Origin of the sequence: Halogeometricum pallidum JCM 14848 (genome assembly GCF_000337095.1) — an archaeon.
Classification (GTDB): domain Archaea; phylum Halobacteriota; class Halobacteria; order Halobacteriales; family Haloferacaceae; genus Halogeometricum; species Halogeometricum pallidum.
This window is the reverse complement of record NZ_AOIV01000027.1, coordinates 1-53,598: the sequence shown is the minus strand read 5'-3', so window position 1 is coordinate 53,598 and position 53,598 is coordinate 1. Positions and strand designations below refer to the sequence as shown.

General features: G+C 67.6%; 62 protein-coding genes and 1 tRNA gene (1 of these 63 only partly in view). 31 read left to right on the top strand and 32 right to left on the bottom strand.

The genetic code is table 11. From position 1 onward, the window contains the following. Positions 1-318 carry the beginning of a pyridoxal-phosphate dependent enzyme gene (locus C474_RS12115; protein ID WP_008387160.1) on the bottom strand. Its footprint begins 774 nt before the window's first position, so 318 of the gene's 1,092 nt are visible here — the first part of the coding sequence; the start codon lies at positions 316-318; its stop codon lies off the left edge, out of view. Then, complete coding sequence (locus C474_RS12110) at positions 318-1,274, bottom strand: succinylglutamate desuccinylase/aspartoacylase family protein (RefSeq protein WP_008387159.1); 957 nt, start codon at positions 1,272-1,274, stop codon at positions 318-320. The genes C474_RS12115 and C474_RS12110 overlap by 1 nt, the downstream gene beginning before the upstream one ends. Positions 1,275-1,507: 233 nt before the next feature. Here C474_RS12110 and C474_RS12105 point away from each other — a divergent pair, with 233 nt between their 5' ends. The 3 genes from C474_RS12105 (at position 1,508) to C474_RS12095 (ending at position 3,901) form a co-directional block, all read left to right on the top strand. Continuing rightward, positions 1,508-2,131 carry a DUF7504 family protein gene (locus C474_RS12105; RefSeq protein ID WP_049916940.1) on the top strand — a complete coding sequence of 208 codons (624 nt, stop codon included), beginning with the start codon at positions 1,508-1,510 and terminating at the stop codon, positions 2,129-2,131. Between the two features lie 96 nt (positions 2,132-2,227). After that, positions 2,228-3,559: an MFS transporter gene (locus tag C474_RS12100; protein ID WP_008387155.1), complete on the top strand. Its 1,332-nt coding sequence runs from the start codon at positions 2,228-2,230 to the stop codon at positions 3,557-3,559. A gap of 24 nt (positions 3,560-3,583) precedes the next feature. Beyond that, a complete protein-coding gene (locus tag C474_RS12095; protein WP_008387153.1) occupies positions 3,584-3,901 on the top strand; it encodes a DUF7536 family protein in 318 nt (105 codons plus the stop codon). A gap of 6 nt (positions 3,902-3,907) precedes the next feature. Here the strand turns inward: C474_RS12095 and C474_RS12090 are convergent, their stop codons facing one another. The 3 genes from C474_RS12090 to C474_RS12080 form a co-directional block, all read right to left on the bottom strand. Further along, positions 3,908-4,207 carry a HalOD1 output domain-containing protein gene (locus tag C474_RS12090; RefSeq protein WP_008387151.1) on the bottom strand — a complete coding sequence of 100 codons (300 nt, stop codon included), beginning with the start codon at positions 4,205-4,207 and terminating at the stop codon, positions 3,908-3,910. A 130-nt stretch (positions 4,208-4,337) separates the two neighbouring features. Continuing rightward, positions 4,338-4,976, bottom strand: coding sequence for a helix-turn-helix domain-containing protein (locus C474_RS12085; RefSeq protein WP_008387149.1), 639 nt, complete (start codon positions 4,974-4,976; stop codon positions 4,338-4,340). 99 nt (positions 4,977-5,075) lie between these two features. Beyond that, entirely contained in the window at positions 5,076-6,299 is a 1,224-nt protein-coding gene (locus C474_RS12080) for a potassium channel family protein (protein WP_008387147.1), read from the bottom strand. A gap of 259 nt (positions 6,300-6,558) precedes the next feature. Between C474_RS12080 and citZ the strand changes: the two genes are divergently transcribed. Then, complete coding sequence (citZ, locus tag C474_RS12075) at positions 6,559-7,698, top strand: citrate synthase (protein WP_008387145.1); 1,140 nt, start codon at positions 6,559-6,561, stop codon at positions 7,696-7,698. Positions 7,699-7,749: 51 nt separating this feature from the next. Here the strand turns inward: citZ and C474_RS12070 are convergent, their stop codons facing one another. After that, a complete protein-coding gene (locus C474_RS12070) occupies positions 7,750-9,174 on the bottom strand; it encodes an MATE family efflux transporter (protein ID WP_008387143.1) in 1,425 nt (474 codons plus the stop codon). A gap of 71 nt (positions 9,175-9,245) precedes the next feature. On the opposite strand from C474_RS12070, the gene C474_RS12065 reads away from it, so the two are divergent. From C474_RS12065 to C474_RS12045, 5 genes are all read left to right on the top strand, one after another. Then, positions 9,246-9,662 (top strand): gamma-glutamylcyclotransferase family protein, encoded by a 417-nt coding sequence (locus tag C474_RS12065; protein ID WP_008387141.1) that lies wholly within the window; start codon positions 9,246-9,248, stop codon positions 9,660-9,662. Positions 9,663-9,903: 241 nt separating this feature from the next. Beyond that, positions 9,904-11,115, top strand: a complete 1,212-nt coding sequence (gene ilvA, locus C474_RS12060) for a threonine ammonia-lyase (protein ID WP_008387138.1) — start codon at positions 9,904-9,906, stop codon at positions 11,113-11,115. A gap of 96 nt (positions 11,116-11,211) precedes the next feature. Beyond that, positions 11,212-11,595: a Rid family detoxifying hydrolase gene (locus tag C474_RS12055; RefSeq protein WP_008387136.1), complete on the top strand. Its 384-nt coding sequence runs from the start codon at positions 11,212-11,214 to the stop codon at positions 11,593-11,595. A gap of 1 nt (position 11,596) precedes the next feature. Next, positions 11,597-11,803, top strand: coding sequence for a hypothetical protein (locus C474_RS12050; protein ID WP_008387135.1), 207 nt, complete (start codon positions 11,597-11,599; stop codon positions 11,801-11,803). A 27-nt stretch (positions 11,804-11,830) separates the two neighbouring features. After that, positions 11,831-11,911, top strand: a tRNA-Ser gene (locus C474_RS12045). Positions 11,912-12,049: 138 nt separating this feature from the next. Here C474_RS12045 and C474_RS12040 read toward each other — a convergent pair. Beyond that, positions 12,050-12,373 carry a fibronectin type III-like domain-contianing protein gene (locus C474_RS12040; RefSeq protein WP_160166836.1) on the bottom strand — a complete coding sequence of 108 codons (324 nt, stop codon included), beginning with the start codon at positions 12,371-12,373 and terminating at the stop codon, positions 12,050-12,052. Positions 12,374-12,651: 278 nt separating this feature from the next. On the opposite strand from C474_RS12040, the gene C474_RS12035 reads away from it, so the two are divergent. Together C474_RS12035 and thsB are read left to right on the top strand one after the other, a co-directional pair. Continuing rightward, positions 12,652-12,831 (top strand): hypothetical protein, encoded by a 180-nt coding sequence (locus C474_RS12035; protein WP_049916939.1) that lies wholly within the window; start codon positions 12,652-12,654, stop codon positions 12,829-12,831. A gap of 348 nt (positions 12,832-13,179) precedes the next feature. Next, entirely contained in the window at positions 13,180-14,814 is a 1,635-nt protein-coding gene (thsB, locus tag C474_RS12030) for a thermosome subunit beta (RefSeq protein WP_008387133.1), read from the top strand. Positions 14,815-15,018: 204 nt separating this feature from the next. Here the strand turns inward: thsB and C474_RS12025 are convergent, their stop codons facing one another. Further along, positions 15,019-16,092: a cupredoxin domain-containing protein gene (locus tag C474_RS12025; protein ID WP_008387132.1), complete on the bottom strand. Its 1,074-nt coding sequence runs from the start codon at positions 16,090-16,092 to the stop codon at positions 15,019-15,021. Positions 16,093-16,368: 276 nt separating this feature from the next. Here C474_RS12025 and C474_RS12020 point away from each other — a divergent pair, with 276 nt between their 5' ends. Continuing rightward, positions 16,369-17,385, top strand: a complete 1,017-nt coding sequence (locus C474_RS12020) for an ornithine cyclodeaminase family protein (protein WP_008387131.1) — start codon at positions 16,369-16,371, stop codon at positions 17,383-17,385. A 15-nt stretch (positions 17,386-17,400) separates the two neighbouring features. Here the strand turns inward: C474_RS12020 and C474_RS12015 are convergent, their stop codons facing one another. The 5 genes from C474_RS12015 to pheA all read right to left on the bottom strand — a co-directional run bounded on the left by C474_RS12015 (position 17,401) and on the right by pheA (position 23,091). After that, entirely contained in the window at positions 17,401-17,634 is a 234-nt protein-coding gene (locus C474_RS12015; RefSeq protein WP_049916957.1) for a DUF7535 family protein, read from the bottom strand. Positions 17,635-17,893: 259 nt separating this feature from the next. Continuing rightward, a complete protein-coding gene (gene leuS, locus C474_RS12010; protein WP_008387129.1) occupies positions 17,894-20,761 on the bottom strand; it encodes a leucine--tRNA ligase in 2,868 nt (955 codons plus the stop codon). Between the two features lie 421 nt (positions 20,762-21,182). Then, a complete protein-coding gene (locus C474_RS12005) occupies positions 21,183-21,638 on the bottom strand; it encodes an Hsp20/alpha crystallin family protein (protein ID WP_049916938.1) in 456 nt (151 codons plus the stop codon). Positions 21,639-21,778: 140 nt separating this feature from the next. Beyond that, complete coding sequence (hsp14, locus tag C474_RS12000; protein ID WP_008387127.1) at positions 21,779-22,195, bottom strand: archaeal heat shock protein Hsp14; 417 nt, start codon at positions 22,193-22,195, stop codon at positions 21,779-21,781. 89 nt (positions 22,196-22,284) lie between these two features. Beyond that, complete coding sequence (pheA, locus tag C474_RS11995) at positions 22,285-23,091, bottom strand: prephenate dehydratase (RefSeq protein ID WP_008387125.1); 807 nt, start codon at positions 23,089-23,091, stop codon at positions 22,285-22,287. Between the two features lie 123 nt (positions 23,092-23,214). Between pheA and C474_RS11990 the strand changes: the two genes are divergently transcribed. Further along, positions 23,215-23,793, top strand: a complete 579-nt coding sequence (locus C474_RS11990) for a hypothetical protein (RefSeq protein WP_049916937.1) — start codon at positions 23,215-23,217, stop codon at positions 23,791-23,793. A 15-nt stretch (positions 23,794-23,808) separates the two neighbouring features. Here the strand turns inward: C474_RS11990 and hisH are convergent, their stop codons facing one another. After that, positions 23,809-24,471, bottom strand: coding sequence for an imidazole glycerol phosphate synthase subunit HisH (gene hisH / locus C474_RS11985; RefSeq protein ID WP_008387123.1), 663 nt, complete (start codon positions 24,469-24,471; stop codon positions 23,809-23,811). Positions 24,472-24,697: 226 nt separating this feature from the next. Here hisH and C474_RS11980 point away from each other — a divergent pair, with 226 nt between their 5' ends. Beyond that, the gene (locus C474_RS11980) at positions 24,698-25,348 is read left to right on the top strand and encodes a DUF6498-containing protein (RefSeq protein ID WP_049916936.1); all 651 of its coding nucleotides are present in this window, start codon (positions 24,698-24,700) and stop codon (positions 25,346-25,348) included. Positions 25,349-25,403: 55 nt separating this feature from the next. Here the strand turns inward: C474_RS11980 and C474_RS11975 are convergent, their stop codons facing one another. The 3 genes from C474_RS11975 to C474_RS11965 are packed head-to-tail and all read right to left on the bottom strand — an operon-like array spanning position 25,404 to position 26,884. Then, complete coding sequence (locus C474_RS11975; RefSeq protein ID WP_008387121.1) at positions 25,404-26,006, bottom strand: uracil-DNA glycosylase; 603 nt, start codon at positions 26,004-26,006, stop codon at positions 25,404-25,406. A 52-nt stretch (positions 26,007-26,058) separates the two neighbouring features. Beyond that, complete coding sequence (locus tag C474_RS11970) at positions 26,059-26,673, bottom strand: endonuclease dU (RefSeq protein WP_049916956.1); 615 nt, start codon at positions 26,671-26,673, stop codon at positions 26,059-26,061. Between the two features lie 34 nt (positions 26,674-26,707). Further along, positions 26,708-26,884 carry a DUF5786 family protein gene (locus C474_RS11965; protein ID WP_008387119.1) on the bottom strand — a complete coding sequence of 59 codons (177 nt, stop codon included), beginning with the start codon at positions 26,882-26,884 and terminating at the stop codon, positions 26,708-26,710. Positions 26,885-27,049: 165 nt separating this feature from the next. Between C474_RS11965 and C474_RS11960 the strand changes: the two genes are divergently transcribed. After that, a complete protein-coding gene (locus C474_RS11960; RefSeq protein ID WP_008387118.1) occupies positions 27,050-27,676 on the top strand; it encodes an MBL fold metallo-hydrolase in 627 nt (208 codons plus the stop codon). A gap of 22 nt (positions 27,677-27,698) precedes the next feature. Here C474_RS11960 and C474_RS11955 read toward each other — a convergent pair whose 3' ends face one another. Together C474_RS11955 and C474_RS11950 are read right to left on the bottom strand one after the other, a co-directional pair. After that, positions 27,699-27,848 (bottom strand): 50S ribosomal protein L40e, encoded by a 150-nt coding sequence (locus C474_RS11955; protein ID WP_008387117.1) that lies wholly within the window; start codon positions 27,846-27,848, stop codon positions 27,699-27,701. Positions 27,849-27,959: 111 nt separating this feature from the next. Continuing rightward, the gene (locus tag C474_RS11950; protein WP_008387116.1) at positions 27,960-28,226 is read right to left on the bottom strand and encodes a thioredoxin domain-containing protein; all 267 of its coding nucleotides are present in this window, start codon (positions 28,224-28,226) and stop codon (positions 27,960-27,962) included. 106 nt (positions 28,227-28,332) lie between these two features. Here C474_RS11950 and C474_RS11945 point away from each other — a divergent pair, with 106 nt between their 5' ends. The 4 genes from C474_RS11945 (at position 28,333) to C474_RS11930 (ending at position 30,961) form a co-directional block, all read left to right on the top strand. Continuing rightward, positions 28,333-28,497 carry a preprotein translocase subunit Sec61beta gene (locus C474_RS11945; RefSeq protein WP_008387115.1) on the top strand — a complete coding sequence of 55 codons (165 nt, stop codon included), beginning with the start codon at positions 28,333-28,335 and terminating at the stop codon, positions 28,495-28,497. A gap of 58 nt (positions 28,498-28,555) precedes the next feature. Next, positions 28,556-29,158, top strand: a complete 603-nt coding sequence (gene pdxT, locus C474_RS11940) for a pyridoxal 5'-phosphate synthase glutaminase subunit PdxT (protein ID WP_008387114.1) — start codon at positions 28,556-28,558, stop codon at positions 29,156-29,158. 90 nt (positions 29,159-29,248) lie between these two features. Beyond that, positions 29,249-29,551 carry a phosphoribosyl-ATP diphosphatase gene (gene hisE / locus C474_RS11935; RefSeq protein ID WP_008387112.1) on the top strand — a complete coding sequence of 101 codons (303 nt, stop codon included), beginning with the start codon at positions 29,249-29,251 and terminating at the stop codon, positions 29,549-29,551. A gap of 156 nt (positions 29,552-29,707) precedes the next feature. Continuing rightward, positions 29,708-30,961 (top strand): MFS transporter, encoded by a 1,254-nt coding sequence (locus C474_RS11930; RefSeq protein ID WP_008387110.1) that lies wholly within the window; start codon positions 29,708-29,710, stop codon positions 30,959-30,961. 21 nt (positions 30,962-30,982) lie between these two features. Here C474_RS11930 and npdG read toward each other — a convergent pair whose 3' ends face one another. The 6 genes from npdG to C474_RS11900 all read right to left on the bottom strand — a co-directional run bounded on the left by npdG (position 30,983) and on the right by C474_RS11900 (position 33,958). Continuing rightward, positions 30,983-31,651 (bottom strand): NADPH-dependent F420 reductase, encoded by a 669-nt coding sequence (gene npdG, locus C474_RS11925; RefSeq protein WP_008387109.1) that lies wholly within the window; start codon positions 31,649-31,651, stop codon positions 30,983-30,985. 81 nt (positions 31,652-31,732) lie between these two features. Beyond that, complete coding sequence (locus C474_RS11920; RefSeq protein ID WP_008387107.1) at positions 31,733-31,924, bottom strand: DUF7534 family protein; 192 nt, start codon at positions 31,922-31,924, stop codon at positions 31,733-31,735. Next, entirely contained in the window at positions 31,921-32,304 is a 384-nt protein-coding gene (locus C474_RS11915) for a hypothetical protein (RefSeq protein WP_008387105.1), read from the bottom strand. The genes C474_RS11920 and C474_RS11915 overlap by 4 nt, the downstream gene beginning before the upstream one ends. A 65-nt stretch (positions 32,305-32,369) precedes the next feature. Next, positions 32,370-32,555, bottom strand: coding sequence for a hypothetical protein (locus tag C474_RS11910; RefSeq protein WP_008387099.1), 186 nt, complete (start codon positions 32,553-32,555; stop codon positions 32,370-32,372). Positions 32,556-32,586: 31 nt separating this feature from the next. Next, positions 32,587-33,459 (bottom strand): TIGR01548 family HAD-type hydrolase, encoded by an 873-nt coding sequence (locus C474_RS11905; protein WP_008387097.1) that lies wholly within the window; start codon positions 33,457-33,459, stop codon positions 32,587-32,589. A gap of 25 nt (positions 33,460-33,484) precedes the next feature. Then, entirely contained in the window at positions 33,485-33,958 is a 474-nt protein-coding gene (locus C474_RS11900; protein WP_008387096.1) for a UPF0146 family protein, read from the bottom strand. A gap of 39 nt (positions 33,959-33,997) precedes the next feature. On the opposite strand from C474_RS11900, the gene C474_RS11895 reads away from it, so the two are divergent. The 3 genes from C474_RS11895 (at position 33,998) to rtcA (ending at position 36,062) form a co-directional block, all read left to right on the top strand. After that, positions 33,998-34,519, top strand: coding sequence for an archaemetzincin family Zn-dependent metalloprotease (locus C474_RS11895; protein WP_008387095.1), 522 nt, complete (start codon positions 33,998-34,000; stop codon positions 34,517-34,519). A gap of 109 nt (positions 34,520-34,628) precedes the next feature. Then, on the top strand, positions 34,629-35,054 hold the full coding sequence (locus tag C474_RS11890; protein WP_008387094.1) for a universal stress protein: 426 nt from the start codon (positions 34,629-34,631) through the stop codon (positions 35,052-35,054). Further along, a complete protein-coding gene (gene rtcA, locus C474_RS11885; protein WP_008387093.1) occupies positions 35,055-36,062 on the top strand; it encodes an RNA 3'-terminal phosphate cyclase in 1,008 nt (335 codons plus the stop codon). Between the two features lie 42 nt (positions 36,063-36,104). Here the strand turns inward: rtcA and C474_RS11880 are convergent, their stop codons facing one another. From C474_RS11880 to C474_RS11870, 3 genes are all read right to left on the bottom strand, one after another. Further along, positions 36,105-36,326, bottom strand: coding sequence for a hypothetical protein (locus C474_RS11880; RefSeq protein WP_008387092.1), 222 nt, complete (start codon positions 36,324-36,326; stop codon positions 36,105-36,107). Positions 36,327-36,401: 75 nt separating this feature from the next. Next, positions 36,402-38,234 (bottom strand): ribosome biogenesis/translation initiation ATPase RLI, encoded by a 1,833-nt coding sequence (locus C474_RS11875; protein ID WP_008387091.1) that lies wholly within the window; start codon positions 38,232-38,234, stop codon positions 36,402-36,404. Positions 38,235-38,236: 2 nt separating this feature from the next. Continuing rightward, positions 38,237-38,563: an EMC6-like membrane protein gene (locus C474_RS11870; RefSeq protein ID WP_008387090.1), complete on the bottom strand. Its 327-nt coding sequence runs from the start codon at positions 38,561-38,563 to the stop codon at positions 38,237-38,239. Positions 38,564-38,711: 148 nt separating this feature from the next. Between C474_RS11870 and C474_RS11865 the strand changes: the two genes are divergently transcribed. Continuing rightward, on the top strand, positions 38,712-39,008 hold the full coding sequence (locus C474_RS11865) for a MarR family transcriptional regulator (RefSeq protein ID WP_008387089.1): 297 nt from the start codon (positions 38,712-38,714) through the stop codon (positions 39,006-39,008). A 190-nt stretch (positions 39,009-39,198) separates the two neighbouring features. Here the strand turns inward: C474_RS11865 and C474_RS11860 are convergent, their stop codons facing one another. Further along, the gene (locus C474_RS11860; RefSeq protein WP_008387088.1) at positions 39,199-41,049 is read right to left on the bottom strand and encodes a PINc/VapC family ATPase; all 1,851 of its coding nucleotides are present in this window, start codon (positions 41,047-41,049) and stop codon (positions 39,199-39,201) included. 227 nt (positions 41,050-41,276) lie between these two features. Here C474_RS11860 and C474_RS11855 point away from each other — a divergent pair, with 227 nt between their 5' ends. Then, entirely contained in the window at positions 41,277-42,089 is an 813-nt protein-coding gene (locus C474_RS11855; RefSeq protein WP_008387087.1) for a manganese catalase family protein, read from the top strand. A 190-nt stretch (positions 42,090-42,279) separates the two neighbouring features. Here the strand turns inward: C474_RS11855 and C474_RS11850 are convergent, their stop codons facing one another. After that, on the bottom strand, positions 42,280-42,501 hold the full coding sequence (locus C474_RS11850; protein ID WP_008387085.1) for a hypothetical protein: 222 nt from the start codon (positions 42,499-42,501) through the stop codon (positions 42,280-42,282). 123 nt (positions 42,502-42,624) lie between these two features. Here C474_RS11850 and C474_RS11845 point away from each other — a divergent pair, with 123 nt between their 5' ends. From C474_RS11845 to C474_RS11820, 6 genes are all read left to right on the top strand, one after another. Beyond that, positions 42,625-43,704 carry a M20 family metallopeptidase gene (locus C474_RS11845; RefSeq protein ID WP_008387083.1) on the top strand — a complete coding sequence of 360 codons (1,080 nt, stop codon included), beginning with the start codon at positions 42,625-42,627 and terminating at the stop codon, positions 43,702-43,704. A 64-nt stretch (positions 43,705-43,768) separates the two neighbouring features. Continuing rightward, on the top strand, positions 43,769-45,307 hold the full coding sequence (locus C474_RS11840; RefSeq protein WP_008387081.1) for a carboxypeptidase M32: 1,539 nt from the start codon (positions 43,769-43,771) through the stop codon (positions 45,305-45,307). An 84-nt stretch (positions 45,308-45,391) separates the two neighbouring features. Beyond that, complete coding sequence (locus C474_RS11835; RefSeq protein WP_008387079.1) at positions 45,392-46,891, top strand: carboxypeptidase M32; 1,500 nt, start codon at positions 45,392-45,394, stop codon at positions 46,889-46,891. 158 nt (positions 46,892-47,049) lie between these two features. Further along, positions 47,050-47,235, top strand: coding sequence for an HVO_0416 family zinc finger protein (locus C474_RS11830; RefSeq protein WP_008387078.1), 186 nt, complete (start codon positions 47,050-47,052; stop codon positions 47,233-47,235). A 109-nt stretch (positions 47,236-47,344) separates the two neighbouring features. Next, a complete protein-coding gene (locus C474_RS11825; protein WP_008387076.1) occupies positions 47,345-49,198 on the top strand; it encodes a UvrD-helicase domain-containing protein in 1,854 nt (617 codons plus the stop codon). A 25-nt stretch (positions 49,199-49,223) separates the two neighbouring features. Next, positions 49,224-50,402, top strand: a complete 1,179-nt coding sequence (locus C474_RS11820) for a M24 family metallopeptidase (RefSeq protein ID WP_008387074.1) — start codon at positions 49,224-49,226, stop codon at positions 50,400-50,402. A gap of 34 nt (positions 50,403-50,436) precedes the next feature. Here the strand turns inward: C474_RS11820 and C474_RS11815 are convergent, their stop codons facing one another. Then, positions 50,437-50,679 carry a DUF7533 family protein gene (locus C474_RS11815; protein ID WP_008387073.1) on the bottom strand — a complete coding sequence of 81 codons (243 nt, stop codon included), beginning with the start codon at positions 50,677-50,679 and terminating at the stop codon, positions 50,437-50,439. A 153-nt stretch (positions 50,680-50,832) separates the two neighbouring features. On the opposite strand from C474_RS11815, the gene C474_RS11810 reads away from it, so the two are divergent. After that, positions 50,833-52,695: an SLC13 family permease gene (locus C474_RS11810; protein ID WP_008387071.1), complete on the top strand. Its 1,863-nt coding sequence runs from the start codon at positions 50,833-50,835 to the stop codon at positions 52,693-52,695. A 1-nt stretch (position 52,696) separates the two neighbouring features. Here C474_RS11810 and C474_RS11805 read toward each other — a convergent pair whose 3' ends face one another. Then, complete coding sequence (locus tag C474_RS11805; RefSeq protein ID WP_049916955.1) at positions 52,697-53,344, bottom strand: DUF502 domain-containing protein; 648 nt, start codon at positions 53,342-53,344, stop codon at positions 52,697-52,699. Between the last annotated feature and the right edge of the window lie 254 nt (positions 53,345-53,598).

Below are 53,598 nucleotides of genomic sequence, written 5' to 3'. Positions count from 1 at the left end.
CGTCGTCGTCGCGCCGCGGTCCTTGAACGACCCGGTGGGGAAGACGTACTCCAGTTTGAACGACGCGTCCCACTCGGGGGCGTCGACGAGGGGCGTCATCCCCTCCCCGAGGGTGACGTGTGGGCCGACGGGCAGGAAGTCCGCGAACGACCAGAGGCCGCGCCGGTCGTCGAACCCGCGAGGGTCGGGCGCGTCGCGCGAGGGGTGCGGGTCGGCGAGGAAGTCAAGGGGGGCGCCGCAGTCGCAGCACCACGCCCACTCGGTCTCGTACGTCTCGCCGCACGCCGAACACCGGAGGGAGAGGGAGGAAAGCGTCATCAGAAGCTATCGACGTCGGTGCCGACCGAGCAGACGTACTCGCCGGTGGCGACCTGCGGGAGGCGACGGGAGCGCCAGAAGACGCCGGGGCCGTCGGCGGTGACGCGGGCCTTGAGGCTGCCGAACACGTCCGTCACCTCGAACACCGCGTCGCCGGCCGACACCCGTTCGCCGAGGCTCTTCTGGAAGCGGACGAGGCCGCCGGCGGGCGAGCCGTACTGGTCGAACCCCTTCGCGCGGGTCTGTCGTTCCGTCTCGACGGACCCCTCGAGGAAGCCGTAGCCGCGGAGGACGTTCTCGACGCCGCGGACGCCCTTGCGGATGCTCTCCTCGTCCCACCCGACACAGCCGCCGAGTTCGGGGTCGATGGTCGGGACGCCCTCGTCGGGGCCGGCGCGGGCGAGTTGGCCGTCCGGGCCCTTCTGGTCCAGCACGTACCCGCATCCGAACGTCTTCGCGAGGCTGAGACAGTCGCCGTGGAGGCGGTGGTGGCGGCCGCACCGGACGCGCACCTCGTCTATCATCTGCGAGGTGGAACCCTGGTGGAGGTCGACGATGAGGTCCGCCTCCCGAGCGACGTCGAACGTCGCCGCGGCGATGCGTTCCGAGGAGGTGCCGTTACTGTCGCCCGGGTACGCCCGGTTCATCTTCGTGTCGTCTATCGGATTCCGGTGTTGAGCCACCTGGAAGGCGTGGAAGTTGACGATACCGACGACGAATATCTGACCGGAGAGTTCCGAGGGGGCGAGTCGCGGAAACAACCGCTGGATGACGCCGACGCCGTTCAGTTCGTCCCCGTCCGAGGCCGCCTGCAGGTAGAGCGTCTTCCCGTCGGAGGCGCCGTTGACGACGGCGCAGGGAAGGCCCACGGGCGTCCCGTCGCGCATCTCACCCACTTCGAGGCGGCCCGTGTCCGCCTCGCCGGGGGCCGCACTCGCACTGCCGAGCGAAATCATTACTAAGACGGTCGGATGCGCCGCCCTTTATCCGTTCGGTATCGCTTGACGTTCTCGCCGGTGGGCGGACGGAACGAGGGGGACGGAACGGAGTGTGACGCTTCTCGCGCGCGGCCGGGGGTTTCTCGCCCGACGGACTAAAAAGCGGTACCAATCCGGAAACAACAGTTATCAGGGTCCGTAGATAATAACAGAATGAGAAGCCCTGAAAAATATGGGTATATACCGATACTATGTCAGCGGAATTGCAACCGGAGACGTTCCGACGAGCGCTTCTCCGAATGAAGCAGGGCGGCTGCTCGGTCCTCGTTAGCTGCGACGACGACCTGAGCACGGAGCGAGCGAGTCGCCGGACCCTCGGATCGCTGCCCGAGTATTCCCGCATCGTCGTAACCGCCGAGGAGAACGACGAGACGCTGAGAGACCGACTGCCTCGCGGCGTCGACGCCGGCAGCGAGTCCGTCTCGGTCGTTAACTTCCGGAGCATTCTCGAGGAGGCGTCGACGCCGCAGGTCGGTGCCGACGACCTGAGCAACACCGTCTGCGACGCCGTGGACACGTTCGACGCGTCGGGGTCGCTGGGGCCCGGGGAACTCCGCCTCAGCGTCGACTCGATGGCGGAACTCACCGAGACGGTCGGCGACGACCGGACCGTCGACCTCCTCGGCGGCGTCACCGACTCCGTCGTCGGCGTCCGCGGCATGGCCTACTACCACGTCGACGCCGACGACGCGGCGTTTCGAGACTCGCTCGCGGCGTCCTGCGACGCGCAGGTGGACGTGCGCTCGGAGGACGACAAGATCTACCAGCGCTGGCATCTCCCGGAGCACGGGTCGACCCGCTGGCTTCACCTGTAGGCGCGCCGATTCTACCCGGTTTGGCAACGTTCGGTACACCGCGGCACCGTTCCGCACGACCGGGAGAGACTTGTTCTACCGCTCGAGTCTGTGCGTATGGCACGCGGTGAGACGGACGACCCGGACGCGCTCTCGACGTTCCGCCGCTTCTTCGCCCTCGACGGGGACGTGCTCGTCCTCTCGGCGGCGATGTTCGCGTTCAGCCTCGGCTTCCAGATGACTGGGCGGTACATGCCGCGGTATCTGAGCGTCCTCGGTGCGGGGAGCGTCGCCATCGGCCTATACGGGAGTTTCGGCAACCTCATCAGCGCCGTCTACCCCTACCCCGGCGGCGCCCTCTCGGACCGCATCGGGTCGCGGGCGTCGCTGACCGCGTTCGGTCTCGCCTCCACCGTCGGCTTCCTCGTCTGGGTGTTCGCCGGCGCCTTCGGGACGATGGCACTACCCGGATTCGCCTTCGGCGCGTTCGTTGTCGACCCCGTCCTCCTTCCCGTGGGTATCTTCGTCGGCCTCCTGCTGGCGCAGGCCTGGAAGTCGTTCGGCCTCGGCGCGACGTTCGCCATCGTGAAGCAGAGCGTCCCCCCGGACCGCCTCGCGACGGGGTTCGCCAGCACCGAGACGTTCCGCCGGACCGCCTTCCTCCTCGGCCCCCTGTTCGCCGCGGGCGTCCTCTCGCTGTTCGCCTTCGAGACGGGGTTCCGCGTCGTCCTCGCCGTCGCCGCCCTCTTCGCCGCGGTGGCGACGGCGGCTCAGCACGTCCTCTACGACGCCAGTGGTGACAGCGTCGGCACGTCGTTCGAGGGCGTCGCCACCGTCGTCTCGGACCTGCGCGGGATGCCCGCCCCCCTCCGTCCGTTGCTTGTCGGCGACACGCTCGTCCGCTTCGCCAACGGTATGGTGTACGTCTTCTTCGTCATCGTCGTCGTCGAGTTCCTCGGCGTCGGCCTCTCGATTCCCTCGCTCGGCGTGACGCTCTCGCCGGACGCCTTCTTCGGCGTCCTCCTCGCCGTCGAGATGGCCGTCGCCCTCCTCACGATGGTGCCGGTGGCAAAACTCGCCCGCCGCGTCGGACTGAAACCCGTCGTCGCCGTCGGCTTCGCCGTCTACGCTCTCTTTCCCGTCCTCCTCGTCAACGCCCCCGACGACGCCCTCGTCGTGACGCTGCTGTTCGCGTTCTCGGGGCTCCGGTTCGCCGGCCTGCCCGCGCACAAAGCGCTCATCGTCGGCCCCGCCGAGGAGAACGCGGGCGGGCGCGTCGTCGGCTCCTACTACCTCGTCCGCAACGCCGTCACCATCCCGTCGGCGGCCGTCGGCGGCTGGCTCTACGCGAGAAGCCCCGAGACGGCGTTCCTCGTCGCGACGGCGGTCGGACTCCTCGGGACGGGCTACTTCCTCGCGTTCGGTCGCGAGTTCGAGGCGTACACCTGAACGGCGGCGGATTCCGACGAGGCTATGCGAACGGGGCCGGAAGGGAGAACCGTGAGCGACGAGGTTCCGGAGCGGCCGCCCCAGCGCGGACTCGCCCAAGCGTTGCACGTCTCGCGGAACGCGAAAGCCGGCGCCGCCGTCGGCGTCCTCCTGGCGGCCGTCGCCTACCTGTTCCGCGTCCTCGAACTGTTCGGCCCGTTCGCCGGGACGCAGCGGTACCCGTTTCTCGGCGCCGAGGGCTGGTTCGCCGTGCTGGCGTTCGTCCTCGCGTCGTCGACGGCGCTCCTCGTGACCGCGGCGCTGACCGTCGTCTCGGCGTACAGACTCGCGAAGGAGATGTGAGCGGGGTTACGCGGCGTCGGCGTCCGACCGCGCGACGCCGTCGTCTGCCCCCCCGCCGCCCAAGGGCGCGACGGAGACGTCGCCGCTCGGTTCGATTTCGACCTCACAGCCTTCGTACTCGAAGGAGACGGCGGTGCGGCCGTCCCGCACCAGCGACGAGAGCGCCTCCAAGTCGACCTCCCGCGCCAGCGGCGGGAGGTCGAGCGGATCCCGGTCCAACGCCCGAGCGATCTCTCTGACGAGTCGGACGGCGAACTCCTCTCCGTCCTCTCTTTCGTTCGATGGGCCGGACGCGGCGGCCGTCACGGCTGTCCCCCGGATCCCCCCTCGTTCGGCGCGCCCGTCGCGCCGCCGTCGGAAAACGCCACTCCACACATTCGTGCTACAGACCACCACGGAAACACGGATGGTCCTCGGCGTTGATTTGTCCAGTAGTTTAAGTGGTGCCCGTCGTCCCGACGGCGTCCGCTGCGAGAATCGAGAGCGCGCGCCTGAGCCGTTCCGAGACGGCCTGCTTCGAGACGCCGAGTTCCGCGGCGAGGTCCGAGAGGGTCGCCGACCGCGGCACCTCGAAGTAGCCCTCGCGGAGCGCCACCGTCAGCGTCCGTCGCTGAAGGTCGGTCATCCGCCGGTCCGTCTCCTCGGCGCGCGACCCCTCGTGGAGGCGGCGGAGTTCGAGCGAGACGCAGATGTCGTCGATGCGCTGCCGGAACGTCGCGACGTCGTCGAACTCCGCGAAGCGCAGGCGGAAGATCCATCGCTCGCTGGCGGCCGCCTCGACCACCGTCGCCGTCCGGAGGAGGGGTTCGAGGACGGACTCGACCCGGGGTGACCACGAGAGCTGGTACCGCGTCCACGCGGGCGCGGCGTCGAGTTCGACCAGCGACTCGACGGCGGCGTCCGCCCGGGCCGACGCGACGAACGCCTCGACGTCGCCGGAGGCGCGGAGGAACGAGAGCGGCGTCGCGGGGGCGGAGACGAACCGCTCGAACGCGACGCGGCCGGTCCAGTCGGTCGGAACTCGACCCAACAGCAGATCGCCTCGGGGGAGCGAGAACTCTGCGACGAGACTCACGTCCGCGTATCGGAGATAGGCAAAATAACTGTTGTCGAACCGGTTATCTGAGATATCGACCGTTCCGAAGCGTTCCGGGCCGGTCGCGGCGACGCCGCCTCAGTCCTCGAACTGCTGGGGGTCGTCGAGGAGTTCGCCGAGGCGTTCGGCTCCCGCCCGGGTGCCCTTGGCGATGAGCACGTCCTCGGGACGGAGCGCGGTGGTCGGACCGGGTTGGACGACCCACTCGCTGCCGTCGGCGCGGCGGACGGCGATGACGCGCATCCCCGTCTCCGTCTTGACCATCCGGTCGCCCAGCGTCGTGTTCGCCAGCGAACTGTCCGGGCCGACGCGGAACCGGACGATTATCTCGTCGGACTCTTCGACGGCGGCGGCGACGACGGGGTGGGCGTCGATGCCGCGCAGGACGCCCTCGGAGATTTCGAGGGCCGCGTCGGAGATGACCTCCGTCGCGGAGGCGATGTGGAAGAGGCCGCGCAGTTGTACGGGGTCCTCGACGCGTTCGGCGGCGCGGAGCACCCACGCCTCGAACCTCGATTTGAGGGCGTCCACCTCCGCCTCCAGTTCTGACACCTCCTCGGCCACGTCCTCGGAGTCGAACAGCACCGACCCGTACGCGAGGTCGACGGCGAGTTCGCTCATGTCCTTCATCAGGATGATGGAGTCGACGGCGCGTTCGAGGTCCTCGATGGGCGAGTCGTGCGTCTCGGGGAGTTCGAAGGGAGCGCCGGAAACCGCCTCGAAGACGGTCTGGATACCGCTCTGGGGGCCGCGGAGGAGGAGGATGTCACCCCCCTCGATAGTCGTCTCGTGGTGGGGGTTGGTTATCCACCGGCGCTTGCCCGTCGCCGACCGGCGGCGGATGGCGATGACCCGGACGCCCATCTCGGTTTCCATGTTTATCTCGGCGAGCGAGCGACCCGCGTACGCCGAGGAGTCGTCGACGGTGGCGCGTACCAGCATCTCGGTCGCCTCCGGGAGCGCCGAGCGCATGGCGTCCGGCAGGCCGATGTCCTCGATGACGACCTTCGCGATGTCGCCCGCGGCGTTGGATATCTTCTCGGCCGCGCTGACGACGCCGAGGACGGGCGCGAGTTGCTCGGCGTCCTCGGGGGTCCGCGCCGCCATGAGGAGGCTCATCCGGCCCTGCAGTTGGAGGACGTCCATGCGCTCTTCGAGTTCGAGCACTTCCCGAGCGATGTCGTCGCTCCCGTTGAGGACCGCGGAGAACGAGAGGTCGATGAGGAGTTCGGCCGTGTCCTTCATCTCGGCCAGCACCGCCTTGACGCTGACCGGTTCGTACTCCACGTCCTCGGGATTCATGGGAGAACGTTCAGGCCGTCGTGTGAAAAGGGTTGTTAGCGACAACGTCAGTGGCGCCCGATACGCGAAGCGCCTATATCTCCGTATCGCCGTGCCGTGGCGAGTCGTGCCACGCCCGAACGGCGTGTCGCGGGCGTCGCCGAACGGGGGCGACACCGGGTGCCGACACGTATCTTGTCGAAGGTGTATTCGACGGTCGTCGAAATATGTTTGGGGTGAACGATAACGCTTTTTTGAGACGGACGGGTACCGTAATAGTATGTCAGACGAGTTAAAGCGGGGTCTTGAAGGCGTTCTCGTTGCTGAGTCGGAACTGAGCTACATCGACGGGGACGCCGGAGAGCTGGTGTATCGCGGGTACACCATCGAGGACCTCGCGCCCGACGCGTCGTACGAGGAAGTCGTCTACCTCCTCTGGCACGGGGAACTTCCGACGCGCGAGGAACTCGACGAGTTCTCCGAGAAGATGTCGAAAGAGCGCGAACTCGACGACGGCGTGTTGGAGGAGATTCGAGAACTCGCCGACGCCGACGAGGTGCCGATGGCGGCGCTCCGAACGGTCGTCTCGACGCTGTCGGCGTACGACGAGGACGCCGACCACGAGGACGTGACCGACCTCGAAGCGAACATCCGCAAGGGTCGGCGCATCACGGCGAAGATACCGACGGCGCTCGCGGCGTTCAATCGCCTCCGCAACGGTGAGAACGCCGTGAGCCCGCGTCAGGACCTCGGACACGCCGCGAACTTCCTCTACATGCTCAACGGCGAGGAACCAGACGAGGTGCTCGCGAACACGTTCGACATGGCCCTCGTCCTGCACGCCGACCACGGGCTGAACGCCTCCACGTTCTCGGCGATGGTCACGGCGTCGACGCTGTCGGACATGCACAGCGCGGTCACCTCGGCCGTCGGAACGCTCGCGGGGTCGCTGCACGGCGGCGCGAACGCGAACGTGATGAGCATGCTCAAGGAGATAGACGACAGCGACAAAGACCCCAAAAAGTGGGTGCAGGACGCCCTCGAAGGCGGCCGCCGCGTCCCCGGGTTCGGTCACCGCGTCTACAACGTGAAGGACCCGCGCGCCGTCATCCTCGGCGAGAAAAGCGAGGAACTCGGCGAGGCCGCGGGCGACATGAAGTGGTACGACTACTCCGTCGCCATCGAGGAGTACATCGGCGAGGAGAAGGGTCTCGCGCCGAACGTCGACTTCTACTCGGCCTCGACGTACTACCAGATGGGCATTCCCGTCGACATCTACACGCCCATCTTCGCGATGTCACGCGTCGGCGGGTGGGTCGCCCACGTCATCGAGCAGTACGAGGACAACCGCCTCATCCGTCCGCGCGCGCGCTACGTCGGCGACAAGGACCGGACGTTCACGTCCGCCGACGAGCGGTAGGCGCGGACGCACATCACGGTTCTCCGCTTTTCTCCGTCGTCGATTTCCCGTTCAGTCGTCCCCGTCGACGCTCCCGCGTTCGCGCAGGAGACCCGCCGCCGTCCCCGCCCAGTCGGCGTACCGGAACGCGACGACGACGAACAGACTCATCCACGCGTACGCGAGGAACACGCCGGCGTAGACGCCGAACAGACCCATCTCGAACCGCTCGACGGCGAGGTAGGAGAAGCCGACGAAGAAGCCGAACATCCCCGTCAGTCGCGCGAGGAAGGGGAGCCGCGTCGCCCCCGCGCCCTGTAACGCCCCCGACAGCGAGACGAACAGCGCCAGCAGGGGGGCCGAGACGCCGTAGACGACGGCGAACTCGGCGGCGTATTCGAGCGCCGCGTCCGACCCGCCGAAGCCGAGGGCGGCGACGACGGGGTCGGCGAAGGCGACGAGCAGGAGGCCGATGACGCCGACGGTGCAGAGCGAGAGGGCGGCCGTCGCCCACCCCTCGTACCGGGCCGTCGACGGGTCCTCCCGGCCGAGCGCTTGGCCGACGAGGACGCTCGCGGCGACGTTGTAGCCGCGGACGAGCGGTCCCGTCACCTGCTGGTAGACGCGCCGGCCGATTTGGAACCCCGCGTTCGCCACGTCGCCAGGCGACGCCTGGCGGGCCGCCGGGGTTCCCCCGGCGACGTCTCCGAGCGAGAGCAGCAGCGCGTTGAACGGGAACTCCGCGAGTTCGGCGGTGAACCCCTCCGCGATTCGGGGAAGGCTGACCCGGACGAGTTGCGCGCCGACGGTGGGGTCCGTCGGCCGCGCGAACGCGACGGGCGAGGACGGGCGGTACGTGGCGGCCAAGAGGAGGACGGCCGAGAGGACGTTGGCCGTCGAGGTGGCGAGGCCGACGCCGAAGACGCCGAGTTTCGGGAGACCGACCAGACCGAACCCGAGACCGACCGACAGCGAGACGTTGAGGACGTTGGCGACGACGTTGACGTACATCGGGGTTCGGGTGTCGCCGAGTCCCTGCAGGGCGCGCGCGGCGACGAGGACGACGAGTCGGGCGGGCGCGGTGGCGAAGATGACCGCGAGGTAGGTGCCGCCGAGGCGGACGGCGTCGTCGCTGGCGGGAAACAGACCGACCAACGCGTCGCCGAGGAAGTGGCCGGCGAGCACGAACGGCAGGCCGACGAGGAAGGCGACGAGTATCGCCTGCGTCACCGCCTCGTCGCGGTTGGCGTCGGCCCCGCTTCCCGTGTCCTGACTGGAGAGGGCGATGGCGGCGCCGCCGAGTCCGAGGCCGATGCGGAGGGGAAAGCGGGCGAACAGGTCCGCGAGGCCGATGGCGACGACGGCGGCGGGCGACAGCGCCGCGGTCACCAACACGTCGACGGTGCGCATGAGCGTCCGCGTCGTCTGCTCGGCCATGACGGGCCACGCCAGCGAGAACACCCGTCGCCAGACGCCGCGGAGTCGCCCGGTGTCCATGCGGCCACGAGTCGTGGGGCGCGCTTGACGGTACCGGAAACGGAAGGACCCTCGGCGTCGAACGGCCCGTCATGCCCCCGTTCTTCGTCTACGGGACGCTCACCGACTCCGGTCAGGTGGACCGACTCCTCGACGACTGGTCGTTCGGCCCCGACGCGCGCGTCGACGGACTCCACCGCGCCGCGGGACGCTATCCGACGCTGGCCCCCGGCGGATCCGTCTCCGGTCGCCTGCTCGAAACCGACGACGTGGCGACGCTCGACGCCTACGAGGGGGTCGATTCCGGCCTCTACGTCCGCGTCGAACTCCCGCGCGTGGACGGCGGGAGCGCCTTCGTCTACGTGGGCGACGCGACTCGTCTGAACGCGGACGCCGAGTGGCCCGGCGAAGGTGACTTGCGGACCCGCGTCGAGCGCTATCTGTCGGAAAACGATGTTGTAATCGAAGAGCGAGACTCAGGAGAAGACGGACGAACGACGACCGTCTGACGCGGCGTTGAAGGCGCCGCCGTCCGCCGTTTTCACTTCCGCCACGCCTGGAGGATATTTATATAGCATCCGAACGGAGGGACAACTGCACGTCACACGCGTGCATTCCCCCCTTACACTTCTCCGAGCGGAAGCGCTCGGGAGCGAACGCGAGTCCGACTCCGCTGCCGCGGGCGCACAAATTGACGCGTCCGAAAGCGTAATGCGAACGCTTACCCGGCGGGCCGCGGAATCGCGGCGTATGATTTCGCTTGCCGACGTCGAGGCGGCGCGCGACCGGGTCGAGGAGGTCGCAAAGCGCACGCCGCTGGACTACTCGTACACGTTCTCGGAGATGACCGGCGCGGCGGTCCACCTAAAGTTGGAGAACAACCAGCGCACGGGGTCGTTCAAGATACGCGGCGCGATGAACCGCATCGCGATGCTCTCGGAGGCGGAGAAGGAGGCGGGCGTCGTGACCGCCAGCGCCGGCAACCACGCGCAGGGCGTCGCCCTCGCGGCGACCCGGGCGGGCGTCGATTCGACGGTCGTGATGCCCGAGCACGCCCCTATCTCGAAGGTGAAGGCGACGCGCCGGTACGGCGCGCAGACGGTGCTGCACGGCGCGGACTACGACGAGGCGCAGGCGAGGGCGCACGAGATAGAGGCCGAGGAAGGCCGCACCTACGTCCACGCGTTCGACGACGACTACGTGATGGCCGGGCAGGGCACCATCGGTCTCGAAATCGTCGAAGACTGCCCCGAGGTTGACACCGTGGTCGTCCCCATCGGCGGCGGCGGTCTCATCTCCGGCATCGCCACCGCGGTGAAAGAGCAACTGCCCGACGTGCGCGTCATCGGGGTGCAGGCCGAGGGTGCCTCCAGCGCGGCCGAGTCGCTCCGGAAGGGGTCGGTCCACGAACTCGACAGCGTCAACACCATCGCCGACGGCATCGCCACGCGCCGCGTCGGCGACAGGCCGTTCGAGGTCATCCAGAAGTACGTCGACGAGGTGGTCACCGTCTCCGACGAGGAGATAGCCGTGGCGCTCACCTACCTGCTCGAACGCTCGAAGACGCTGGTCGAGGGGGCGGGCGCCGTCGCTCTCGCGGCGTTGGTCTTCGAGAAGTTCGACTACGAGGAGGGGGAGGTGGTCGTCCCGGCCCTCTGCGGCGGCAACATCGACATGAATCAACTCACCACCGTCGTCATGCGCGGCCTCGTGGAGACGGGTCGGTACCTGAAGGTGCGGACAGTGCTCCGAGACCGGCCGGGCGCCCTCCACGACCTGCTCTCGGTCATCGCCGACGCGCAGGCGAACATCTACGCCATCCGGCACGACCGGACCTCCCGGGAGATAGGGATGAACGAGACGGACGTGGAACTGGACTTGGAGACGCGCGGGCACGACCACGTCGAGGACCTGCTGTCGGCCCTCCGCGAGAGGGGGTACGCGGTCGAAGTCCTCGTCTGAGCCTCGACTGCGGCCGGTCGAAGCTCGGTCCCTCCACCGGAAAATGCAGCCCGCGATTCTCTCAGTTTTAAGTCGAGCGAGGGTGAGACGCCGCGTGTGAAGCGAACCATCAGCACGGACGACGCCCCCGCGGCGGTAGGCGCGTACAGTCAGGCGACGACGAACGGTTCCGTCCTGTTCACGGCCGGGCAGATTCCCCTCACCCCGGACGGCGAACTCCTCGACGACGAGAACATCGCCACCCAGACCGAGCAGTCGCTCGACAACGTGATGGCCATCCTCGAATCGGAGGGCGCGGACGCCTCGGACGTGCTCAAGGTGAACGTCTACCTCGACGACATCGACGACTTCGAGGAGATGAACGAGACCTATTCGGGGTACTTCGAGGAGGAACCGCCGGCGCGGAGCGCACTGGAAGTGGGGGCGCTCCCGAAGGGGGCAGACGTGGAGATAGAGGCCATCGCGGACGTGTCGGAGTAAGGTGTCTCCGCGCGCCCGGTCGGCGGCGCTGTGGGGTCTCGTGGGGACGCTCTCGTTTCTCGTCCTCGTGCAGGGGTACCGGCTCCTCGTCGGATCGCTGGGCGTCGGGTTCGGCGCGACGGCCGGCGTCGCGGTCCTCGTCGGACTGGTGGTCACCGCCGCGGCGTACGCCACCGAACACCGTCTCAACGCGAAAGGAAGGACTTAAACGCATCACCGGGCTACCTCGAATCGAGCCGGGATGGCCGAGTGGTAAGGCGCACGCCTGGAAAGCGTGTTCCCTTTGGGATCCAGGGTTCAAATCCCTGTCCCGGCGTTTCTGGCGCGAACTACCCGACGAGCACCGCGTAGCGTGTGCTCGTCGTCGTGAGCGTCGAAACGGTACCAAGGGGATTTGAATCAGGGAGCGAACGCAGTGAGCGACCGCGGTTCAAATCCCTGTCCCGGCGTTTCCCTACGAACTACTCCTCCGACTCCTCGGCCTCCCAATCGGCGTAACCGCCGGACCGGCGGTGAACGTCTCGGTCAGGTCGCCGACGGTGACGGCGTACCGGCCGTCCTCGATGGTCAACTCCTCGGCGTCGCCGTCCATATCGCCCGGGAGGACCAACAGCGTCTCCAGCGGAGCGTCGACGGTGACGCGCTCGCGCTCGCCGGAATCGAGGACGACCCGTTCGTAGCCCATCAGGCGTTCGTCGAGGTGGATGACCGAGCCGTACGACTGGGTGTTGTACGCCTCGACCACGTCGATACCGGCCCGGTCGCCGGCGTTCGTCACCGTCTCGGACACCCCGATGCTGCCGAGGTCGGCGGCGGCGGACTTCCCCGGCGAAATCCGGAGGTCGCCGTACTCGAACGCCGTGTAACTCAGCCCGTGGCCGAACGAGAACAGCGACTCCTCCTCGCCCAGATTCGCCGGCGGGAAGTGGTTGGAGGCGTTGAGCAGTTCGCCCGTGCCGCGGGGCCGCGTGAACGAGAGAGCGGGTGGCCGCCGGTTTCACCGTGCGAACATCTCCCAAAGATTGATGAGTGTGTCGCGAGTAGACGTGGTTGACAATGCCTGACACAAAGAACGGCAGGGAGCGCAAAGGTCGTAACAAGCGGAATCAGCTCCAGGAGAGTCTCTATTCCGAAGAGGTGGACGCTCTCGACACAGAAGACGAGCTTCCGTCGTTCGAGTCTGACCAACCCCGCGATTCGGAGTTCCTGGCCGACGAACTCCCCGACGGCCGCTAATCGTCCGTCGGCCTCCGACCACGCCTCTTCTTCGCGCGCCGACTCCCGAGCGACGGCGTTCGCTCGGTTGATGACCGAGCACCTGAGTTGCCTGCGACGCTCGGACGTCGGGTTCGTTCCACCGCTCGTTGGTATATAAACTACCCCGAAAGCCGCGTCCCGTCGCCGCGTTCGCACGCGCGACAGATGAACGTCTGCGGCGACGGAAACGCGACACGTAAGGAGGTTTTCGGAGGTTTCCGTGATTCATGGTGACATTCCGCACGAGCGAGCGTAGCGAAGGTTTTATATAGAATCACAAACAATCCTGCGGTGACTATGAGCCAGCGAATGCAGCAGGGTCAGCCCATGATAATCATGGGAGAGGACGCTCAGCGCGTGAAGGACCGCGACGCGCAGGAGTACAACATCAACGCCGCCCGTGCCGTCGCTGAAGCGGTACGCTCCACACTCGGCCCGAAAGGGATGGACAAGATGCTCGTCGACTCGATGGGCGATGTGACCATCACGAACGACGGGGTCACGATCCTCAAGGAGATGGACATCGACAACCCGACGGCCGAGATGATCGTCGAGGTCGCCGAGACCCAGGAGAACGAGGCGGGCGACGGGACGACGACGGCCGTCGCAATCGCCGGCGAACTCCTGAAGAACGCGCAGGACCTCCTCGAACAGGACATCCACCCGACGGCCATCATCAAGGGCTTCCACCTCGCCAGCCAGAAGGCCCGCGAGGAAGTCGACAACGTCGCCGAGACCGTCGACCCCAGCGACGAGGAACTGCTGAAGAAGGTCGCCGAGACCTCCATGACCGGGAAGAGCTCCGAACTCAACAAGGAGCTTCTCGCCGAACTTATCGTCGATGCCGTCAGCGGCGTCACCGTCGAGGCCGACGACGGCTCCCACGTCGTCGACCTCGAGAACGTCTCCATCGAGACGCAGACGGGTCGCTCCGCCGGGGAGTCCGAACTGCTCAACGGCGCCGTCATCGACAAGGACGCCGTCCACGACGACATGCCGACCGAGTTCGACGAGGCCGACGTGCTCCTCCTCAACGAACCCATCGAGGTCGAGGAGGCCGACGTCGACACGCAGGTCAGCATCGACTCGCCGGACCAGCTCCAGAAGTTCCTCGACCAGGAGGAAAAGCAGCTGAAGGACAAGGTCCAGAAGATAGTCGACTCCGGCGCTGACGTCGTGTTCTGCCAGAAGGGCATCGACGACATGGCCCAGCACTACCTCGCGAAGGAGGGCATCCTCGCGGTCCGTCGGACGAAGAAGTCCGACATGAAGTTCCTGAAGAACGTCGCGGGCGGCAGCATCGTCTCCGACCTCGACAGCCTCACCGACCGCGACCTCGGGACGGCTTCGATCCGCCGCGACGGCGAGGACGAACTGTTCTACGTCGAGGGCCTCGGCGACGAGCGTCACGGCGTCACGATGCTCCTCCGCGGTTCCACCGACCACGTGGTCGACGAACTCGAACGCGGCGTCGAGGACGCCCTCGACGTGGTGGCCACGACCGTCTCCGACGGCCGCGTCCTCGCGGGCGGCGGCGCTATCGAGGTCGAACTCGCCTCGCGCCTCCGCAACTACGCCGATTCCGTCTCCGGCCGCGAGCAGCTCGCCGTCGAGGCGTTCGCGGACGCGTTCGAACTCGTCCCCCGCGTCCTCGCGGAGAACGCCGGTCTCGACTCCATCGACACGCTCGTGGACCTGCGCTCGGCCCACGAGGACGGCGAGACCCACGCCGGGCTGAACGTCTTCACCGGCGAGGTCGAGAACACCTTCGAGGCGGGCATCGTCGAACCCGCCCACGCGAAGGAGCAGGCCATCTCCTCGGCTGCCGAGGCCGCGAACCTCGTCCTCAAAATCGACGACATCATCGCCGCGGGCGACCTGAGCACCAGCGGCGGCGACGACGAGGGCGGCGCCCCCGCCGGCGGCATGGGCGGCATGGGCGGCATGGGCGGCGCGATGTAAGCGAGGTTCGGAACGAACCTCGTTGTCGAGCGGGCATCGCCCGCGAGACGAAGTCGGTCTGAGTAGACCACATCACACACCGTTCCGAGCCTCGAATCGCCGCGAAACCGTCGGCCTGCGGACCGAACCGAATCCGATTTCTTTCGACGCCGACCCGAGAGCGGTCGCTCCGAGCGTGCGGAACAAAGAAGCCGAGCGGCGCAGTTACTCGCTCGCCTCGTCGGTCGAACAGGGCGGGAAGCCCTCGACGCGGAAGAACAACTGCTTGCTCTCGGCGGCGAGGTCCTCCCAGTGAATCTCGCCGTCGGCGACGATGTTCTCCGGGTCGAGAGCGGGGTCGCGAAGGACGGTCAATCCGGTGAACAGGGGGAGTCGAAGTTCGGGTTCGCCACCCTCGCCCCCCTCCTCGGTCGGCGTTTCGGTCGCCGTCGCCGTGGGTGCGTCGGTCGTCGTCCCCGGAGTGGCCGCCTCGGTGGCCGAAGCGGTCGTCGTCTCCGTCGGCGTGCTCGTCGTCGCGGGCGTTGGGGTTTCGGTCGACGGTTCGGTCGCCGTCGGTGTCGCAGTCTCGGTTGGCGTATCCGTCGTCGCGGGCGTCGCAGTCTCCGTCGACGTCTCCTCCGGCGGCGCCGAGCACGGGTCCGGGAGCGGTTCGTACCCCTCCGTCGTCCCGACGACGACGCGCATCACGTGGCCGAACGCCTCGTGCGGACCGCAGTAGAGGTCGTAGACGCCGGGTATCTCGAACGTGTAGAGCCAGTACGCCTCAGCGTTCAACACGGGCGAGGAGAACGGCGGGACGCCCTCGGGAACTCGTCGCATCTCGCCGCGCGCCGGGTGGTACGCCGTTATCGTGTGGTGCGGCGTCGTGTACGAGAACTTCACCGTATCGCCGGGGTCGACGTACAGGCCGCAGGGGTCGTAGAAAAACTCCGGAATCTCCCGGCCCTCGACCGGCCGGACCAGCAACTCGACCACGTGGTCGGGTTCGACGGGCGGTTTCACGTCCGGCGAGATGGACGCGAACCCGAACACCGGGTCGGCCGAGGGGGGTTGGTTCGTCCCGTCGTCGTGGTCGGGGTCCCCCTCGTAGCCTCCCTCGGCGGTCTTCTCGTCGTCGGCCGCCGCGGCCATCCCCCACGCGCCGACACTGCCGGCGGCGACGGCGCCGACGCCGGCCGCCCGCACGAGGGTCCGGCGTCGAAGGGCGAACGCGCCCCGCGAGTCGGGCATCGTCTCCGCGTCTGTCCGGTCGTCCGAGGTGGTGTCTGGATCTGACATCGAAGTATAATTACGGCACGTACAGAAAGCCGCTTCTGCGTATTACGGGAGTTTCAGGCCAGTGAGATGCTCTAATTCGCGTAAATGAAAACGATTTGAAATTACGGGGCCGGAGGTCGGTGGGTACGGACTCGGCGGACGCCATCGAGGAGAGGATTCAACTTAACTTTCAATTTCTCTCTGCGAGAGACATCTCATTCGAATCGAAGAGCGTACGTGGGAGTTCGTTCGGTTTTAGCATGAACTAAGTAACGCACTGTGCAACAGGGTGGTAAGATGCAAACGCTGCTCTTGAACAGCGACGACGTCCACGAGAACGCGAACATGGGGGACCTCGTCCCCGCCATCGAGGAGGCGTTCGCCGCCTTCGAACGCGGCGACGCGCAGATGCCGCCGAAGTCCTACGTCGACCTGCCGCAGTACAACGGCGACTTCCGGTCGATGCCGGCGTACATGGACGCGGGCGAGTGGGACGCCGCGGGCATCAAGTGGGTGAACGTCCACCCGGACAACGACGACAGATTCGACCTGCCCACCGTGATGGGAACGATGGTGTACTCCTCGCCGGAGACGGCCTTCCCCCTCGCCATCATGGACGGCACCGAGTTGACGATGAAGCGGACGGGCGCGGCCGCCGCCGTCGCCACCGACCACCTCGCCGTCGAGGACGCCACCTCGCTGGGCATCGTCGGCGCGGGCGTCCAGTCGTACACGCAGTTGGAGGCTATCTCCACCGTCCGCGACATCCAGGAAGTCGTCGTCTCGGACCTCGACGAGGAACGCGTCGCGCGGTTCCTCGACGCCTTCGAGGACGAGTTCGACGTGCGGGCGGGGTCAATCGAGGAGGCCGCCGCCTGCGACGTGCTCTCGACGGTGACGCCCGTCGAGAGTCCCATCGTCCCGCGCGAGGCCGTCGGCGAGCACACGCACATCAACGCGATGGGCGCCGACGCCGAGGGGAAACACGAACTCGCCGACGAGGTGCTCCTCGACGCGAAACTCGTCATCGACGACCACGAACAGACCACGCACTCGGGCGAAATCAACGTCCCGTACAACGCGGGCGTCCTCGCCGACGAGGACATCTACGGCGCAATCGGCGAGATAGTCGTCGGGGAGAAGGAGGGCCGCACCGCCGCGGACGGCATCTCCGTCTTCGACTCGACGGGGTTGGCGATTCAGGACGTCGCCGCGGCGCACGTCGTCTACGAACACGCCGACGAGAACGACAACGGCTACGAGTTCGACCTGCTCGGACTCGACGGCCGGGGTCGCGGCCCCGACGATAGCTGAACCCCGAACCGGTCGCTACGTCTCGGTCTCTTCGCTCGGTCCTCGCTGCGCCGCGAGGTAGTCGAGTACTTTCGTCACGACCCACACGATGAGGAGAAACGGGAGCAGGGGGAGAAACAGGGCGAGGAGGACCAGGAAGATGATCCAGCCCACGGAGTTCATGCCGCTGTCGGTGTGTGATTTATACCCCGGCGTCACGGTTCGGTAGACGCGTCGCACCACGCCCGGAGAGTCTTGGTCGTCTGCCATACCGACCGCTACGCTCCCCGACACAAAAATCCGTTCGTCGTCGGCCGTTCGGAACGGTCGCCAGCGCGTCCGTGTTCCCATCGCGCCGCAGTCGGGACACTCGAACGTCCGCCGGTCCTCGCAGTCGGACCCGCGCCGCGAGTCGACCCGACACATCTCGACGTCGCACTCGGTACAGCGCACGCGGTTCGTCTCTTGCGATAGAATTGCAAACTAGATAGCGAGGCGTATGTCGAAATCGAGAACCGACGGAGGTCGGTTACTCGACTTCGAGTTCGACGGCCGGTCGGAACGGAATCGCCTGCTTCGTCGCCTCGGCCTCGTCGCCTTCGAGACGGATCTCCACGTCGGCGTCGAACTCCCGCGAGAGGAACTCGGTCGCCGCCTCGTACGTCTCGTACTCCTCGAGGTCCGCCAGCGCCGCCACCTCGCCGTCGTCGCGGCTTCGGGCGAACTCCACGAGTTCGCCCACGAGGTCGTTGACCTCGTTGCCGCGTTCGCGCAGGTCGGGATTCTGCATCACCGTGCTCATCACGGCGCCCTGGTCCGCCCCCTCCTCGGCAACGGCGGCGAACACCTCGCGCTTCCAGTCGGCCGCGACGGTGACGACGATGCGGTCGGGGTCGGCCTCGGGCACGTCCTCGTCGGCGTTCGCCAGCGACTGCTGGATTCCCAAGATGTCCTCCGTCAACCGCTCTATCTGCGACTCGCTGGCCTCGGCGGCCGCGCTCTCGGCGGACGCATCCGGTTCGGGCCACGGCGCGTCCTCGGCGGGCGTACCGGTCAACCGCTCGTGAAGTTCGTTCGTCATGAACGGGACGAACGGCGCCAAGAGGCGCAGGCGCGTCTCCAGGACCTCCCGGAGCGTCCACCGCGCGGCCGGGCGGTCCGTGTCGGTGCGGCGGCGGTACCACCGCAGTTGCTCCTCGAAGTTGTAGAAGGCCGCTTGACTGGCGCTCCGCGTCTCCGAGGACTCCATCGCCTCGGTCACCTCTCGGACCGTGGCCTGCAGTTTCGACAGGAGCCAGCGGTCCTCTTGGGCGAGTTCGGGGCGTTCCTCGGGGGCGTCCGACTCGATTATCTCGTCGGCGCGGTTCCAGAAGCGCTCCAGTTGGGTGCGGACGGACTCCACCTGGTCGTCGCGCCAGTCGTAGTCCTGCCACGGTTCCGCCGAGTTGAGCAGGAAAAAGCGCACCGTGTCGGCGCCGTAGTCGTCGATAGCCGCGCCGGGGAGGACGACGTGCCCCTTCGAGGAGGACATCTTCTCGCCCTCCAACAGCCCCATCCCCATGATGACGATTCCCTGTGGCCAGTTCGGGCGGTCGAACAGTTCGGCGTGGTGGAACAGATAGAACGTCAGGTGATTCGAGATGAGGTCGTTCGCCGAGAAGCGGTAGTCGACGGGGTACCAGTAGTCCCACTCCTCGCGCAGGTCTACCGCGCGTTCGGGCGCGTCGTCGACGGCGTCGGCGCCGTAGAACAGCGTATCGAAGAACTCCCGGTCTAACTCCTCCACCGGCACGTCCTGCAGGCGGTGTGCGATGGTGTAGTAGGCCATGTAGACGGTGGAGTCCGACAGCGGTTCGATGACGAAGTCCTCGTCCCACGGCAGGCGGGTTCCCAACCCGTAGTTGCGGATGCACGGCCACTCGTTCAGCCAATCGATGGTGTGGTCGTACTCGCCGCGGGTGTTCTCGGGGACGGCGTCCATCTCCGAGACCACCTCGTGGGCCTTCGCCTTCCAGTCCTCGTCGTTGTAGCGCAGGAACCAGGTGTCCTGTTCGGCGACGACGACGTCGCCGCCGCACCGGCAGACGACGTGCTCGGAGAACTCCTGCATCGTCCCGAACGCTCCGCCGTCGCGGTGGGTGTCGCGGAATCTGGTACGGATATCCTCGACGAGTTCGCCGGCGAACTCGTCGTAGTCGTCGTTCATACGGCCCGCGTGGAACTCCTTGTTGTAGAGGTCCTTCGTCGCCTTCTCCAAGGCGGGGTCGTCGGAACTCGTGACGCCCGCCTCCTCGACGGCCGACTGTGCGGGAATCTCGTCGTAGCCCTCGACGGTCAGTATCGGAATCGGCTCGATGGCCTCGACGTCGGCCGGGTCGATACCGTACTCTTCCATCCGGGCGTCGTCGGCTTTCGCCTCCTGCAGGGCGACGTAGTCGTCGGGCGAGTGCGCCGGGACGGACATGACGACGCCCGTCGCGTTCTCGGGGTCGACGAAGTCAGCCGGCAGGACCAACACCTCGTCGCCCGTGACGGGGTTGGTGACGCGTTCGCCGACCAACTCGGCGCCGGCGGCTTCCTCGCGCACCTCGACGTCGTGCGCCTGCAGGCGCAGTTTCTCGGCGGCCGCCGCCGAGACGAACCACTCCTCGCCGTCGACGTCGGCGTAGACGTAGTCGCCGTCGGGGTTAACGTAGGCGTTCGTCACGCCGCGGACCGTCTCGGGGCGCAGCGTCGCCATCGGGACGACGGTGTCGCCGCGGCCGAAGCGGACGAGCGTGTACTCTTGGAACTCGGCCTCCTCGCCCTCCAAGAGGTCGTGGGTCGTGACCGGTTGCTCCTCGTTCGTGCAGTACTTGACGGGGTGCAGCCCCTTCTCCAGCAGGTTCCGGTCCCGCAGCGTCTCGTACTGCCACGTGATGAACTTCGAGTAGCGTTCGTCGTTCGTCGTGAACTCGCGCCGCCAGTCGACGGAGAGGCCGAGCGACTTCATCCCGCGCTTGTAGTGTTCCTCGATGAAGTAGCGGGCGAAGCCCATCGGCGTCTCCAGGTCCGTCAGCGTCTCCTCCGGAACGTCGTAGGTGTCGCGCAGGACCGACAGCTGTTTTTCTTCCCCCTTCTTCAGCCGTTCGACGGCCCCGATGATGGGCGTGCCCGTGACGTGCCACGCGATGGGGAACAGAACGTTGTCCCCCTGCTGTCGGCGGTACCGGGCGTACACGTCGGGGACGGTGTACGTCCGCGCGTGACCGATGTGCATCCCACCGCTGGGGTACGGGTAGGGCACCGTGATGAACGTCGGGTCCTCGTCGGCCTCCGAGGGGTCGGCCTCGTACCGGCCCGTCTCGGCCCACCGCTCCCGCCAGCGCTCCTCCAGTTCCTGCGGGTCGTATTCCATGTCTGTGTGGTCAGGATGCGCGCATAAATTAACTCCTATACCCGACTTTCGCGGCCGTCCGATGCGGGCGAACCAGAGTGGCGTCCGCAACTGAGTACGCATCCGACCGCACGGCGTCGTGCGGTCGAGCGAGCGGAGACCTGCGGACGCTACTACGGGCGCGTCCGTTCGCGGCGGAAGCGGAGGATGCGGTGGAAACGGAGGGCGCGGAGGAAAACGAACGGAAGACGGGAAAAGAAAGGAAACAGCGCGGACGGAAGGAGGCGGGAGAGGACGCGAAATTGAATCAGAGGCGTCCGCCGAGTGCGACGGGTAGGCGGGTCGAACGGCCGAACGAGACGAGAAGTGAAGCGCCGAGGCACGGCGGCCTCGCGGGCGTCGATACGCGTCCGGGAGGTGCGAGCCGAACCGGGTCGGTCGCTCACTCGATGTCGATGTGGCGGGACTCCTCGCGGTCTATCGTCACCTTGGGGAGGGTGACGGTGAGAACGCCGTTCTTGTAGGAGGCGGCGGCGTCCTCGGCCGTCACGTCGCCGGGGAGGCGGAAGGTGCGGCGCATCGACTCGTGGCGCCGTTCGCGGCGGAGGTACTCGCCGCCGTCGGCGTCGGAGTCGGTCTCGGTCTCCGTCTCGCGGGAGGCGGAGATGGTCAGGGCGCGTTCGGTGATAGAGAGGTCGATATCCTCCTTCTCGAACCCGGGCAGGTCGGCCACGACGACGAACTCCTCCTCGCCGTCGCGGACGTCGACTTCCATGCCCTGAGCGGAGGAACCGGTCCGGGAGGAGTCGTCGAACTGACGGCTCATCTCGTCGAACTGTCGGGACATTCGGTCGAACATCGATTCCATGTTTTCGAAGGGGTTAGAACGTCTCATCATTGGTAATTCACCGAGCGCTATAACGCCGTTCGAGGAGATAAATACCGCGGAACGTGGGACGACAGTTCGCACGGTAGAAGGCCCGATTCGAGTGAATATTCCGTTTAAGGGTGACGTTTCTGCGGTCGTCCGTCGCCCGTTCAGATGACGTCGATATCCGTCGACTCGTCATCCTCGTCCGCCGACTCCTTCGGGAGCGTGACGGTGAGGACGCCGTTGTTGTACGTGGCTGACGCCTCCTCCTCGACGACTTCCTCGGGGAGCGTCAGCGAGCGCTTGACGCTGCTGCGGGTGCGCTCGCGGCGGATGTACCGGTCGCCCGACTCCTCGCCCTCGGCGCTTCGCTCGGCGCTGATGGTCAGTTCGCGCCCGGACGCGGAGATGTCGATGTCATTCTTCTCGTAGCCGGGCAAGTCGGCGGTGACGACGACGGTGTCGTCCGTCTCGGAGACGTCCACCGAGACGTCTCGGAGCGAGGCGAGACCGGACTCCTCGAACTCGCGTCCCATCCGCTTGAAGAACTGTTCTATCTCGTCGAAGGGGTTCTGACGCGCCATGGCCGTGCGGGAGTTCGGCCCGTCCCGGCATCAAGGTTTTCGCAGATGCGGGTGCGGGACGGGTACGACGGACGGCCGGTCGCCGTCGCTCAGTACAGGACGTGTTGGGAGTCGTACGAGCCGAGGCGTTTGACCCACCCACGCGAGGCTATCTCCTCGACGGCGTCGAGCGCGTCCTGGGCGCGTTCTTCGTACAGTCCGGCCTCGAAGTCGACGTGGAACAGGTAGTCGCCGAGGCGGTTGCCGCTGGGTCGGGACTCGATGCGCGAGAGGTTGATGTTCCGCTCGGCGAACGCCTCGAGCAGTTCGAGAAGCAGACCGGGGTAGTTCGCGTTCGGGTAGACGACGACGGTGGACTTCCCGCCCGCGTCGGACCGGGCGGATTCGGGGGCGATGACGAAAAAGCGCGTCGCGTTCGAGGACTGGTCTTGGATGTCCTCGGCGATGACCGACAGTCCCTCGCCGGCGTTGTCGGGGTGCCCGATACCCGCGATGGAGGAGTCCTCGCGGGCGCGTTCGACGCCGCGGGCCGTGCTGGCGACGGCTTCCAGTTTCACCTCGGGGTAGTTCGTCTCCAGGTAGGTCCGACACTGCGCGAGGGCCTGCGAGTGGGAGGCGACGACGGAGAACTCCTCGGACTGCGCGAGGAGGGCGTGCCGGATGGGCGTCACTATCTCGCGGGTGACGGAGATGTTCGAGGAAGCGATGGCGTCCAGCGTCTCGGTGACGCTGCCTTCGATGCTGTTTTCGATGGGGACGACGCCGCGTTCGTACTCGCCGGTGTTGACGGCGTCGACGATGGCGGACACCGACTCGCGGAACGCGACGTCGTCGGCGACGGCGCGCGCCGCGCGGTGCGAGTACGTCCCGGCCGGACCCAGCGTGACTGCCTGCATGGACCGACGTTCTCCATCCCTCTGTAAAAGGCTCTCGGGTCCGCTCGTGCCGGTCGCTCCCTCGTGAGCGGTATTTCACCCGTTGGCGGGGAGTATATCACCCCCGCGCGTGTGGAGAGAGCCGTGAACCGAAGACGGTATCTCGCCGCCTGCGGCGCGAGTCTCGCCGCACTCGCCGGGTGCAACGCGCCCGTCGACGACGGAACGACGGACCCGAGCGGACAGGTCGTGAACCCGGGATTCGAGTCGGGGCTTCGGGGGTGGCTGATCGGCCGTCACCTGCCGACGGATCCGAACACGGGCCTCCCGGTGGAGTCGGCCGCGCGGGTCGTCGACGACCCCGTCGCCTCCGGCGACGCCGCCCTCCAGTTCTTCATCAACGGCCTGCAGGACGACGGCGTCATCTGGGCTCAGCAGGCCGCCCGCTTCGACGAGGTGAGCACGCTCTCGGTGTCCGTGCACTCGCCGGAGGAGTCGTTCAACACCATCACCAAACTCGCCGTCTACGCCGGCCCGCGACCCGAACGCGGGTGGTTGCGCGAGGAGGAGTTCGACACCGAACGAGCGATAGAGGACCGCGCGGGGTGGAGCCGATACGAGTACGAGGTCGACGCCGAAGACGTGGGCATCGTCGCCGTCGGAATCAGCGTCGTCTGGGAGACAGAGGTCGCGCGGACGATAGACGACGTGACGCTCTCCTGAGAGTTCGGTGAACTCCTACTGCTCCGCGCAGAATTCGACGAAGTTCCGGAGGATTCGGAGTCCGGTCTCGCCGGACTTCTCGGGGTGGAACTGCGTGCCGAACACGTTGCCCGCCTCGTTGGCGACGATGGCGGGGAACTCGACGCCGTAGTCCGTCGAGGCGACGACGGCGTCCCCGTCGTCGGGGACGGCGTAGTAGGAGTGGACGAAGTACGCGTACTGTCCGTCTACCCCCTCGACGAGGGGGTGCTCTCGCTCCACGTTCAGTTCGTTCCAGCCCATGTGCGGCACCTTCTGTCCCTGGTCGAAGCGGACGTTGCGACCGGGAATCAGGTCGAGACCCTCGACGTCACCCTCACCGGCGTGGGCGGCCTCCTCCGAGGTTGTCAGGAGCATCTGCATCCCGAGGCAGATGCCGAATATCGGCTGGCCGCGGTCGGCCGCCTCGGCGAGGGCCTCGCGGAACGGACCGGCGTTCTCCATCCCCTCGGAGAACGCGCCGACACCCGGGAGGACGATACCGTCGGCGTCGGCGAACGTCTCGGGGTCGTCGGAGACGGTCACGTCCGCGCCAGCGCGTTCGAGGCCGCGCCGGGCGCTCCGGAGGTTGCCGAGGCCGTAGTCGACCATGACCACCGAAGCCACCGTCTCGCGCGTCTCGGTCGTCGTCGTGCTCATACCGGAACTGGGAGGAGCGCGGCTAAGTGACTTTCCCTCGGGGTGGATTCGGCCGCGCTCGACGCCCATTCGACGGTAGTTTCGGAACGCAGGGGGTCACGAAATCAGAGCCTCCGCCCCGCCCGTGGACACCCGCCGTTTCTTCTCGCTCGGACGCGTACGCCGCCCGTGAGTCGTCTCGACCCGCCATCGAGTACCGTCATCGACCCCGACGCCGCCGTCGCCGCTGGCTCTCGGTGCGCTTCTCGCCGCCAATCTCGTCCCCCTCGTCGGCGTCCTCGCCCTCGGCTGGAATGTGTTCGACGTGCTCGCCGTCTACTGGGTGGAGAGCGGCGTCGTCGGCCTGTTGAACGTCCCCAAAATCCTGCTCGCGAGCGGGCCGTACGACGGGAGCGCGACGTTCACGCTGAACGGACGGCCGATGGACGTGTCCGGCCCGAAGGCCGTCGACCCGGACGCCGGACCGACCGTCCACCCGGAGAACGCCTTCCCGGCGCTGTTCTTTTGCGCGCACTACGGCATCTTCTGGGTCGTCCACGGCGTGTTCGTCCTGTTCGGCCTCCCGGCGTTCGCGGGCGCGTCCGTCGGCGGCTTGGACGTCTCCGGCATCGCCCTCGCGGGACTCACGATGCTCGTCAGCCACGGCGGATCCTTTCTCTGGAACTACCTCGGGCGGGGAGAGTTCCGGGACGCCTCCGCCGTGGAGCGGATGACCGAACCGTACCGACGGGTGTTCGTCCTCCACCTCACCGTCGTTATCGGAGCGACGCTCGTCGCCAGTCTCGGCGGCGCAGCGGTGCTCGTCGTCCTGATGGTGACGCTGAAGACGGGGTTCGACGCGGTAGCGCACCTGCGCGAACACCGCCGCGCGCAGTAGCGGAGGACCGAACGTCGCGGGGAGCGACGCGGAGAAGAGCACGGGCGGGGGCGCTTCAGAAATCGCCGAGGCTCGACTGCCCGTCGCCGCCGTCCGCGAGGCCCGAGAGGTCGGCCGCCTTCGCGACGGCGTCGAAGAACGTCTCCTTTTGGCTCCCGTCGTACAGCGTCGCCGCCGGGTGGACGCAGACCAGGGTGCGCTGAGAGCGGTCGCCGAGGCGCACGTCCACCACGTCGCCCGCCTCCTTCGTCACGGCCACCGAGCGGTCGAGCAGGTGCTCGGAGGGCACCTTCCCGAGGGTGACGACGAGGTCCGGGGCGACGAGTTCGAGTTCGCGTTCGAGGTAGCCGCGGCAGTTCCCCAGTTCCTCTTTCGTCGGGTCGCGATTCTCCGGCGGGCGGCAGCGAACGCAGTTCGTGATGCGCACGTCCGCGCGGGCCAGACCCACCTCGCGGAGGGCGTCGTCGAGGACGCTCCCCGACCGGCCGACGAACGGTTCGCCTTGCTCGTCCTCGTTGGCGCCGGGTCCCTCGCCGAGAAAGAGGAGGTTCGCGTCGTCGGGGCCGACGCCGTTGACGATTCGACTGCGGGACTCGACGAGGGCGGGACAGCGCTGGCACTCGCGGACGCAGAGGCCGTCCATCGCGTCGTCGCTCATAGCGGAGAGGCGGGCCGGTCCGACTTAGCGGCGGCGGTCCGGTCGACGCGCCTCACCGCCCCTCGCCCTCGCGCCACCGCCGGCCGGACCGGGCGAGGAGGCGCGCCACGCGGAGGGGTTCGGGGCGACCGCTCCCCTCGGGGGTGTACGCGCGGACGGCGCGCGCCGCCTCGTCGTCGTCGAGGCCGACGGCGCGGACGAACACGGTGTCGTCGCCGACGCGCACGGGCCGTCGCGGCGGCAGCGACTCGTAGACGTCGAGACGGGCGTCGAGTTCGTCGCCGGAGAACTGCTCGCGGAGCGCAGACTCCAGTCCCGAACTCGACTCGAAGGAGACCGAGAGGACGGGTCGCTCGGCGGCGTCGGCGAGGCGGCCGAGGCGGACGAGGTTGAACCAGGCGGGAGCGATACCCGCGACGAACAGCAGACGTACGTCTTCGCGACCGAGGTCCGCGAAAAGTCCGCGTATCGCGTCCGTCGCGTCCGCACCGCCGACGGTGCAGGTCCCGAACCCGGCGCCGTCGACGACGCGGTCCGCGCGGACGACTGCGCCGCACAGCACGCTCTCCGCGTCGGGTGACCCGCTCGCGTCGGCGCCCCGACCCGCGTTAGGTCGTCGGCCCGCGTACGACTCCGCGACTCCGAGCGCCCGCGTTCCCGACCTCAGTGTCGGCGTCACGACGAGTCGTCGGTGGTGATCGTCAGTCGTCCTTGATCTCTTTGAGACGGTCCAGCAGTTCGTCGTTCGACGCGCCGTTCTCGAAGTTCACCTCGCCCTTGTGGTCGCTCTCCGAGGTCGTGACGCCGTCGTTCTCGTCGAGATCTTGGTCGTAGTCCTGACTCTCTTGTTCCGATTCGTCGTAGCTCCCAAATCCCATACGCCCTTACATAACAGGTTCTCACAGAAAAGTGATACGCTAATCCGAATTTTGTTCGGTGTCTGAACGTAGGAAATATACGATTTTGCCCGATTCGTGGAGTTCGGTCGCCCGACGCTTGCCGACTCGGGGGACTTTTTCCGTCGCGGGGATGCACCGGACGGTATGGAGACATTCACGGTCACCGAAGGCGCCGAGCAGTTCACCTGTAACGCGTACCTCGTGCTCGGCGACCGGAACGTCCTCGTCGACGCCGGCGCGATGCCCGGCGTCGAGGACGTCATCGCAGAACGCACCGAGGAGTTGGACGCCGTCGTCCTCACGCATCAGCACACCGACCACGTCGCCGAACTCGACGCCGTGTTGGACCGGTTCGACGCCGACCTGTACGCCTACGCGGAGCACCCGCGTCGCGACGGCGCCCTCGAAGACGGCGACGAGGTGGCGATGGGCGAGGAGACGTTCGAGGTGGTGTACACGCCGGGGCACGCCTCCGACCATGTCTCTTTCGTGAGCGGAACGCGCCTGTTCAGCGGCGACGTGGTGGTGTACAACGACGGCGCGTTCGACGACGGTAGCTTCGGCCGCACGGACATGTCCGGCCAGTCGCGCGAGCGACTCGTCCAGAGCCTCCACGCGCTCCTCGAACGGACGCCCGAGTCGGTCGAGGAACTGTACGCGGGCCACGGCGACGTGTTCCGCGCCGAACTGGAGGGCGACTCGGTGCGCGAGGTGATACGGCGGGCGCTGACGCGCGCGGAGCGTCGCGAACCGAAGTATCCCGAGGAGTGAGAGAAGAGGCGAAACAGCCCGATTACGCCGCGCGGCGTTCCTTCGACTTCGGACGGAGGTTCTTGTAACCGCACTTGCGACAACTCGTCGCTCGCTGCGGGTTGCGCGCGTTGCAGCGCATGCAGATCTGCTTTTCGAGCGTTCGCTTCGTCGCGGATTCGTTGCTGGGCATACAGGGTGCTTCCCCAGCCGACCGTATAACGCTTGCGAGACGGGGGACGCGACGCCGTCGCTGGCGGACGAGGAAAGCCGACGAAAGTCGACGAGAGAACCGTGTCGTCGTTCAGGCGCCCGCCTTCTGCAGCGCCGACTCGATGTCTTCGCGCTGAGTGACGCCGACGAAGCGGTCCACGATGCCGTCGTCGTTCTCGACGATGAGCGTCGGGAGCGAGCGCACCTGGTACTCGTTGGCCACGTCCTGCTCGTCGTCCACGTCGACCTTCTCGAACTCGACGTCCGCGTAGTCGGCCTCTAGCTCCTCCAGGATGGGGTCCTGTGTCTTACACGGGCCGCACCAATCGGCGTAGAAATCCTTGAGTCGAACGGTCATGGTGTTCTCCGAGTGATAATCTGTCCCCGCGCATAAGGGTTTCTCAACCCCGCCCCGTTCTCTCGGAGTCGAAACGTTTAGGCCGGGGGCACTCACAGAAGGTGACATGAGCAGCGGACAGAACAGCGGCGGCTTGATGTCTAGTGCGGGTCTCGTTCGGTACTTCGACGCGGAGGACCGCAACGCCATCCGCATCGACCCCAAGACCGTCGTCGCCTTCGGCCTCCTCTTCGGCGTCCTCGTCATCGTCCTGAACTCCGTCGCCTTCTGAGGCCGCGAAGGGCCCTCCGAACGCTCGGTTTTTCACCCCGGCCCACCGACGGGTACGTATGCTACACGCAGGCGTCGTCGCCGTCCAGGGCGACGTGTCCGAACACGCCGAGGCCATCCGCCGCGCCGCAGCCGCCCACGGCGAGGAAGTCGAGGTAGTCGAGATTCGCCAGTCGGGACACGTCCCCGACTGCGACGTGCTGTTGGTCCCCGGCGGCGAGTCGACGGCCATCTCGCGTCTCCTCCGACGGGAGGGAATCGACGAGGAGATACGCGCGCACGCCGCCGCCGGAAAACCCGTGCTGGCGACGTGCGCCGGTCTCATCGTGGCGTCCGTGGACGCGAAGGACGAGCGTGTGGAGACGCTGGATCTGCTCGACGTCACCGTCGACCGCAACGCGTTCGGCCGGCAGGTGGACAGTTTCGAGGCCCCCCTCGACGTCGCCGGGATGGACGAACCGTTCCCGGCGGTGTTCATCCGCGCCCCCCTCATCGACGAGGTGGGCGAGGGCGTCGAGGTGCTGGCCGAGTGGGAGGGGACGCCCGTCGCCGTCCGGCAGGGCCCCGTCGTCGGCACCTCCTTTCACCCCGAGTTGACCACCGACAGCCGACTGCACGACCTGGCGTTCTTCGACCGCGTGGAAGCCGACGCCGCCGACTGAGTCGGACGCGCCGAAGCGCTCGGAAGCCTCCGACCGTCACCCGCGACCGGAACCGGACGTGTTTTTCCGCGTCTCCGCGCACCTGCTAACATGGACGCCGACACGCCCGCCGACGAGGTGCTCGACGAACTGTTCTCGACCATCGAATCGCGGAAGGCGGAGTTGCCCGAGGACTCCTACACGACGGCGCTTTTCACCCACGAGAAGGGCGAGAACTACGTCTTAGAGAAGATAGGCGAGGAGGCGACCGAGGCGATTCTGGCGGCCAAGGACGACGACCGAGAGGAACTGCTGGCCGAGAGCGCGGACCTCGTCTATCACCTCCTCGTCCTGCTGTCGATGAAGGGCGCCTCGCTGGAGGACTTACGAACGGAACTGCGCGATCGGTTCTGAGCGGGACGGGAGCCGCCGTGACTCCCGGCCGGAAACGTCCGTTTGCAAAGCGCAAAGAGCGTGCGCTCACGATAGCGTATCCATCCGAATGAGCGTCCCGCAATCCGCATCCGTCCTCTCTCCCCGAGCGAGGCGCGCCGACGGGGGTTCCACCGCGTGAGCCGTCTGTTCGGCGGCGACGACCCGTCCGTCGAGTTCGTCGCCGGGAGCCTCATCGCCGGCGTCTTCTTCGGCGGCGTCGGCGCCGGCGTCGCCTTCCCGACGCTCCCCACGCTCGGCCCCCTCATCGGCATCTCCCCTTTCATGGTCGGACTCATCCTCTCGACGAACCGGTTCACCAGGCTGGTGATGAACACGCCCGCCGGGCAGGTGCTGGACACGATGGGGACGCGACGACCGATGATAGCCGGCTTTCTCGTCCAGGGGCTGTCGCCGTTCGGCTACGTTCTCGGACTCGACCCCGGACCGATTCCCCTCGACAGCGCCACCGTCTTCCTGCTCGCGCGCGCCTGCTGGGGCGTCGGGTCGGCGTTCGTGTTCGTTGGCGCGTTCAGCACCATCACGCACGTCACGACGGCGGGCAACCGCGGGAAGTGGGTCGGGTACATGCGCGGCGGGCAGAGCCTCGGATTCCCCGCCGGACTCGTCGTCGGCGGCCTCGTCACCGACGCGTTCGGCTACGAGGCCGCGTTCGTCGTCGCCGGTTGTGCGGGCCTGTTCGCCGCCCTCGTCGCCATCTCCGTCCTGCCGGACGTGCACACCGACGTCGGCGCGTCGAGTTCGCTGCGCGACGTCCCGCGACTCGTGCGCTCGGACGTGCGCATCTTCACCGTCGGCGCGGTCAACTTCACCGTGCGCTTCCTGTTCGCCGGCGTCCTCCTCTCGACGGCCGTGCTGTACGCGCAGGCGAACGACATCACCATCGGCGTGCTCTCCGAAACCGGCGTCAGCGGCGTCGTGATGGCCGTCGGCGTCGTCGCCTCCAGCATCACGACGCTCCTCGTCGGCCGGTACTCCGACCGGCTGTCGAACCGCGCGGCGCTGACGCTCCCCGCGCTCGGCGTCCTCGCGGCCGGCTACGCGCTGTTGGCCCTCGTGCCGACGCTCCCCTCGACGCTCGCGGGCGTCGGCCTCATCGGAGTCGGCGTCGGCGGGTCGAACCCGCCGCTGTTGGCCTACCTCGGCGACCTGAGCCCCTCGGACGACGTGGGGAAACTCGGCGGCGTCTACAACGTCTTCGGCGACGCGGGGTCGACGCTCGGTCCCCTCGTGGCCGTCCCGTTGGTCGAGTTCGTCGGCTTCCGCGTCGAGTATCTCGGCTGCGTCGCCCTCGTCGTCGTCGTCGGGATGCTCGTCGCTCGGACGCTGTACGGCGAGGCGGCGACGGCGCCGCGCTCGGAACTGTCGTGAGAATCGGGCGCGGGAGGGGGCTCAGCGGAACTGCACGCCCAGGTCGTGCATCCCCTCGTTGTTCTGCGCGACGTTGATGAGAAGCGGCGTCACCGACTCCACCTCCGCGGCGTTGGCGACGCCGCCGGCGTCGAGGGCGCGGAGGCCGTCGATGTCCTCCGCGAGTCGCGCCACGATGTCCTTGGCGTCGTAGTCGTCGGCGACCAGGAGCGTGTCGATGTCCAACTCGGCGTCGAGGTCCGCGAGGCGACCCGCCGCGAGGTTGTGGAACGCGCCGACCACGGGGACGTTCTCGGGGGCGGCGTCGTCGACCAACTGCGTGACGCTGCCGGCCTTCGGCGGGTGATAGTGGAAACCGTCGTCCTCGCGCTTGATGCCGGCGGCGGGCGTGACGAGGATGTCGTCGTCGTCGAGTCCGTCGGCGACGGCGTCGATGGTGTCGGCGACGTGGTACGGCGGCACCGCGAGGACGACGACGCGGGCGCGGTCGGCCGCCATCTCGTTGGTAAAGCCGTTGACCTTCACCTCGCGGCCGCGACTCGCGAGTTCGGTCTCGTACTCGTCGGCTTTCTCGCGGGCTTTCTCGGGGTCACGCGACCCGATGACGACGTCGTGGTTGGTGTGGTAGGCCCAGCGCAGGGCGAGTCCCTCGCCGATTTCGCCGGTCCCACCGAGGAGTGCGATTCGCATGCTACCGCGTGCGGACGGCGGGTGGTAAAGCGTTGCGTGACCGGGAGCACCTGCCGCGGTCGCCGCCGCGTCCGCGGACGGTCACGCGCCCTCGAACTCCGACCCGTAGGTGAGAAGAAAGGCGACGAGGGGCGCGACGACGAGCGTCCCGAGCAGGACGTACTGTCTGAACCCAGCCGACGCCGGCAGGATGACCCAGAGGCCGAGACCCAGGAAGTCGACGAGTATCATCACGACGAGGAACCGCGAGAGGTGTCGGAGGGTGTCTCTCACTGGGAGACACCTCCGCTACCCCACCGACGGGGGTTCAGACGCGTCGACGCGTAGTCGGCCGCCAACCATCCTCCAGCGAATCCGGCGATCCGACCGACCAGTCCGTCGACGCCGACGGCGGCGAGGCCGAACTGGAGCGCGGACGCGACGAGGAGGAACGCCGCGAACCGGACGCTCATATCGCCCGCCTCGGCCGTCGGCGACTCGGCGAACTCGAACACGCGGAACGCGAGGGCGCCCGCGACGGCGAAGACGACGGCCGCGAGGGCGAACGCGACGAGGCCGGTGGGGTCCGGCGCGAAGAGGAGGGCGACCGTGGTGCCGACGAACGCGCCGAACAGGACGGACCAGACGACTCGTTCGATTCGGATGGCATCCATGTTCGGAACTCGGCGTGCCGGCGACCTAAGCGTGTTCCTCGGCCGACGGGCTTCGGGGGAGTCGTTCACGGAGGGCGACCGCCGGCGTTCCGGCGGCCGAGGAACGTCCGTTTCGTCACTCGATTGGCGACGACGAGTCCGCACGCGAGGACGAGGTTCCCGAGGGGTTTGCCGACACCGACAGAATCGAGCGTCGCGCGGAGGCCGAGAGCGGCGGACCAGACCAGCCGTTCGATTCGGAGGGCGTCCACGGCGCGGAGGGGGAGCGCCGCCGACCTAAACCTATCTGTCGTCCGACAGGAGTTCGGGCAGGTCGTTCACCGAGTCGAGGACGGCAGACGCACCGACCGACTCGAACTTCTCGCGGCCCGCCTCGCCCGTCAGACCGCCGGTGAGGACGCCGATTCCCCGATAGGTTCGGGAGGGGTCCGCGTCGGCCGCGTTGACGGCCGTCCGCACGTCGTCGAGGGTGTCGCCGACGAAGGCGACGGAGTCGGCGTTCAGACGCTCCGCGAGCGTCGTGAGCGCGCGGGGGTGGGGTTTCCCCTCCTCCCAGTCGTCCATCGTGAACCGGTGGTCCTCGGGGACGGCGAGGTGCGCCCGCGAGAGGGCGATGTCCGCCTCGGCGGCGGGGCGACCCGTGAGGACGCCGACGCGGTGGCGGGAGGTGAGGTAATCCAGCGTCTCTCCGGTCACTAAGACGGGTTCGTCGTGGATGTAGCCCGGCGCCTCGAACGGCGGGTCCCCGCCCTCCAGTTCCCGGAACAGGTCGGCGCCGAGGTAGAGCGCCTGGAAGACGGCGCGGAGACCCTCGGGGTCCCACGCCTCGCGAACGGCGTCGTGGTTCTGAGGTTCGAGGTGGGCTTCGGCGACGGCTTCGGCCGCCGAGAGGCCGCCGCCGCGTTCGTGGATGCGGTCGGTGAACTCGGCGATGTCGAGCGGTTCGCGGTCGTCCGCGAGGACGTACAGCGCGGCGGCGTACGTCAGTTCCCAGTCGTTGTTGAAGCCGCCGGCGTCCTTGAAGCGCTGAATCGCCGAGCGGTCGACGGTTCGGTCGTACAGGCGCGCGACGGACTCTAGGACGGCGCGCCGGTAGGAGTCGGCCACGTCGACGAGGACGCCGTCCACGTCGAGGACGACTGCGTCTGCGTGCATACCGGGAGACGGCGGCACGGCACCGTTAGCGTTGTCCTTCGGAGCGACGGCTCCGAGGGCCGCGACGCTCGTCCGGACCGTCCGACTCGCCCGTCTCCTCGACGACGTACAGCGTCTCCGCTCCGCCGGCCAGCGTCTCCGTCTCGCAGGGGACCGTCGGGGAGTCGAACCCGAGCGTCGTGAAGAGGAAGTCAGCGCCGACGGCGGCGGCCACGTCGCGGGCGGGACGGTGGAGTTCTTCGGGGAGGTTCAGCGCGTAGACGGCGTCGACGCGGTAGGCATCGCCCGGGTCGGCGCGTTCGCTCGCGGCCACCACGTCGTCCTCGACGAAGCGGAGGTTCGGCGGGACGTCGACGGCGCGCACGTCCGTGACCGTCACGTCCCGCCCGGCGCGTCGGAGGGCGAGTGCGACGGCCGGACGTCGACCCACGCCGACCTCTGTCAGCGCCTTGTAACGTCCGAGACGCGAAGCGAGAGCCGCCGTAATTTCGGATTCCACGGCGGGATATTTATGGCACCGCCCCGCTTAACAACTTTCATGCTTGTCGACATCGTGCCCATCGGGGACCTTCCCGCGCAGGTCAAGCGCGAGGCATCTGCGGCCCTCCGCGGCGTCTACGACTGCGACGTCACGGTTCACAACGAGCAGTCGATCCCCGAAGGTGCGTTCGACCGCGGGCGCAACCAGTACCGTGCCGAGCAGTTCATCGAGCTCGCGAGTCGAGTCGGCAGCGGCGAGAAGAACATCGGCATCACCGCCCAAGACCTCTACTACCGGCGGCGGAACTACGTCTTCGGCCTCGCCTACCTCAACGGCAACGGCTCCGTCATCTCGACGTACCGCCTCCAGACCTCTTCTGACGGCGGAATTACGACCAAACCCCAATCGGAGGTGTTCGCCGACCGCGTCCGCAAGGAGGTCGTCCACGAAATCGGTCACACGCTCGGATTAGAGCACTGCGATAACTCCAAATGCGTCATGTCCTTCTCACCCACGGTCCGCGAGGTGGACGTCAAAGAGGAGAACCTCTGCGGCACCTGCAGTCGGTTGGTCCACTGAGGACTCCCGACCCACAGACGCGACGTCGCCGGGTCGAATCCCTCCGGGCCCGTCCGAACGTCACAGCTACAGCTAACCGCGTCCGCGGCGTAGTAAGGGCGGTGAAAAAATGCACTACCTCGTCGCAGTCGACGGATCCGAACCGAGCGACGGAGCACTCGACCACGCGCTGATGCTCTCGGCGGCCCTAGACGCGTCGCTTACGGTTGCCTACGCCGTCGAACCGAACGCCGTCGAACCGAACGCCGACGGCGACGACAGCCTCTACACGGAGGACCCGGACGACGCCGAGGCGCGCGGCGAACGAATCGTTGCCGACGCGACCGGACGCGCCGCCGAGAACGGCGTCGACGCCGAGGCGGTCCTGCTGTACGGCGACGCCGTCGAGACCATTACGGCGTACGCGGCCGAGAACGGTGTCGACGGCATCGTCGTCGGTCACCGCGGCCTCTCCGACCGCGTCGAGGGGATGGTCGGGAGCGTCGCCAAGCGCCTCGTCGCGAACGCCGCCGTCCCGGTGACCGTGGTCCGCTAGATGCTCGAACTCGACGGAGGCGCGGGCGGCGGCCAGCAGGTCAGGACCGCCCTCTCCTTAGCCGCCATCGAAGGGCGGCCGATACGCGTCGAGAACGTCCGCGCCGAGCGACCGGACCCCGGGCTGAAAGCCCAGCACGTCGCCGCCGTCGAGGCCGTGGCGGCGGCGACGGAGGCCACCGTCGAAGACGTCGAGGTGGGCGGCGACGCGTTCACGTTCGAACCGACCGCCGCCCCCGGCGGCGAGTTCGCCGTCGACGTGGGGACGGCCGGGAGCGCGACGCTCGTCTGCGACGCCCTTCTCCCCCTCGCCGTCGCCCTCCGGGAACCGCTGACCGCGAGGGTCACCGGCGGCACCGACGTGAAATGGTCGCCGATGGTCGACTACCTCCGGCACGCGAAGATACCCCTGCTGCGGGCCGTCGGCGTCGACGCCGACCTGGCGGTCGAACGGCGCGGCTTCTACCCCGCCGGCGGCGGGACGCTCTCGCTGACCGTCCGGCCGTCCTCGCTCTCAGAACTGCGCCTCCGAGAACGCGGCCCGGTGCGGGGACTCTCCGCCCGCGCCGTCGCCGCCGACTCCCTCGAATCCGCGTCGGTCGCCGAGCGGATGGCCGCGGCCGCCGACGACCGGACCGCGGTGCCGACGGCGACGGCGGCGACGTACACGGAGACGGCGTCGCCGGGGGCGGTCCTCACTCTCGTCGCCGACTGCGGCGACTCGCGGGCGGGGTACGGCGTCCTCGGAGAGCGGGGCGTCCCCGCCGAATCGGTGGCCGAGGAAGCAGTCGAGGCGTTCCGCGAGTGGCGGGCGACGGGCGCGGCGGTTGACGAACACCTCGGCGACCAACTGCTTCCGTGGGTCGCCCTCGCCGGCGGCGCGGTGCGGATGCCGCGCGTCACCGACCACGTGCGGACGAACGCCGCGGTGATACGGGCGTTCGGCTACGAACTCGACGTAGAAGAGGCGGACGGGGGCGCGGTGGCGTCCGCACCGCTGGAGCGGTAGTCACCTCGGAAAACTGGGGGTCAGCGGACGCCGACGAACCGTTTACGCCTTCGAGCCGCGGCCGCCGAACACCTTGAGCAGGACCTGCGCGACGGTGCCGAGCTTCGTCGACCGACTCGACACGAGGGCGACGCCGACGAGGAGGAGCGCCCGCTTGGGTTTCTTTTTGAGGAGCGCGAACGCCGCCTGAACGAGCGGGAGGATGACGCCGAGCTGACGCGACTTCTTCGAACCGAGAAACTGCTTCAGTACCTGCTGTTTCATGTACGCATATCGAGCGTCGACACCGTTAACGTTTGAGGCCGAATCGACGAAAGGGGAAGAACTCCGAGCGGGTCGTCACTCCGTGGAGTAGTAGTACTCGCCCGAGCGCTTCTGCTTGCTGTCGAGTTGCGACCCCGGCTTGTTGATGCGGGGGCGCTGGGTCCGCTCGTCGCGGCGGAACGTGATGTCGAGGTCCGAGAGAAAGTCGTTCATCCCGGCGCGCATCTCCTGCGGCGTCCCGGCGTGGCCGTGGACGGACGGTTCGCCGTCGAAGACCATCAGGCGGTCCGCCAGGAGGTCGATCATGTAGATGTCGTGGTCGATGACCATCACCGTCGCGTCGTGGTTCTCGGCGTAGCGGCGGATGGCCGTCGTCGCCTGCACTCGCTGTTCCACGTCGAGGTGGGCCGACGGTTCGTCCAGCACGAACAGGTCGGCGTCCTCGGAGAGGCAGGCCGCGATGGCGACGCGCTGACGCTCCCCGCCCGAGAGGTCGTCGAGGTTGCGCTCCATGATGCGGCCGAGTTGGAGCGGGTTCGCCACCTCGGTCTTCCAGTAGGAGGTGCCGAAGTCCTCGGTGATAGAGGAGAGGAACGCGTCGACGCGCATCGGCTGGTCGATATCGATGTACTGCGGCTTGTAGGCGATGTCGAGGCGGTAGTCGAGTTCGCCCTCGTCGGGTTCGAGCGACCCCGCGAACATCTGCGCCAGCGTCGATTTCCCGATGCCGTTCGGGCCGACGATGCCGAGCACCTCCGAGTGGTAGATGGTACCGCCCTCGACGTCGAGGGAGAACTCCCCGTCGCCGTAGGACTTCGAGAGATCCGGATAGTCGACGAGGGGGTCGCTCTTGGTCGTCTCGCGCGGCGCGTGCTGGTGGAACTGTATCTCGTCGGGGCGGATGCGCATGTTCTCGTTCGAGAGGTAGCCCTTCAGATACTCGTTGATGCCGTTCCGGACCGACTTGGGGTCCGTGATGACACCGTAGGCGCCGGGTTCGCCGTAGGCGATGTGGAGCGTGTCGGCCAGCAGATCCAGTATCGCCAGGTCGTGTTCGACGGCGAGGACGGCCTTGTCCTCCTCCTCGGCGAGTTCGCGGATGAGTCGGGCCGCGGTGACGCGCTGACCAATGTCGAGATACGGCGTTATCTCGTCGAGGAAGTAGAAATCGCGGTCGCGGGCCAGCGTCGCCGCGAGGGCGACGCGCTGGAGTTCCCCACCGGAGAGGGTGTCGAGCGGTTGGTCGACGACGGGGGCGATGCCGAGACGCTCGACGTACTCGTCGAGTTTCCCGCGTTCGTCCGTCGCCTCCAGCAGTTCGCTCGTGACGCCGTCGAACTGCTTGGGAATCTGGTCGACGTACTGGGGTTTGCGCGCGATGGAGACCTTCTCCTCGCGGACGCGTTCGATGTAGTTCTGCAGTTCAGTGCCTCGATATCGTTCGAGGACGGCCTCCCACGTCGCCTCCTCGTCGTAGGTGCCGAGGTTGGGAACCATCTCGCCCGCCAGCGCTCGGACGGCCGTCGTCTTCCCGATGCCGTTCGGACCGAGGATACCCGTCACCGCGCCCGACTCGGGCACGGGGAGACCGTAGAGGGCGAAGGCGTTCTCGCCGTAGCGGTGGACCGGGTCCTCCTGTAGCTCGGTGGGGAGGTTGATTATCTCGATGGCGTCGAACGGGCATTTCTCGACGCAGATGCCGCAGGTCTCGCCGAGGCAGACTTCCTCGGAGATGCGTATCTGGTCTGGGCCGCCGTCGTACGGTTCGTCGTCCTCGTAGTACTCCCCGCGCGTGACGATGCACTCTTTGCCCGTCCGGTTCGGCGGGCAGTAGTTGGCGCACTCGTAGCTGCAGCGGTCGGGTTGACACCGGTCGAGGTCGACGACCGCGATGCTGTCTTCCGCCATGATTACAGTGCCGCTCCGGAGGTCAGCAGGATGCCGAACGCGATGAACCACAGCGTGAACGTCATGAAGGCGACGTAGAGGTAGTCCTTCGCGCCGAACTCCGAGACGTCGACGCCGACGACCTTCAGGACGGGAAACTGCGCGAGGACGGCCGCCCCCAGCACGGCCAGCGCCTGCTGGTTCGTCGCCGCCTCGGACACGGGGACCGACCCCAGTCCGACGAGCGTGCCCGACGCGAGCGCGGCCGCGACGCCGGCGAGGCAGGCGAGCGTGGTGACCGTGACCCCCCGCATGTGACCCGAGAGGCCCGTTTGCGTTTCCGTTGCCATGGGTACGACTCCGATACCCGACGTCAAAAGGCGTTCGTTCCCGCACGCGGGGGACGACCCGACGCGGCGCGAAACGTAGCGAAGTTGAACCGTTCTCCCGTAACAGTCCACGAAGGTTTATGGCGTTTGCACGTTTCGATTCGTAACGATGGCTGAGGCAGAACAAGAACAGGAGAGTCTCGACGACCTCCCCCCGAGTGCGAAGTTAGTTTTCAAAGTACTCGAATACAACGGCCCGCTCACGCAGAAGGGAATCGTCCAGGAGTCGATGCTGTCGGCTCGGACGGTTCGCTACGCGCTGGAACGGCTGGAGGGGATCGGCGTCGTCGACGAGGACGTCTACTTCGCGGACGCGCGGCAGAATCTCTATCAGCTCACCGATGCGGCCCCGAAGCGGCCCTCGGAGGGCGACGCCGACGAGGCGGAAGCCTGCTGCGCGGAATAACCCCGTCGTAACGTCTCCGTCTCCACAGGTGGAGCGCACCGATGCACGACCACTCCGCGACGACGTGGAAAACTAATCTTCTTCCTTTCCGCGCGGCGAGCGACGGCGTTCGAGGCGGCGGGCAAGCGGAAGCTGACGACCGGCGGGCGGCGGCGGACGGACGAGAATAGAAGAGACGGCGACCGGCGGCCTACGCCGGGTGGACCGTGATTTTCTGTTTCCGGTCGATGGCCTGTTCGAGTTCGTCGGCGATGGCGCTGCCCCGGGAAACTTGGATGTCGCCGCCGCGGCTGACCGTCGCGGTGAAGAGGTAGTCGCCGTCGGCGCGTACTTCTACGGTCTCGCCGACGTGGTCGTCCATCCGGACGACGACGTGCCGGGAGGTCACCTCGGGCGTGACGACGTCGCCCTCCTCGCCGCCGGACCCGCCGGACCCGCCGGACGCCGACGACTGGGCCGGGTTGTCCTCGTGGGTCCGAACGTCGATGTCGATGCCGAGGCGGTCCTCGATGTCGGAGATTCTCCCGCCGCCCTTGCCGATGACGTAGGAGATGTCGTCCTCGTCGACGTAGACGGTCGCTTTCTCCTGTCCCTGCAGTTCCACTTCGACGTGGCCGCGCGCGATGGAGCGAATCTCGCGCTCTATCTCCTGTCGCGCGAGGCGGCTCACGCCCGTCTCGTCGCGTCCCTCCGCCTCGTCGCCGATGGGGACGGTGACGACCTGGCGGTTGAACGTGTATATCTCGTAGGCGGGCGCGTCCGTCTCGAAGTCGGTGACCTGGATGACGGGGCGGGCGAGGTCCTCGGCGGTGAGGCCCTCGGGCACCTTCACCTGCGTCTGCACGTCGTAGACGGTGTCGACGCGGCCGTCCTCGATGTAGACGACGGTGTCGACCACCTGCGGAATCATGCCGAGTTCGACGCGGCCGACGAGTCGCTGGAGGGCGTCGATGGCGCGCGTCGCGTGGACGACGCCGACCATGCCGACGCCGGCGAGGCGCATGTCCGCGAACACCTCGAAGTCGTCGGTCTTGCGCACCTCGTCGTAGATGGTGTAGTCGGGGCGGACGAGAAGCAGAGAGTCCGCCGTCTTCGACATCTGGCCGTCGAGCGCGGTGTACTGGGTTATCTCGGGGCCGACCTGCAGGTCGCGCGGTTTCTCCATCGTCTTCACCGCGTAGTCGCTGTCGTTGAGGAACTCGGCGACGGCCTGCGCGAACGTCGACTTCCCGGCGCCGGGCGCCCCCGAGATGAGGACGCCGCGCTGGCGTTCCGAGAGGCGGTCGCGGAGTTCGTCGGCGAACTCGTACTCGTCGAGTTCGGTCTTGACGATGGGCCGGACGGCGGTTATCTCGATGCCGTCGGCGAACGGCGGGCGGGCGAGGGCGATTCGGTAGTCGCGGAACTGGACGATGCTCATGCCCGGTTCGGAGAGTTCGACGAAGCCGTCGGGACTCGCGCGGGCGGAGTTCTCGATGTCGTCGGCCCACGCCTTCATCGTCTCCTCGTCGGACACCTCCTCGCCGATGGTCTGGTAGTGCATCTCGCCGATGGCGCCGCGTTTCGCCTTCGGTTTCGTGCCGGTCTTGAGGTGGACGGACATCGTCTCGTCGTCGAAGAACTCCTCGATGACGAGGCCGCCGGACCCGCGGGTGCGCGCCTCGACGAACTCCACCTCGATGCCCTTCGCGCGGGCGACTTCGGCCTGCACCTGGTCGCTCGTCAGGAGCGTCGCCCCGTGCTCCTCGGCGATGTCACGGATGACGGCGTCGATGTCGCCCTCGTGCGCGCCGGTGGCCTCGCTCGGTTTCGTCCGCCGACCGACGTACTCGACGGTCACCGACCCCTCGTCGGCGAGTTCGGTGAGGCGTTGGAGTTCGGAGAGCCCCTCCCAGCCCGTGTCGTAGCCGCTGTTCGCCTGCGATTCGAGTTCGCCGACGACGGCTTCGGGCACGCACACCGTCTCCACGTCGCCGCCCGACTCGACTCGCTCGGACACGCGACCGTCGATGACCGCGCTCGTGTCCGGCACTAGCTTCATGGCCCCGGCTTGGCGTGCGAGACTGATAAAAGACCGTATCACGGCGGACCGATGGACCTCGTCTCCGGTAAACATGATATCTCAGTGAGGCGTATCGGAACGCGGGAATTACATCGGAACGAGAATTTGCTTTTCATCTCTATGGGACTCGTTTTCTACATCGAGACAGAACTTGTCTGTCGGCAAAAAATTATTTTAGTACACTACGCGACGAGGATATTGTAACGATGTTCTACCACGAAAACGGCCTGCAGTACGAGGTCGAAGTCGAGGAACCGAACCCGCAGTTCGCGAAGATGCTCCAGCAAGCTATCGGCGGTGCGGAGGGTGAGATGCGCGTCGCCCTGCAGTACATGTTCCAGTCCTTCGCCGTGCCGAGCGAGATGAGCGAGTACAAGACGCTCCTCATGGAGACGGCCGTCGAGGAACTGGGCCACATCGAGATGCTGGCGACGGCGGTGGCGAAGAACCTCGAAGGCGCCTCCCCCGAGGCGCGCGAGGCGGCCCGCGAGGACGCCGTCATCGACGAGATGATGCGCAGCGGCCAGCCCCGGCAGGCGCTCTCGGCCGGCATGCACGCAATGCCCGTCGACAGCAACGGCGTGCCGTTCACCGGCAACTACGTCGTCGCCAGCGGCAACCTCGCCGCCGACATGTACGCCAACGTGATGGCCGAGTCCACCGGCCGCACGCTGGCGACGCGCCTCTACGAGTTCACCGACGACCCCGGCATGGAGGACATGCTGGAGTACCTCATCGCCCGCGACACGATGCACCAGAACCAGTGGCACTCGGTGCTCGACTCCTTCGACGACCACCTCCCCGTCCCCGCGAGCTTCCCGCAGGAAAAGGAGAACCAAGACTACAACTACACGTTCATGTCCACGATGCGCGAGGAGCGCGAGGACCCCGGACAGCCGTGGACGACCGGCCCCTCGCACGACGGCAAGTCGGAGTACTCCTACACGTCCGAGCAGCCCGACGGCGGCCCGCCGAGCGTCGAGAAGGTCATCGACGAGATGTACAACGAAGTGAACTGAGCGGACGGACGCCGCGCCCGTCGGTCGTGCCGCTCTCGGATGAGTGACCCGGACCGGAACCGGTCCGGTTCGGAGTTCTCGCGGAGAGGAGCGTCGGGAGCGACGCGTCATAATGACTGCTCTCGTCCCTTACCGGTGATCGAGGGGACCGAGAGTCGCGATTACCGGTAAATAGTGAGAGCCGTCATTATCAGTCTTCGCGGTCGTCGGGGTTCTCGTGTTCCGCTTCCTCCCACTCCTCTTCGTCGACGTCGGCCTCGCTCTCGCCGTCGGAGTCCGAGTCCGAATCCGAATCTGAATCCGAGTCCCCGTCGCCGACGGCCTCGGTCTGTTCGACGGCGTCGACGTCGCCCTCGCCGCCGCCGTACTGTTCCTGCCGTTCCTCCTCGGCGTCGGTGTCGTCGTCCGTCATACGGTCGGTCGTAGCGTCGGGCGACGGAAGGGTCCTCCGGCCGTACGCCCCAGTTTCTTTCCCGCTCCCTGGCGACGTTACCGGGGTACCGAGACTTATGCCGACCGGGGAGTATCTCCGTCCATGCGAGAACTGAGTGCGCTCACGCGAACGCTCGTCTCGACGCCGAGCCACGAGGACGAGTCGGCCTGCGGCGACGTCATCGAGTCGTGGCTCCGCGAGGAGACGGACGCCGCGGTGACGCGGGACGGACACGGCAACGTCCTCGCCCGCAAAGGCGAGGGGACGTCGCTGGCGCTGGTCGGTCACCACGACGTGGTGCCGCCGGACGACTCGCAGGTAGCGGACGGCGAGTACGTCATCGAAGAACGGGACGGCCGCCTGTACGGCCGCGGGGCGGCGGACATGAAGGGCGCCGTCGCGGCGTCGATGCTCGCCTTCCGCGACGCCGACCCGGCGGGCGAACTCGTCTTCGCCTCGTTCGTCGGCGAGGAGGTGGGCGGCGAGGGCGCCCGCGGCGCCATCGATGACGGCTTCGCGCCCGACTACGCCATCGTCGGCGAGGGGTCGACGAACTACTCGGACGCGGACGTGACCGACGTGGTCGTCGCGCACAAGGGACGGCGCGCCTCCACGGTGGTGGCCCGCGGCACCGCTTCGCACGCGAGCGAACCAGAGGCCGGCGAGAACGCCGTCTATCGGGCCTGCGACGCCGTCGACGTGATCCGCGACCTCGACGCGCCGGAGGCGGAGGTGTTCGGCGAGACGTTGGCGGGAAGCGTCGTCGTCACCGAGGTTGAGGGCGGGTCGGCGTGGAACGTCGTTCCCGAGCGCTGCGAGGTGACCGTGGACGAACGGACCGTCCCCGGCGAGTACGCGGACCTCGAACGCGTCGAGGCGGTCGAGGGCGTCGAGTGGGTGCTCGAACAGGACCTCCCGCCGATGGGCTGTGACGACGAGGCGTTCGCCGAGGCGGTGCTCGACGCCGCCGCGCGGGCGCAGGAGAACGACCCGAAACTGGTGACGAAGCCGCACGCCACGGACGCCGGGTGGTTAGCGGGGGCAGGGGCGACGTGCGTCGTCTGCGGCGCGTCGGAACCGGGTGAGGCGCACACGAAAACCGAGAGCGTCTCGCTTTCGGTGTTGGAACGGTGCTACGACACCTACCTCGACGCGGCCGAGTCGTGGCCCGAGACGGAGTAACGCCCGCGGCGAGGGCACCTCCGCATACACATAGTTCATAACGCAGGAGGTGTTTCGATTCGATATGGCCACCGACGCCGCAGGGGCCGACGCCGAGTCGGCGCCAGAAGCCTACACGGAACTCCTCGAAACGTACAAGCGGGTCTCGAACGTGCAGAATTCGGCCGGACTGCTCTCGTGGGACCAGCAGGTGATGATGCCCGAGGGCGGCAACCCCGCGCGCTCCCAGCAGTTGTCGACGCTCTCCTCGCTAGCCCACGAACTGCTCACCGACGACGAGGTGGGCGAGCGACTCGACGAACTCGAAGACGCCGACCTGACCGACGAACGGGCGGCCGTCGTCCGCGAGATTCGGCGCAAGTACGACCGCGCCGTGAGCGTCCCCTCGGAGTTGGTCGAGGAGATATCGACCGCCTCCTCGGAGGCCCTGCCCGCGTGGGAGGAGGCGAAGGCCGAGGACGACTTCTCGACGTTCGCGCCGCACCTCGAGAAACACATCGAACTCAAGCGAGAGTACGCCGAGCACATCGACCCCGAGAAGGATCCCTACGAGGTGCTGTTCGAGGACTTCGAGCCGTGCCTCCCCCTCGAACAGGCCGAGTCCATCCTCGAAGAACTCCGCGACACGCTGGTCCCCATGATAGAGCGGATACGCGAGTCGGGCGACGACATCGCCACCGGCGCGTTCACGAAGGAGGGCGAGTACCCCGAAGCGGCCCAGGAGGAACTGTGCCGCGACGTGCTCTCGACGCTCGGCTACCCGTGGGAGCGCGGCCGCCTCGATACCTCCTCGCACCCCTTCTCCTCGGGGACGATGTTCGACGCCCGCGTGACGACGCGCTTCGACGAATCCGACCCCCTCGGGTCGCTGCTCTCGACGGTTCACGAGTTCGGGCACGCGACGTACAACCTCGGCCTGCCGGACGAACACTACGCGACGCCGCTGGGCGAGTCGCGCGACCTGTCGGTCCACGAGTCCCAATCGCGCCTCTGGGAGAACCACGTCGGCCGCTCGAAGGCGTTCTGGAACGTCCTGCTCCCCGCGTTCAAAGAGCAGTTCCCGAAGGCCGAGGACGTGACACTGGAGGAGGCGTACGAGGCCGCAAACCAGGTGTACGAGGACAACCTCATCCGCGTCGAGGCGGACGAGTTGACCTACCACCTGCACATCATCGTCCGCTTCGAGATAGAACGGGCCCTCATCGCGGGCGACATCGACGTGGAGGAGGTGCCGGAAGTGTGGAACGATAAGTACGAGGAGTATCTCGGCGTCCGCCCCGAGACGGACTCCGAAGGCTGTCTGCAGGACATCCACTGGAGCCACGGCAACTTCGGCTACTTCCCGACGTACTCGCTCGGGTCGGTCATGGCCGCGCAGTTGTACGACGCCGCCGAGGCCGACATCGACGACCTGGAGGGCCGCATCGAGGAGGGCGACTTCGAACCGCTGCACGAGTGGCTGACCGAGAACGTCCACCGGCACGGCGCGCGCTACGAGACGAACGACCTCGTGGCGCAGGCGACGGGCGAGGACTTCACCGCCGACGCGTTCACCGACTACGTCACCGAGAAGTACGGCGACCTGTACGGCATCGACGCGTAGACGGCGCGAGCGACCCCCGACGACCGATTTTTCGCCGACTGCCGGCAGACGGAGTTTGATAGGAGTCCGAGGCGACCCGTGGGTATGTCAACGACCGACGCGGCCGGCGGCGACGCCTACGACGCCCTCCTCGACCGCTACCGCCGGGTCTCGAACGTCCGCCACGCCGACGGGATACTGATGTGGGACCAGCAGACGAAGATGCCCGCCGGCGGAACGCCCGCCCGCGCCGAACAGCGGTCGACGCTCTCCTCGCTGGAACACGACCTGCTGACCGACGGCGAACTGGGCCGACTGCTGGAGGCGGTGGACGAGGGCGGACTGGACGACGCCGAACGCGCCGCCGTCGCGGAGATTCGACGCCAACACGAACGCGCCGACCGCGTGCCCGACGAACTGGTCGCCGATATCGCCCGTATCGAGTCGAGCGCTCACGAGACGTGGGTCGAGGCGAAGGCCGACGACGACTTCGACGCCCTCGCGCCCACCCTGGAACGAATCGTCGACCGCTACCGCGAACGCGCCGACCACCTCGACTCGGGAAAGCACCCGTTCGAGGCGATATACGGGGACTCGGAGCCGTTCCTCCCCATCTCGACCGTCGAGGAGATATTCGAGGACCTGAAGGCGACGCTCGTGCCCCTCGTCGAGGAGATACGCGCCGCCGGCGAACTGCCGACGCCGTTCGACGGAACGTACGACGAGAGGTCGCAGTTAGCGCTCTCGGAGGACGCGCTGGACCGCGTTGGCTACGACTGGACCCGCGGCCGTCTCGACACCGCCGCGCACCCGTTCACCTTCGGCAACCAGTTCGACTGCCGGGTGACGACGCGCTTCGACGAGTCCGACCCCCTCGCCGGCCTCACCTCCACGGTCCACGAGTTCGGGCACGCGACGTATAACCTCGGATTGCCGCGGGAGCGGTACGGGACGCCGCTGGGGGAGTCGGGCAGCCACGGCGTCCACGAGTCCCAATCGCGCTTCTTCGAGAACCACGTCGGCCGGTCGAAGCCGTTCTGGGAGGGGTTCGTCGACACCGCGAACGACCGACTCGGGTCGGGCGCGAGTGCGGAGGCGGCGTACGCCGCGGTCAACCGCGTGAAACCGGACAACCGCATCCGCGTCGAGGCGGACGAGTTGACCTATCACCTGCACATCCTCGTCCGCTTCGAGACGGAGAAGGCCCTCCTCGGCGGCGACATCGAGGTGTCGGAGGTGCCCGCGATGTGGAACGACAAGATGGAGGAGTATCTCGGCGTGCGACCCGAGACGGACTCCGAAGGCTGTCTGCAGGATATCCACTGGACGGCGGGCTACCTCGCCGCCTTCCAGAACTACACCGTCGGAAGCGTCCTCGCCGCGCAGTTGGACGCGGCGATGCGCGAGGAACTGGACGACGTCGACGCCCTGATTCGGGACGGCGAGTTCGGCCCGGTGCACGAGTGGTTGAGCGAGAACGTTCACCGGCACGGCCGGCGGTACCCGACGGACGAACTCGTCGCGGAGGCGACGGGCGAACCGCTGTCGGCCGACGCGTTTCGCGAGTACGCGACGGCGAAGTTCGAATCGCTGTACGGGCTCTGAGCCCGCCGAGAGAGCCCGGTGAATCGACCGACGCGACGAGAAGAATTCGCGGGTTCGACCCGAAGCGGCGCCCTTTCCGCCGCCTCTGGTATCGATTGCTCCCGAGCCGTGAGAGCCGGCAACAAGACTAAGTGGTGGTAACTCGTAGCACACCATGTATGGCCTCAGCACCCGACTCCAACGAGGCGCTGTTCGACCAGTTCTTAGACGACCGCGGTCACGACGTATCCGAACGAGAGGACTGGGAGACATCTTATAACAAGAAGCAGTGTCCGGACTGCGGTGCACTTCACGACGAGGCGGCGGTAGACTGTACCGTCTGCGGGTGGGATCCGCGCGCCTGACGGGCCCCCGCTCGACCTCCGCGAATCGCCTTCTGACGCGTTTTTTCGACGGTAAGAGCGGTCCCGGAAAGCAGGCAGTTTATGAGGGACTAGGGCGTGAACGGGTACAATGAGCGACTCCGACGCGACAGTCACCCGTCTGTTCGGGGGTCCGGGAAGCGGGAAGACGACGGCGCTTCTCGACCGAGTCGAGGAGATTCTCGAAGACGACGACGTGACGATTCGGGACATCCTCGTCGTCTCCTACACCCGCGCCGCCGCCGCGGAGATTCGAGAACGCCTCGCGGAGCGACTCGACGTCTCCCCGCGGGCGCTACAGGGGAACGTCGCCACGATGCACGCGAAGGCGTACGAACTGCTCGACCTCTCGCGCAACGACGTGGTCGGCGAGAAGGACAAAGAGGAGTTCTGCGAGAACTTCGGCGTCGAGTTCGAAGACGAGTACGGTGGCGCCGGCCGCCGCACCGCCCGGTCGACGACGATAGGCAACAAGATAATCGCCACCAGCCAGTGGCTCCAGCGCACCCGCCGCGACGTCTCCGAGTGGTACGACGTGCCGTTCAACTGGGACGTCGAGGAGGTCCGCCTCCCGCCGGAGGTGGACCCCAACGCGCAGGAGGGCAACAAGTACACGCCGACGTGGCCCTCCGACGACGACCGCATCGACGTGCCGAGCGTCATCCGCGGGTGGCGCAAGTACAAGGGCGACAACGGCCTCGTCGGCTTCGCCGACATGCTCGAACGGGTGAAGCAGCGCTCGCTCGTTCCGAACGTCGACTACCTCGTCATCGACGAGTTCCAGGACATCACGACGCTGCAGTACGACGTCTACCAGGAGTGGCTCCCGCACCTGAGGGGCGTCCTCATCGCCGGCGACGACGACCAGGTCGTCTACGCGTGGCAGGGCGCGGACCCGAACCTCCTCTTGGACACCGAACGCGACGAGGACGTGGTGCTGCCGAACTCCTATCGGCTCCCCTCGAAGATTCTGGACGTGGTGAACCAGGAGATTCGCCACATCGAGAAGCGACAGGAGAAGGACCTCCACCCGCGCAAGGAGGGCGGCGTCGTCGAGGGCATCGCGTCGCCGTCGATGCTGGACCTCGCGCGGAACGTGCGCTACACGATAGAGCAGGACGACGACGAGAGCATCATGGTGCTGTTCCGGGCGCGCTACCAGATGTTCCAGTTCATCGACGAGTTCCTGCCGCTCGGCGTCCCGTTCTCCGTTCTCACGGACCAGCGGATGTGGACCGACCGCCTCACCCAGTACGTCGAGGCCATCGAGAAACTCGACCGTGAGGAGAACATCACCGGGTTGGAGGCGCGGCGCCTGGCCGACATGCTGCAGGACTCCGCCTTCGGGTCGAACGAGCGCGACGACCTGTTCGACTACATCGACGACCTACAGGACCTCGAGGGCGTCGAGGACCTGACGGACCTCGAAGTGACGCCGGAGACCATCGAGGACCACGCCCCGTTCGTCCCCGACGGCGCCGCCGCCGGCGACATGGTCCGCAAGGTCACCTCCTTCCAGCGCAAGTCCGTCGAGGCGTACTTCGAGGGCGAGTACAAGGGGATGGACCCCAACCGCGTCCGCGTCGGCACCATCCACTCCGCGAAGGGCCGCGAGGCCGATCACGTGTTCGTCTCCACCGACCTCACCGAGAAGGTGGTCGAGCAGATGGCCGCCTCCGTCGACGACGAGGAGGTGGCGGGCGTCGAGGAGTTCACCTCCACGACCGACCCCGTCCCCATCCTCACCGACAACGAACGCCGCGTGTTCTACGTCGGGATGTCGCGCGCCCGCGAACGCCTCGTCATCCTGGAGAACCTCGTCAAGGGGGCGCCGACGCTCCCGGTGAGCGTCCTCCTGCACAACGAGGTGCGCGACACGCCGCTCGAGGAACTGCTCGAAGACGCGCAGACCGGCGACGCGCCGGCGCCCGAACCGGACCCGTAGCGCCGATGGCCGAGACGGAGACGCGATGACCGGCGCCGCCGACGCCGGCCCCGACCCGCTTCCCGCCCCGTCGACGGACGCCGCGTTCCTCGAGGAGGCGCTGTCGGCGGCGGACGCCGCCGCGTTCGTCGCCGTCGGCGACCGGTTCGACGACGACCTGCGCTATCTGACCCGCTTTTCGGGGCCGGACCGCGACTACGCGTTCGTCCGCGCGGCGGGCGAGTCGGTCCTCTGCGCGCCGACCCTGTTCGCAGAGCAGGCCGGCCGGGAGTTCGACGGGACGGTGCGGACCGAGAGCCAGTCTGACCCCGCCGGCGTCCGCGCGGCGGCCGCGCTGTCCGCGTCGGGCGTCGACGGCGGGACGGTGCTCGTCCCGCGGCGGATTCCGCACGACGCCGCGGTCCACCTCGAACGCGCGGGCTACGACCTCGAATCGACGGCGGCCGTCGCCGACGCTCGGCGCACGAAGACCGAGGGGGAACTCGACTGCCTCCGCCGCGTCCAACGCGCCGCCGTCCGCGGGATGGCCCGCGCAGAGGAGATTCTGGCCGCGGCCGAACCCGACGGCGACGAACTCGTCTGGGAGGGGGGGCCGCTGTCGACCGAACGCCTCCGAAGACGAGTGAACGCCGAGTTCGCCGCCTACGGCGTCCGCGATGCGGGCAACACCGTCGTCGGCGCGGGACCGACCGCCGCCGACTTACACTACACCGGCACCGCCGTCCTACGGCCGGGTGAGACGGTTCTGTTGGACCTCTCGCCGCGCGGCCCGCACGGCTACTACGGCGACCTCTCGCGCACCTACGTCGTCGACAGCGACGGCGGCTGGGAGCGCCGCGCCTACGTCGCCGTCGAGGCGGCGTTGGCGGCCGCGCTGGACGAGATAGAACCCGGCGCGCGGGCCAACGACGTGCACCGGGAGGCGGCCGCCGAACTCACCGCCCACGGCTTCGACCCGAACGCCGAGGAGGGCGCGGCCGGGTTCACGCACGGCACCGGCCACGGCGTCGGCGTCTCCCTCCACGAGGCGCCGTCGCTTCGCGAGGCGGTCGAGTTGGAGGAGGGGATGGCGTTCACCGTCGAACCGGGCGTCTACGACCCAGAGCAGGGCGGCGTTCGGTTGGAGGAGTTGGTCGCCGTCACGAGCGAGGGCTACGAGATTCTCCACGAGTACCCGCGGTCGTTCGCGCCGACGGCGGAGTAACGGGCGCTGAACGCCGAACCGTTCGGCCTCCGTCTCACTCCTCGTCGTCGGGCGTCTTCACGGCTTTTCCGACGACCGATTCGGCCACCTTCGAGGGGATGTCGCCGGGCGTCGTCACCATGCGCGGGAGGACGACCATCAGCACCGCGACGGCGAGGAGGCCGCCGCCGAGCAGTCGCTGCCCGTCGAGGAACGTATTCAGCCCGAAGATACCGAGCGGAACCGCGAACACCAGCGTCGCCGCGAGCTGAATCGTTCCGATGATTCCCAGTCGCATCGTCCGAGCATGGCCGGCCGAGGGAAAAAGCGTCTCGGTGTGTCGGACGGGTCCGCACCGGGCGACGGAGAGCGGACCCGAGGGGAAGAAAGGGGCAGAACCGGACGCCGGCGCGGCGACACGGCTAACTCGGCGGACCGAGAGGACCGACACATGATACTGACGGCGCCTTCGGTCAGTCTCCTCGGTACGACCCTTCCCCTCGGCGTCCTCGTCGTCTTCGCCGTCGTTCTCGGGACCGTCACCCTGTTCGTCACCGAAGCGGTGCCGCCCGACGTGACGGCAATCGCCGTCATCGTCGTCCTCGTCGCCCTCGAACCGTACACGGGCGTGTCGGCGACGGAGGGGCTGTCGGGCTTTTCGAGTTCCGCGACGGTGACCATCATGGCGATGTACATCCTGAGCGACGGCATCCAGCGCACGGGCGTCGTGCGCCGCCTCGGCGTCGAAGTCGCCCACCTGACGCGTGGGAGCGAGAACCGACTCCTCGCCGCCGTCATCGGCCTCACCGGCCCCATCGCGGGTATCGTCAACAACACGCCGGTCGTCGCCGTCTTCGTCCCGATGGTGACCGACTTAGCGAACGAGGCGGGCGTCTCCCCTTCGAAACTGCTCATCCCTCTCTCCTACGCGTCGATGCTCGCGGGAACGCTCACGCTGTTCGGCACCGCGACGAACCTCGTCGCCTCGGGGCTCTCGGAGGAACTCCTCGGGCGGCCGTTCGGCGTCTTCGAGTTGACGCCGCTGGGTGTCGTCGTCTTCCTCGTCGGTGCGGCGTACCTGCTCACCGTCGGGAAGTGGCTGTTGCCCGCCCGCGTCCCGCCGGGGTCGCGCACCGAGCGATACGAGGTGCAGTCGTACCTCGCGCGCGTCCTCGTCACCTCGCGGTCGCCGCTGGTGGACGAGTTCGCGCAGGCGGTCGCCGAGGACGCCCACCGGGACTTAGGGCTGGACGTGCTGGACGTGGTACGGGGTGAGGAGCACTTCGTCGCCGCCGACTCCGACCGCGAGTTGGAGTCGCGGGACATCCTCACCGTCCGGGGCGACCCCGCGACCATCCAGCGGTTCGTCGAGTTCGCTTCCCTGCGCCGACTGCCGCGGGCCGCCGTCACGGACGCCGAACTCGACAACCCCGAGCGCAGCACGTTGGTCGAACTCGTCGTCCCCTCGGAGTCGGGACTGGTGGGCGAAACGGTCGAGAGCGCGCGCCTCCGTGAGCGGTACGACGCCACCGCCCTCGCCGTTCGGCGGGCCGGCGGCGAACTCGTCCGCGACGGAATCGGTGCGACGGAACTGCGCGGCGGCGATGCCCTCCTGATGCGGACGACCGAACGGGCCGCGGAGTTCCTCACGGAGAACGACGACTTCGTCGTGACGAACGAGGCGTTCGACGACGTGATGGCGCGGGCGCGCGAGGGTGGCGTGACCCGGACCGCCGTCGCCGCGTTCGTCGTCCTGTTCGGCGTCATCGCCCTCGCCGCGTTCGACGTGCTCCCCATCGCCATCGCCGCCCTCGCGGGTGTCGTCGCGATAGTCGTTTCGGGCGTCCTCTCGCCGAACGAGGCGTACGACGCGGTGAACTGGAACGTCGTCTTCCTCCTCGCCGGCGTCGTCCCCCTCGGCGTCGCCCTCCGGGAGACGGGCGCGGTGGCACTCGTCGCCGACTCGTTCGTCGTCGCGACGGCCGGCCTCCCGCCCGTCGTCGTCCTCGCCCTGTTCTACCTGCTGACGGGCGCGTTCGCCAACGTCATCACGCCCGTCGCGAGCGTCATCCTCTTTCTCCCCGTCGCCGTCTCGACGGCCGCCGACGTCGGCGCCGACCCGTTCTCGTTCGCCCTCGCGGTGACGTTCGCGGCGTCGACGGCGTTCATGACGCCCGTCGGCTACCAGACGAACCTCATGGTGTACGGCCCCGGCGGCTACCGCTTCTCCGATTACGTTCGCGTCGGCGCGCCCCTGCAACTGCTGCTCGCCGTCGTCACGTCCGTCGGCATCGCGGCGTACTGGGGTCTCTGAGTCACCTGACGACCCCTTCGGGCAACTCCTCCACGTCGTCGACGCCGAGGCCCGTCGTGACGACGAGACGGAGGCCGCGCCGGACGGACATGTCCACCTCGAACACCTCGTCGGGCGCCGCCATCACCAGCGTCCCCGCCGTCGGGTTTGGGCTGTGCGGGACGAACACCGTGAGCAGTTCCTCGGAGTCGGTCGCCGTCTCGGCCGAACGGGGACCGTCGTTCGTCACGAAGCCGATGGCGTACAGGCCCTCGCGGGGGTACTCCACGAGGACGACGTGGTCGAACCCGTCGCTCTGTCTGGACAGCGACTCCGAGACCTGTCGAACGCCGAAGTAGACGGTCCGGACGAGGGGGATGAGGCCGACGCCGCGTTCGAACCCCCCGAACAGGCGGCGGCCGAGTTCGCGGGAGGCGACGTGGCCGACGACGGTGAGCGAGACGGCGAGCAGAACCGCCGCCAGCAGTTGCGCGAGCAGTATCTCGTCGCCGGTGACGTTCGTCAACCCCGCCGTGTTCACGATGGGGTTGAGGATGATGGCCGTGAGGCGGTCGAACACGAAATCGAGGATGAACACTGTCACCGCCAGCGGTGCGACGAGGAACAGTCCCGCGATGAAACTGGTCCGAAACCTGGAGAGGAGCGTCATCGTGAGCGGGTTGGCGAGCGACCACAAAAGCGTATCCCGGCCGGAGAGTGCCCCGACCCGGAAAGTCGCGAACGCGCCGGTCGACCGCGGGCCGACCAAACTCGTGATGCTTTTCACGCGCGGAACGCGACGGAGGAGTATGTTCACCGGAATCGTGGAGTGCACGGGCGCCGTCGTCGACGCGACGGACGACGAGGGCGGCCGACGCCTCCGCATCGCCCCCGACGCGACGTTCGAGCTGTCTCTTATACACA

Excerpts from the sequence above, each read along its gene's own strand:
- C474_RS12110 (WP_008387159.1), bottom strand. The coding sequence starts at position 1,274 with ATGATTTCGCTCGGCAGTGCGAGTGCGGCCCCCGGCGAGGCGGACACG.
- C474_RS12105 (WP_049916940.1), top strand. The coding sequence starts at position 1,508 with ATGTCAGCGGAATTGCAACCGGAGACGTTCCGACGAGCGCTTCTCCGA.
- C474_RS12100 (WP_008387155.1), top strand. The coding sequence starts at position 2,228 with ATGGCACGCGGTGAGACGGACGACCCGGACGCGCTCTCGACGTTCCGC.
- C474_RS12095 (WP_008387153.1), top strand. The coding sequence starts at position 3,584 with ATGCGAACGGGGCCGGAAGGGAGAACCGTGAGCGACGAGGTTCCGGAG.
- C474_RS12080 (WP_008387147.1), bottom strand. The coding sequence starts at position 6,299 with ATGAATCCCGAGGACGTGGAGTACGAACCGGTCAGCGTCAAGGCGGTG.
- citZ (WP_008387145.1), top strand. The coding sequence starts at position 6,559 with ATGTCAGACGAGTTAAAGCGGGGTCTTGAAGGCGTTCTCGTTGCTGAG.
- C474_RS12070 (WP_008387143.1), bottom strand. The coding sequence starts at position 9,174 with ATGGACACCGGGCGACTCCGCGGCGTCTGGCGACGGGTGTTCTCGCTG.
- C474_RS12065 (WP_008387141.1), top strand. The coding sequence starts at position 9,246 with ATGCCCCCGTTCTTCGTCTACGGGACGCTCACCGACTCCGGTCAGGTG.
- ilvA (WP_008387138.1), top strand. The coding sequence starts at position 9,904 with ATGATTTCGCTTGCCGACGTCGAGGCGGCGCGCGACCGGGTCGAGGAG.
- C474_RS12035 (WP_049916939.1), top strand. The coding sequence starts at position 12,652 with ATGCCTGACACAAAGAACGGCAGGGAGCGCAAAGGTCGTAACAAGCGG.
- thsB (WP_008387133.1), top strand. The coding sequence starts at position 13,180 with ATGATAATCATGGGAGAGGACGCTCAGCGCGTGAAGGACCGCGACGCG.
- C474_RS12025 (WP_008387132.1), bottom strand. The coding sequence starts at position 16,092 with ATGTCAGATCCAGACACCACCTCGGACGACCGGACAGACGCGGAGACG.
- C474_RS12020 (WP_008387131.1), top strand. The coding sequence starts at position 16,369 with ATGCAAACGCTGCTCTTGAACAGCGACGACGTCCACGAGAACGCGAAC.
- C474_RS12015 (WP_049916957.1), bottom strand. The coding sequence starts at position 17,634 with ATGGCAGACGACCAAGACTCTCCGGGCGTGGTGCGACGCGTCTACCGA.
- leuS (WP_008387129.1), bottom strand. The coding sequence starts at position 20,761 with ATGGAATACGACCCGCAGGAACTGGAGGAGCGCTGGCGGGAGCGGTGG.
- C474_RS12005 (WP_049916938.1), bottom strand. The coding sequence starts at position 21,638 with ATGATGAGACGTTCTAACCCCTTCGAAAACATGGAATCGATGTTCGAC.
- hsp14 (WP_008387127.1), bottom strand. The coding sequence starts at position 22,195 with ATGGCGCGTCAGAACCCCTTCGACGAGATAGAACAGTTCTTCAAGCGG.
- pheA (WP_008387125.1), bottom strand. The coding sequence starts at position 23,091 with ATGCAGGCAGTCACGCTGGGTCCGGCCGGGACGTACTCGCACCGCGCG.
- hisH (WP_008387123.1), bottom strand. The coding sequence starts at position 24,471 with ATGAGCACGACGACGACCGAGACGCGCGAGACGGTGGCTTCGGTGGTC.
- C474_RS11975 (WP_008387121.1), bottom strand. The coding sequence starts at position 26,006 with ATGAGCGACGACGCGATGGACGGCCTCTGCGTCCGCGAGTGCCAGCGC.
- C474_RS11965 (WP_008387119.1), bottom strand. The coding sequence starts at position 26,884 with ATGGGATTTGGGAGCTACGACGAATCGGAACAAGAGAGTCAGGACTAC.
- C474_RS11960 (WP_008387118.1), top strand. The coding sequence starts at position 27,050 with ATGGAGACATTCACGGTCACCGAAGGCGCCGAGCAGTTCACCTGTAAC.
- C474_RS11955 (WP_008387117.1), bottom strand. The coding sequence starts at position 27,848 with ATGCCCAGCAACGAATCCGCGACGAAGCGAACGCTCGAAAAGCAGATC.
- C474_RS11950 (WP_008387116.1), bottom strand. The coding sequence starts at position 28,226 with ATGACCGTTCGACTCAAGGATTTCTACGCCGATTGGTGCGGCCCGTGT.
- C474_RS11945 (WP_008387115.1), top strand. The coding sequence starts at position 28,333 with ATGAGCAGCGGACAGAACAGCGGCGGCTTGATGTCTAGTGCGGGTCTC.
- pdxT (WP_008387114.1), top strand. The coding sequence starts at position 28,556 with ATGCTACACGCAGGCGTCGTCGCCGTCCAGGGCGACGTGTCCGAACAC.
- hisE (WP_008387112.1), top strand. The coding sequence starts at position 29,249 with ATGGACGCCGACACGCCCGCCGACGAGGTGCTCGACGAACTGTTCTCG.
- npdG (WP_008387109.1), bottom strand. The coding sequence starts at position 31,651 with ATGCGAATCGCACTCCTCGGTGGGACCGGCGAAATCGGCGAGGGACTC.
- C474_RS11915 (WP_008387105.1), bottom strand. The coding sequence starts at position 32,304 with ATGGATGCCATCCGAATCGAACGAGTCGTCTGGTCCGTCCTGTTCGGC.
- C474_RS11905 (WP_008387097.1), bottom strand. The coding sequence starts at position 33,459 with ATGCACGCAGACGCAGTCGTCCTCGACGTGGACGGCGTCCTCGTCGAC.
- C474_RS11895 (WP_008387095.1), top strand. The coding sequence starts at position 33,998 with ATGCTTGTCGACATCGTGCCCATCGGGGACCTTCCCGCGCAGGTCAAG.
- C474_RS11890 (WP_008387094.1), top strand. The coding sequence starts at position 34,629 with ATGCACTACCTCGTCGCAGTCGACGGATCCGAACCGAGCGACGGAGCA.
- rtcA (WP_008387093.1), top strand. The coding sequence starts at position 35,055 with ATGCTCGAACTCGACGGAGGCGCGGGCGGCGGCCAGCAGGTCAGGACC.
- C474_RS11880 (WP_008387092.1), bottom strand. The coding sequence starts at position 36,326 with ATGAAACAGCAGGTACTGAAGCAGTTTCTCGGTTCGAAGAAGTCGCGT.
- C474_RS11875 (WP_008387091.1), bottom strand. The coding sequence starts at position 38,234 with ATGGCGGAAGACAGCATCGCGGTCGTCGACCTCGACCGGTGTCAACCC.
- C474_RS11870 (WP_008387090.1), bottom strand. The coding sequence starts at position 38,563 with ATGGCAACGGAAACGCAAACGGGCCTCTCGGGTCACATGCGGGGGGTC.
- C474_RS11865 (WP_008387089.1), top strand. The coding sequence starts at position 38,712 with ATGGCTGAGGCAGAACAAGAACAGGAGAGTCTCGACGACCTCCCCCCG.
- C474_RS11860 (WP_008387088.1), bottom strand. The coding sequence starts at position 41,049 with ATGAAGCTAGTGCCGGACACGAGCGCGGTCATCGACGGTCGCGTGTCC.
- C474_RS11855 (WP_008387087.1), top strand. The coding sequence starts at position 41,277 with ATGTTCTACCACGAAAACGGCCTGCAGTACGAGGTCGAAGTCGAGGAA.
- C474_RS11850 (WP_008387085.1), bottom strand. The coding sequence starts at position 42,501 with ATGACGGACGACGACACCGACGCCGAGGAGGAACGGCAGGAACAGTAC.
- C474_RS11845 (WP_008387083.1), top strand. The coding sequence starts at position 42,625 with ATGCGAGAACTGAGTGCGCTCACGCGAACGCTCGTCTCGACGCCGAGC.
- C474_RS11840 (WP_008387081.1), top strand. The coding sequence starts at position 43,769 with ATGGCCACCGACGCCGCAGGGGCCGACGCCGAGTCGGCGCCAGAAGCC.
- C474_RS11835 (WP_008387079.1), top strand. The coding sequence starts at position 45,392 with ATGTCAACGACCGACGCGGCCGGCGGCGACGCCTACGACGCCCTCCTC.
- C474_RS11830 (WP_008387078.1), top strand. The coding sequence starts at position 47,050 with ATGGCCTCAGCACCCGACTCCAACGAGGCGCTGTTCGACCAGTTCTTA.
- C474_RS11825 (WP_008387076.1), top strand. The coding sequence starts at position 47,345 with ATGAGCGACTCCGACGCGACAGTCACCCGTCTGTTCGGGGGTCCGGGA.
- C474_RS11820 (WP_008387074.1), top strand. The coding sequence starts at position 49,224 with ATGACCGGCGCCGCCGACGCCGGCCCCGACCCGCTTCCCGCCCCGTCG.
- C474_RS11815 (WP_008387073.1), bottom strand. The coding sequence starts at position 50,679 with ATGCGACTGGGAATCATCGGAACGATTCAGCTCGCGGCGACGCTGGTG.
- C474_RS11810 (WP_008387071.1), top strand. The coding sequence starts at position 50,833 with ATGATACTGACGGCGCCTTCGGTCAGTCTCCTCGGTACGACCCTTCCC.
- C474_RS11805 (WP_049916955.1), bottom strand. The coding sequence starts at position 53,344 with ATGACGCTCCTCTCCAGGTTTCGGACCAGTTTCATCGCGGGACTGTTC.